This window comes from Limnomicrobium aquaticum (assembly GCF_040545545.1).
In the GTDB taxonomy this organism is placed as follows: domain Bacteria; phylum Pseudomonadota; class Alphaproteobacteria; order Rhizobiales; family Rhizobiaceae; genus Ensifer_A; species Ensifer_A aquaticum.
The window spans coordinates 1-46,927 of sequence record NZ_JBEPMB010000015.1 but is presented as its reverse complement, the minus strand read 5'-3'; the positions used below and the strand labels follow the sequence as shown (position 1 = coordinate 46,927).

General features: G+C 61.8%; 27 protein-coding genes. 15 read left to right on the top strand and 12 right to left on the bottom strand.

Translation table 11 applies throughout. The features are described 5' to 3' along the window. Positions 1-229 precede the first annotated feature (229 nt). Entirely contained in the window at positions 230-2,389 is a 2,160-nt protein-coding gene (locus ABID16_RS22960; RefSeq protein WP_354558712.1) for a CHASE2 domain-containing protein, read from the bottom strand. 35 nt (positions 2,390-2,424) lie between these two features. Next, a complete protein-coding gene (locus tag ABID16_RS22955) occupies positions 2,425-3,090 on the bottom strand; it encodes a FecR family protein (protein ID WP_354558711.1) in 666 nt (221 codons plus the stop codon). Between the two features lie 356 nt (positions 3,091-3,446). On the opposite strand from ABID16_RS22955, the gene ABID16_RS22950 reads away from it, so the two are divergent. The 3 genes from ABID16_RS22950 (at position 3,447) to ABID16_RS23630 (ending at position 8,771) form a co-directional block, all read left to right on the top strand. Beyond that, positions 3,447-6,236, top strand: coding sequence for a cyclic nucleotide-binding domain-containing protein (locus ABID16_RS22950; protein WP_354558710.1), 2,790 nt, complete (start codon positions 3,447-3,449; stop codon positions 6,234-6,236). Positions 6,237-6,245: 9 nt separating this feature from the next. Next, entirely contained in the window at positions 6,246-7,814 is a 1,569-nt protein-coding gene (locus ABID16_RS22945; protein ID WP_354558709.1) for an FAD-binding oxidoreductase, read from the top strand. A gap of 789 nt (positions 7,815-8,603) precedes the next feature. Then, complete coding sequence (locus tag ABID16_RS23630) at positions 8,604-8,771, top strand: hypothetical protein (protein ID WP_435532470.1); 168 nt, start codon at positions 8,604-8,606, stop codon at positions 8,769-8,771. A gap of 74 nt (positions 8,772-8,845) precedes the next feature. Here ABID16_RS23630 and ABID16_RS22935 read toward each other — a convergent pair whose 3' ends face one another. Next, positions 8,846-9,757 (bottom strand): LysR substrate-binding domain-containing protein, encoded by a 912-nt coding sequence (locus ABID16_RS22935; RefSeq protein ID WP_354558708.1) that lies wholly within the window; start codon positions 9,755-9,757, stop codon positions 8,846-8,848. Positions 9,758-10,006: 249 nt separating this feature from the next. Here ABID16_RS22935 and ABID16_RS22930 point away from each other — a divergent pair, with 249 nt between their 5' ends. From ABID16_RS22930 to ABID16_RS22905, 6 genes are all read left to right on the top strand, one after another. Continuing rightward, positions 10,007-11,038 carry a sugar ABC transporter substrate-binding protein gene (locus tag ABID16_RS22930; RefSeq protein WP_354558707.1) on the top strand — a complete coding sequence of 344 codons (1,032 nt, stop codon included), beginning with the start codon at positions 10,007-10,009 and terminating at the stop codon, positions 11,036-11,038. 64 nt (positions 11,039-11,102) lie between these two features. After that, the gene (locus tag ABID16_RS22925) at positions 11,103-12,662 is read left to right on the top strand and encodes a sugar ABC transporter ATP-binding protein (protein ID WP_354558706.1); all 1,560 of its coding nucleotides are present in this window, start codon (positions 11,103-11,105) and stop codon (positions 12,660-12,662) included. Next, entirely contained in the window at positions 12,649-13,644 is a 996-nt protein-coding gene (locus ABID16_RS22920; RefSeq protein ID WP_354558705.1) for an ABC transporter permease, read from the top strand. The genes ABID16_RS22925 and ABID16_RS22920 overlap by 14 nt, the downstream gene beginning before the upstream one ends. Then, positions 13,641-14,546 carry an amidohydrolase family protein gene (locus ABID16_RS22915; RefSeq protein ID WP_354558704.1) on the top strand — a complete coding sequence of 302 codons (906 nt, stop codon included), beginning with the start codon at positions 13,641-13,643 and terminating at the stop codon, positions 14,544-14,546. Before ABID16_RS22920 ends, ABID16_RS22915 begins: the two co-directional genes overlap by 4 nt. 401 nt (positions 14,547-14,947) lie before the next feature. Further along, a complete protein-coding gene (locus ABID16_RS22910) occupies positions 14,948-15,985 on the top strand; it encodes a TRAP transporter substrate-binding protein (protein ID WP_354558703.1) in 1,038 nt (345 codons plus the stop codon). Continuing rightward, positions 15,982-17,871, top strand: coding sequence for a TRAP transporter large permease (locus ABID16_RS22905; protein ID WP_354558702.1), 1,890 nt, complete (start codon positions 15,982-15,984; stop codon positions 17,869-17,871). The genes ABID16_RS22910 and ABID16_RS22905 overlap by 4 nt, the downstream gene beginning before the upstream one ends. A 162-nt stretch (positions 17,872-18,033) precedes the next feature. On the opposite strand, the gene ABID16_RS22900 is transcribed toward ABID16_RS22905, so the two are convergent. After that, the gene (locus tag ABID16_RS22900) at positions 18,034-18,468 is read right to left on the bottom strand and encodes a cupin domain-containing protein (RefSeq protein ID WP_354558701.1); all 435 of its coding nucleotides are present in this window, start codon (positions 18,466-18,468) and stop codon (positions 18,034-18,036) included. Beyond that, entirely contained in the window at positions 18,468-18,866 is a 399-nt protein-coding gene (locus ABID16_RS22895; RefSeq protein ID WP_354558700.1) for a tautomerase family protein, read from the bottom strand. The genes ABID16_RS22900 and ABID16_RS22895 overlap by 1 nt, the downstream gene beginning before the upstream one ends. Positions 18,867-18,973: 107 nt before the next feature. On the opposite strand from ABID16_RS22895, the gene ABID16_RS22890 reads away from it, so the two are divergent. Next, the gene (locus tag ABID16_RS22890) at positions 18,974-19,891 is read left to right on the top strand and encodes a LysR substrate-binding domain-containing protein (protein WP_354558699.1); all 918 of its coding nucleotides are present in this window, start codon (positions 18,974-18,976) and stop codon (positions 19,889-19,891) included. Between the two features lie 83 nt (positions 19,892-19,974). Here the strand turns inward: ABID16_RS22890 and ABID16_RS22885 are convergent, their stop codons facing one another. From ABID16_RS22885 to ABID16_RS22860, 6 genes are all read right to left on the bottom strand, one after another. Next, positions 19,975-20,868, bottom strand: a complete 894-nt coding sequence (locus tag ABID16_RS22885) for an NAD(P)-dependent oxidoreductase (RefSeq protein WP_354558698.1) — start codon at positions 20,866-20,868, stop codon at positions 19,975-19,977. Between the two features lie 10 nt (positions 20,869-20,878). Continuing rightward, positions 20,879-21,184 carry a putative quinol monooxygenase gene (locus ABID16_RS22880; RefSeq protein WP_354558697.1) on the bottom strand — a complete coding sequence of 102 codons (306 nt, stop codon included), beginning with the start codon at positions 21,182-21,184 and terminating at the stop codon, positions 20,879-20,881. 11 nt (positions 21,185-21,195) lie between these two features. Beyond that, positions 21,196-22,554, bottom strand: a complete 1,359-nt coding sequence (locus ABID16_RS22875; protein ID WP_354558696.1) for an NAD(P)H-dependent oxidoreductase — start codon at positions 22,552-22,554, stop codon at positions 21,196-21,198. Between the two features lie 301 nt (positions 22,555-22,855). Next, positions 22,856-23,743: a ribokinase gene (locus ABID16_RS22870; RefSeq protein ID WP_354558695.1), complete on the bottom strand. Its 888-nt coding sequence runs from the start codon at positions 23,741-23,743 to the stop codon at positions 22,856-22,858. After that, positions 23,743-24,612 carry a MurR/RpiR family transcriptional regulator gene (locus ABID16_RS22865; protein WP_354558694.1) on the bottom strand — a complete coding sequence of 290 codons (870 nt, stop codon included), beginning with the start codon at positions 24,610-24,612 and terminating at the stop codon, positions 23,743-23,745. The genes ABID16_RS22870 and ABID16_RS22865 overlap by 1 nt, the downstream gene beginning before the upstream one ends. A gap of 22 nt (positions 24,613-24,634) precedes the next feature. Beyond that, positions 24,635-25,615 (bottom strand): sugar phosphate isomerase/epimerase family protein, encoded by a 981-nt coding sequence (locus tag ABID16_RS22860; protein WP_354558693.1) that lies wholly within the window; start codon positions 25,613-25,615, stop codon positions 24,635-24,637. Between the two features lie 586 nt (positions 25,616-26,201). Between ABID16_RS22860 and ABID16_RS22855 the strand changes: the two genes are divergently transcribed. Next, positions 26,202-27,077, top strand: a complete 876-nt coding sequence (locus tag ABID16_RS22855) for a hypothetical protein (protein ID WP_354558692.1) — start codon at positions 26,202-26,204, stop codon at positions 27,075-27,077. Positions 27,078-27,364: 287 nt separating this feature from the next. Here ABID16_RS22855 and ABID16_RS22850 read toward each other — a convergent pair whose 3' ends face one another. After that, complete coding sequence (locus ABID16_RS22850; RefSeq protein ID WP_354558691.1) at positions 27,365-27,955, bottom strand: TetR/AcrR family transcriptional regulator; 591 nt, start codon at positions 27,953-27,955, stop codon at positions 27,365-27,367. A gap of 227 nt (positions 27,956-28,182) precedes the next feature. Between ABID16_RS22850 and ABID16_RS22845 the strand changes: the two genes are divergently transcribed. The 4 genes from ABID16_RS22845 to ABID16_RS22830 all read left to right on the top strand — a co-directional run. Then, positions 28,183-28,848 carry a helix-turn-helix transcriptional regulator gene (locus ABID16_RS22845; protein ID WP_354558690.1) on the top strand — a complete coding sequence of 222 codons (666 nt, stop codon included), beginning with the start codon at positions 28,183-28,185 and terminating at the stop codon, positions 28,846-28,848. Next, positions 28,838-30,547 (top strand): ShlB/FhaC/HecB family hemolysin secretion/activation protein, encoded by a 1,710-nt coding sequence (locus tag ABID16_RS22840; RefSeq protein WP_354558689.1) that lies wholly within the window; start codon positions 28,838-28,840, stop codon positions 30,545-30,547. The genes ABID16_RS22845 and ABID16_RS22840 overlap by 11 nt, the downstream gene beginning before the upstream one ends. Positions 30,548-30,890: 343 nt before the next feature. After that, positions 30,891-31,577, top strand: a complete 687-nt coding sequence (locus ABID16_RS22835; RefSeq protein ID WP_354558688.1) for a hypothetical protein — start codon at positions 30,891-30,893, stop codon at positions 31,575-31,577. An 80-nt stretch (positions 31,578-31,657) separates the two neighbouring features. Next, positions 31,658-46,927: leukotoxin LktA family filamentous adhesin (locus ABID16_RS22830; RefSeq protein ID WP_354558687.1), on the top strand; the 15,270-nt coding region annotated here is incomplete at its 3' end.

Sequence of the window (46,927 nt, the reverse complement as noted above, 5' to 3'; positions counted from 1 at the left end):
CTGCCGAGGTCTTCCGAGCCAATGTTATCGGACATGGCTACCGAACCGAGAAACTGTCACGCCGACCAAAGTCGCACTTGGGCTAGCGCGTCCAGTTTGCGGAAATATGGCAAGGGACATCAGGTAAATCAAAATGCTGTCCATGTTGGGCCAAAAATGCAAGGAGTGCATTTGGCGGCCGACCTCCTGAACCGATGCCGATCCCCCCAACGGTAAAGAACTCACAATCCTATTTCTTGCCTAACCTCCAGGTACCGGTCCACGAAGTGGACATTCCACCGCGAACAATGTGATCCATGCGGTCTTCCAAAAGTTGAACAGACCCTTTGAATTGGGAATGTGTTTTGAGCTTCTGCAAGGCACTTTTCGCGGTCTGAAAGTCACCAGCTTGATAATGCGCGAAAGCTTTGTCCCATTCGTTAATGTGAAATAGAAGCTCCGCCCGATGCTCGTCAGAAAGCGAGCTGATTTTTGCCATCGGTTCAAATAGGTCGTCAGGCAGAGAGTAGCCCTCCACCTGAACACGATCTATGCGACGATAAACAAATGCCTGGCCCGTCGCGTCGGCGGTTCGACCGCCGACACAAATCTGTATACCATAGGACCGTGTCGCCCCCTCCAGGCGGGCTGCAAGATTGACAGCGTCTCCGATGACCGTGTAGCTCCGCCGCAAGGTCGAGCCCATGTTTCCCACGACGACAGGACCGGTGTTGATGCCGATGCGGATGCTAACACAGGGTAGTCCGTCTTCGGCGAGCGACTGGTTGATGGCAGCGACTGTTTCCTGCATTCGCATCGCTGCCGTCACCGCCTGCAAAGCATGATGCTCCACGACGATCGGCGCACCCCAAAACGCCATGATGCAATCACCGATATATTTATCGATGGTTCCACCAGTCTCGTGAATGATATCCGAGAGCGGATTCAGAACTCTCCGCAGCAGCGCCGCGACCTGGTCTGGCGACAGGTCACGCGCCAACGAGACAAATCCTGCGATGTCGACGAAGAGGATTGTGAGCTCCATTTGCTTCGGAGCCATCAAATCTGCTGACCTCAAATTCACCAGTTCGCTCACCACCTCCCTTGGGACATATTCGCGGAACATGCCGACAATTTCGTTGCGATGGCGCATGGATTCCAGCCACCGCAAGGCGATCAGCCCGATGGCGAGAGTGAGGATAGCCGTGAGGCCGGGAGCGATCTGGATGACCCAATGGAGCCTCACCCATAGCACCGCATTTGCAGCGGCTAGCAGGACGACGATCAGCGCGGTTGCGACAAAACCTCCCAAAGGGGGCAGGATGAAAAGAGCGGCGTAGGTCAGAGCCATGCCGAGTCCGGCCATTGCAAGCTCGATCAGCAATGCGGTGCCGGGCCTTCGAAGCAACGTTTCATCCAGCATCGCCGAAATCGCATTCGCATGCACCTCGACGCCGGGATACGCCGGATCGACTGGTGTGGCCCGAAGATCGAACAGGCCCGGTACGGTTGTGCCAATCAATACGATCTTGTTTTGCAGCCTTTCCGGCGCAACACGCCTGGCCAGAACATCCGCCGCCGAGATGTAGTCAAAGCTCCCGCGGCCTCCACGAAAGGGCACGTTGATCATCAGTTCGTCGTCAACGGGAATAATCGCGTTCTGGTCTAATGACCGGATGCGGATCCCGGCCGCGGGCATGCCGGCCGCTGCCTCCAGGGCATAGCCTGTGCCGCCAATGGCAACGCGTGTCATTTCTAGTGAAAGCGACGGATAAAGCTGCCCGTCGTATTCCGCGAGTGCCGGGACCCTTCTGATCACACCATCGGGATCCATCCATGGGTTGAAATGCCCCTGGGGCTGCGCATCGCCCACAATTGCCGCCGTGTTGGCGGTGTAGTCCGACCAATGAGAGTAGCCGGAGTTCAAGCCATCGAGAGCTTGGATCGACATAGCCGCGTGCGGCAGAATACCGGAACGCATCTGTGCACCAACCCCGCCCCGCCCTTCGGCCAAAGACGAAAAATAGTATCCCAGAACAACGGGTTGTCCCTGAACGGCTGCGCGGAAGGCGCCATCGGCCTCTGCGCTCTCGGGTTCCGCCATCACGATATCCAGACCGATGGTATTGACGTGATAATTCGAGAGCAGACCCGTGATCAGTCCTGCCATCGTCCGGCGGGACCACGGCCAGCGGCCTAACTCGGCCAGACTTCGCTCGTCGATGTCAACGATAACGACAGAATCGTTTTCACGCTTCGGCGGGAACGCCTGTATGCGCATATCGTAGGCCCAGCCTTCCAGCCGCTCGACCAGGCCAATGGGCACCCAACGTCCCATATGAAGGACTGCGAAAGTCACGATGAAAATGACCAGGATCGGCGCACGCCACCGGCCGGCAACTTGTCGCATCAAGGCCCTCCCGCCCGCGCTTTGCGGCGACATTCTCAGCGCTCGAATGGCGCCTTGCGTCCGACGCTGTGCTCTGCTGCGATCAGTTCGGCATCAGAGTGGTTCATGAGCTTGGCCACGACACGGAGTTCGGGGCCCTTAGCGCCGACGGAAATCGTCTCGGCCTTGTCATGATAACTGCTGACAGTCTCGGAACGGACCTGCGGCACAGAATTTGCCTTGAATTCGAATGATCCGTAGCAATAGCAGACATAGGTCGACCGCCTTTTCGAAACCATGTAAAATCCGGTGCCCCGGATTCCGATTGTCGCGGTCGAGCCGACAACAGTTCGCCCGCTCCCCTTCGAGAAGACCGAAAGCAAGGCCCCAATGGGGACATTCGCAGACTGAACCGCACCGGTTGGGCTTTCAAACGTCACCTTGGCGCCCGACCCTTCCTCTCCGCGAAGAATAAAAGCGTCATCCTTGACGGCGAACGCCACCTCGGAGCCCGCGGGCACCTCAACCGTGGAATTTGCCGTGACGATCGTGCCCTGTGTTGCCGGAACACCATCGACTTTTGCCTGACCACGGAGCTTCAGTCCGGCAGCGTAGGCGTCACCCAGGCCGAAACCGGATGCGGCCAGGCCCGCAATCGAGGTAGCCAGAAATTGTCTGCGATTGAAATTGCTGCAGAGGCATGGCGGAGAAATGATCGGCATTTGAAAAATCCTTCGATGAAACGTGCCTCCAGCATCACCGCAAGCAGCCTCGCATGCCAGACAAAAACATTCAAAAGTCGGTGAGTTTCCGTGTCGCAACACGTGAACCCATCAGGCGAACCGCCAATCAAAGCGGCAAAGCGGCAAAGCGCCCTCTCCATCATATAGCGAACCTGCAATTTGCAGGGGTTTTGGCGCGGATTCTGCTTGTGCCAAATGAGGACTGATTCTATGAATCAGGCAATTGATTTCCGAAATTTCGTATTCTTCATTTTATCCGAGTTTCCCCTGCTTTTGAGGGAAAATCAAGAATTTCATGGTGGTCGCGCGTGCTTTCACGAGCCAAGGAATTACATATGCGCCGGGTCCGCTGGGGCCTGCTTGCAGCATGGGGCGTATTGATGGTCTCGCTGGTCTGGGATCCGCTAACCCCAGCCCTCACCCAACCGGATAATCTGGCGAGCCCGTTTCGGCTGTCTCATTCCATCGTGACCGTCCAGGGGGTGGAGCTTTCCTCCGAGCCCTATCACATGTCGAACCGGATATTCTGGACGATGGTACTCCCCTTCGTACCGGTCGTTCTGATGGTCTTCGGGCACGAATTCTGGAGACGCATCTGTCCGCTTTCCATGGTGAGCCAGATCCCGCGCATGTTCGGTTTCGAGCGGCGCATCAAACGGCTGAATCGCAGCAGCGGCAGGGTCGAAAAGGTGCTTGCCCTCATGCCCACGCAATCCTGGATGCGTGAACATGCGCTGCTTTTCCAGTTCACCTTTCTCGCGCTCGGCGTGATGTGCCGGTTGCTGTTCTACAATTCGAACCGGACCGCTCTTCTGCTCGCCTTCCTGTTCCTGATCACGTTTGCATTTCTCGTCGGCCTGTTTTACGGCGGCAAGACTTGGTGCAACTATTTCTGTCCGACGGCCGTCATTCAGGGCATATATACCGGGCCAGGCGGCCTGCTGGACTCCAAGGCCCATATCCAGAAGTCGCCTCTGGCACAGTCCGTATGCCGGACGCCCAGGGAGGGAACGGACCAGAGCATCTGTGTCGGCTGCACATCGAACTGTCCGGATGTCGATCTGGAGAACTCCTATTGGAAGTCGGTTGATTCCGACCAGAAGCGTTTCGTTTATTACGGCTTCTTCGGCCTCGTCTTCGCCTTCTACACCTACTACTTTGCCTATTCCGGTGGCTGGTCCTATTACATGACGGGCGCTTGGACGCACGAGAACAACCAGCTCGGCAAACTTCTGAACCCCGGCTTCTATTTCGACGGTTATGCGGTTCCGATTCCTAAGCTTCTTGCCGCACCGCTCTATTTTGTGGTCTCTATCGCGCTGTCCTATCTGCTGTTTCTCGCAATCGAGGCTGCCTATGCCGCCATTGCGGAGGCTCGCGGGCTTTCGATCTCGAAGACACGCCGCCGTCACCACATGCTGACGATCAGCGCCTTTCTGAGCTTCAATCTCTTCTATGTCTTCGCGGGCCGGCCCAACATCTTCCTGATGCCGCCATGGGCGATCAAGCTGATAGACATGACCATCGTGTTCGTGTCGGTGACGTGGATGATCCGTTCGCTGGCCAGAGATCCGGATCGCTACAGGCGCGAAAACCTCGGCACTACGTTGCGCGAGCAGCTGGTCCGGATGGGGTTCCGCTTCGAGGACGTGCTGGAAGGACGCAAGATAGAGCAGCTCTCCGCAGACGAGATCTATGTGCTTGCCCGCACCCTGCCCAATCTCACCCAGACGCAGAAGCGAGAGGCCTATCGCAGCATTGTGTCCGACGCCATCGAGACGGGCCAGACACGGTCTGCCGACAGTCTGAAGACGCTGAGCGAAGTGCGTTCGCATCTCGGGCTCACGGACGCGGATCACGAGGCTATCGTCGCAGCCCTGGGCGTCGCCGATCCGTCGATCCTCAATTCCGACATGGCCCAGTCGGCTGAAACCAAGATCCGTCGCGACAACTATCGCCAGTTTCTGGTCGACCTGATCCAGCGCGGACTGTCTGCGGGGATCGCGCCGGCGCAGTATCTTGCAAGCCCTGCAGCGATCGATGCGTTCCAGCCGGTCAAGGCAATGTTCAACATTTCCGACGAAGAGCATTTGCGCATCGCAGCTGGGCTGACCGAAGACGACAGCCATTTCATCGACAACGCACGCGCAATTCTTGCCAGGATCGAACGCGTCGAAATCGACCGCTTCTCTCTGTCAGCGAGTGAAGCCGCGGAATCCGCTCTCTTGCGCCACGCTCTGATGCTCAAGCAGAAAAGCCTGGTGCGTGAACTCTTCCTGTGGCTTGCCTCGGTCCGTGACGATACGGTCGTGCTTGGCATCGGACGAACGCTTCGGGCGCTGATCGGACGAAAAGCGGCACAGGCGATTGATGAGGGGATCGGCCTCATTCCGGATCATCTGCATTCCGCTTTCCTGTCCCGGACAACAGAGACGGCTGGGAGAACATATTTCGACGTCATTGGGGGCGTTCGCCCTCTCGAAGATGTGTTGCGCGACCTGTCCCATGATCCAGATCCGTTCATTGCGGGGCTCGCAATCTCGGCACTCTATGGCATTCACGCTGGCCGGCCGGAGCTCTGGGAGGTGCTCGTCAATCTGCCGCCGCTGATCGTGGATCTGAAGCATCACGCCGAGCGTGGGACCGTCTCGGCCCGTCTCCAGATCATCTCCGAACTCGTCAGGGTGGACGTGTTCTCGCAACTTGACCTTTCGGCTCTGGCCCGCATTGCGGATGCCGCTGCGATCAAGACCTTCAGGCGGGGCGATCTCATCTGCCGCCATGGCGATGCACCCGACGACATGTTCGTTCTGGTCGACGGCGAGACTGTCGCCTTCGTCAACAGCGCTGACGGCAGGCTGGTGCTCGGGGGCGGAAAGAAGGGTGCGGTGTTCGGAGAACTGGGTGTCATCACCGGCCGGCCGCGCTCCGCATCGATCGAGGTCGCAAGCGCAGAGGCGATTGCAATATCTATCCCCAGGGACGTCATCGACGATCTGCTGCAACGCGACCTTGGAGCGACCTTTGGCGTTCTCAAGGTCGTTTCCGGCTATCTGCAGGACACGATCGCATCGGCGGGCCGCGCAGTCGCGCGTTCGATGCCCGCAACGGCTCCAGCCGAGTAAGAGGTTGCCATGATTGCTCGTATTACCGAAAAATCCAGGGTTCTAGTCGAGTTGCCGCTGCTCATCTTCGTGCGCATTGCCGATGGCGACGGCGCGATGACGGCGCATGAAATGGAGCGTTTCGAGGAACTGATCGCCAACCCCTCCTGGTGCTCGTCGCCGTTACTTCAGCGATCGCTGATCCACACGCGCGAAGAAAAGCCGGCCTTCTGGAAGCGCTATGCCAAAGGCGACATCCGCGTCGGCGTCGACGCCGTGGAAGCGTCTATCGACACGGTTCTGACATCCATTTCTTCGGAAGAAAGAGTGCAGATCGAAGCCGACCTCGCAAAGTTCTGCGCGGAACTTCTGGCTGTGGCAAAAGCCTCGGCCGGTCTGTTCCGCCGCGATACCGCAGCGGCGAGCGAATTTGACGCTGTGACCGCGTTGATCCGTCGGCCATCGGCTCGGTCCGGTGGCGCCGCGACGTCTCAGGAGACGACTGCAGCAAGAGGCGCGGCGTCCTTGCCGATCGCGTTTAGCGCAGACCTCCTGACGGCCGAGGTATCGCCGGACTATGTCTGGCAGCGTGGAAAGATAAGACTCACCTGCGTCGATGTCGTCGACGAGACCCATGACGTCAGAACCTTCCATTTTGTTTCCGATCCGGGACGCCTTTTTCGCTTCCTGCCCGGGCAGTTCATCACCTTCGAATTGCCGATCGACGGCAAGATCGTGCGCCGGTCCTACACCATTTCGGCCACACCCTCTCGGCCGCATGTCTTGTCGGTGACGATCAAGCGCATCCCTGACGGGCTGGTTTCTAACTGGATGCATGAAAACATGACGCCCGGAACCCAGGTCTTCGGCGAAGGTCCGTTCGGCAAGTTCACCTGTGTCGGCGAAGCGCCGGGCCCCTATCTGTTCGTCTCTGGCGGTAGTGGCGTCACGCCCGTCATGTCCATGGCGCGCTGGCTCTGCGACACCGCGAGCGGGGCGGATATCCACTTCGTCCATTTCGCCCGCTCACCCGACGACCTCATTTATGCGGCAGAACTGGACTATCTTTCGCGGCGGCACCGCAATTTCAAGACCACGTTCGTTGTCAGCCGCCCGGGAGAGGCGTGGAGCGGCCCAACGGGTCACATTTCCCACGAACTCCTGCCCGAGATCGTGCCCGACCTCCATGCGCGACACGTGTATCTGTGCGGTCCCGTGCCATTCATGGTCGCCGCAAAGGAGGCGCTGGAGAAGCTCGACTACAACATGGATAATTTCCGCCAGGAAAGCTTCGGCGGCGCGCCCTCTTCGGCCAAGCCTGCCCAGGCAAGCGGAGTAATGGCCAGGATCGTTTTTTCTGGCGCGGGTTCTGAAATCGATTGCGCAACCTCCGACACGGTTCTCGACATCGCGCTCAAGGCCGGCGTGGACATTGCCTATTCCTGTCGCGCCGGCCAATGCGGCTCATGCAAGGTCCCGATGTCGGAAGGCAAAGTCGATCACGACTGCTCAGACGGTCTGGGGTCGGACGACGCCGAAGCTGGATTTATTCTGGCATGCCAGGCTCGACCCATCGGCCGAGTGGTCATCGCGGTGTAACCACCACGGGCTTCCAGGGTCAAAGCTCAGTCAGGATAGGTGTTCTGTTGATCGTGGTGGGATTGAATAGCGCTGAACAAGCGCAACGCAAGGCCGAGGGCCTTGTCGAGCACTGTTCATAATCAGGCGGCCCACCATATTCAACCCTTCGGGCACCGGCATAACCAAATGCGTAGGACGCGAGCAGTGTGAACTCTGGAACAAGCGACTGCTCACTTGTTCTGACGGGCCGGGAGCCTTCAACTACCGAAAATCCCACCTCTTCACCCTGATCTCATCCAGATGCAGATCGGTATCCCGCATGATGCGCGGCTTCGGCATTCCCCGCGGCTATAGTGCCGGGGACCCGTTGTGGAATTCATCGCCCCTTCCGTGCGGCAGCGGGAATTTGCCGCCGCAAGACGAAAACTGATTTCGACGCGGAACTCGGAACCGGCGTCCTTTTGGCGATTGATCATGGCGACGAATCCGCAAGTTCAAGAGCGATGCCTTCGAGGTAATTCACAATGCGGTCGAAGGCATATATGCGGCAGGATAGCAGCATCTGGGGCAAACCTGGATTTTGGCCTTATTCATTGGAGGGTCGGCAACGTCTTGCCGCCCAAAGCAAGATCTTGCCTCAATTTGTGAAAATTCTCAAAATCGAGCTTAACCACTCTCACAAAATTCATTTTATCACAGTACTTTGCTATTCCAAATGCGTCATTCTCCCGTGCTGCCACGCCGCCTGCATTATCACGATCGACCCACGGAGGGGTCTGTCTGTTTTGGGAGGAAATCACGAAGTCTTTGACGTGCCACCTTTTCGTGGCCGCTGACGGGATCATTGCCGCAGCATCCGCGCACGCCGGCGGAGCCTCGGATGTGGCGGGCTGCGCCCTGTTCCCGGCCTCCGAACTCTCCGCCTATTGCACGGGGACGGAAGTCGATATGAACGGTGGTTCGCACATTCACTGAGGCGTTTGGCGACGGCAACCGGAAACGGTTTCCGTCACCCGCCACGGGAAGGGCCGGCGGCGATATCGGGCCGGTCAGGCGATCCAGGGCCTTTCGCCGGTCCGCGCCATCCAGGCATTGCGCTCGGCCCGCACCCAGTCGAGAAAGATCTTGACCTTCCTGTGCCGCAGATGATCGCGCGGGCAGACGATCCATTGCGTGGTCAGCGCAATGCGATGCGGGTTGGCGACGGGACAGATGAGCCGCCCCTCGGAGAGTTCCTTCCACATCATCAGCTCGCTTTCGAGCGCGATACCGATGCCGTCGCAGGCAGCGTCGATCGCCATGTGGCTGCGGTCGAACAGGACGCGCCGGCAGCGGAAATCATGCGCGACACCGGCTTCCTTGAGCCAGCGCGGCCATTGCGCCTGCGACTTCACCGAATGAATGAGGCGGTGGTTCGTCACGTCCCCGGGCTGGAGACTGCCGATGCCCGCAAACTGCGGCGAGCACACGGGAATGAAGGTCTCCTCCGCAAGTCCCTCGACGAAAAGTCCCGGCCAGCGCCCGTCGCCGTGGCGGATTTCCACATCGACAAGTTCGCGGTTGAAATCGGTCGGCTCGTTGGTTCCGTCAACGCGCAGCTCGATTTCCGGATGCGCGTCGAGAAAGGATTTCAGCCTTGGCAGAAGCCACTTGTTGGACAGCGTCGGCGTGGCGCGGATATTGAGCGTCGTCACCGTGCGGTGGCCGCGGATCGTGTTGGTCGCATCCGAAATCCGCTCGATCTCGTCGGCGATCATCTCGAAATAGCGCTCGCCGGCTTCGGTGAGCACAATACCGCGCCCCATCTTGTTCATCAGCGTGACGCCCAGCTGCAGCTCCAGCGACTGGATTTGCTGCGTGACGGCAGACGGCGTTACGCTCAGTTCATCGGCGGCTTTTGATATGCTGCCCGAGCGGGCAGCGGCATGAAAGACAAGGATACTTCGGATCGGCAACTGCAAGATGTAGTCCTCCCACCTTGATAAAAGCCTTTTGGAAGTGCTCCGTCTATTTAGCAGACCTAAACGAAATCACAGTAGTTCTAAATTGCTTCTAAGCAATCGCTTTCTTACGCTCCCTTAACCTTTCGGGCCTACGCGGTCCGGAATGGCGGAAGGCTGCCCTCTCGTGGAGGAGACGGCACCTTGGAGGAATAACATGAAGCGGGGCAGCATTTCGCTCACCGGCGCTTCTTACGGGAGGATATCATCATGACATTGAACACCACCACGATTCTGCTCGCCGCATCGGCTGCTTCGCTGATCGCCGCCGGCACCACCTTTGCTGCCGAACAATGCTCTGCCTATCCGAAGGCCAAGCTGGAGAAGGTCGAGTCCGCCGATCTGGAAAAGACCTTCGGTGCCGTGCCGAAGCCGGCCAAGGAATTGCGCTTCGCCTATGTGACGAAGACGCTGATCAACGAATTCTGGCAGGATGTCGCCGCCGGCGTGAAGAACGAGGCCGGCAAATACAATATCAAGGTCGACGTGCAGGCCGCCAAGGACGAGTCCTCGATGATCGAGCAGCTCAACCTGGCGCAGACCATGCTGTCGCAGAAGCCGGACGCGCTGCTTCTGTCGCCGCAGTCCGACTCCAACCTTGCCCCCGTGATCAAGGCGGCGCGCGCCGCCAATATCCCGACGATCATCATTGACGATGCGAAGACAGACGGTGCCAGCAGCTATATCGGCACCGACCAGGTCGCCATCGGCGGCAAGGCGGCCGACTATCTCGGCGAGCGTTTCAAGGATGGCGGCAAGGTCGCCCAGATCGAAGGTGCCGCCGGTTCGCCGAATGCGCGCGCCCGCATCAAGGGCTTCGAAGACGGCCTGAAGAAATATCCGAAGCTGAAGCTCGTCGCCTCGCAGCCGGGCAACTGGGACCGCCTCGTGGCGCTCAACGCCACCAGCAACATCCTGCGCCAGAACCCGGACCTCGTCGGCGTCTATGCCAACAATGACGGCATGGCGCTCGGCGTCGTCGAAGCGGTGCGCAAGGGCAGCTCGCTCGACAAGGTCGCCGTCGTCGGTACCGACGGCATCCGCGAAGCCAAGAAGTCGGTCGGCGCGAAGGAAATGGCGGCCACGGTTGCCGAATTCCCCTTCGAGGAAGGCCAGCTCGGCGTTCAGGTCGCGCTGCGCCTGATCGGTTGCCAGGAAGTGCCGGTCTGGGTCGTCTCGCCGCAGGCCGTCATCACCAGCGACAATGTCGCCAAGTTCCCCGATCCGGTCGCCGCCAAGTAAGGTATTCATCCTGTCAGGCGCGGTCTTGGCCGCGCCTGCACACGACAAGGCTTTGGAGGACGCGATGTCCGCATCTCAACAATCGGCCGCCGCTGAGGCGCGTCATACCGGCACTGCGGCACCGCTGTTGCAGCTTCTGAACATCGAGAAGCGTTACGGCCTCAACCATGTCCTGAAAGGCGTCAACCTGACGCTCGAAGGCGGCTCGGTGCATGGGCTGCTCGGCGAAAACGGTGCGGGCAAGTCCACGCTGATGAAGGTCGTCTTCGGACTCGTGCAGCCGGATTCCGGCACGATCGAGCATGGCCGCCACGGCATGGTCCGCATTGTCGATCCGCGCCACGCCCTCTCGCTCGGCATCGGCCTCGTCAGCCAGGAACTCAATCTCGTCCCACAGCTCGACGTCGCGCAGAACATGTTTCTCGGCGCAACCGGCGCGCTTGGCCTCATTCCGCGCGCCGAACTGCGTCAGCGCGCCGCGCGCATTCTGTCGGAACTCGCACCGCATATCGATGTGACGGCACAGGTCGACCGGCTCGGCATGGCCGACCGCCAGCTCGTCGAAATCGCCCGGACACTCGCCAAGGGTGGCGAGATCATCGCCTTCGACGAGCCGACCTCGAGCCTCACGCCCAACGAGCGCGACAATCTCTTTGCCGTCATTCGCAGCCTGAAGGCCGCCGGCAAGGCCATCATCTACATTTCCCACCGCATGGATGAAATCCGCGCCATCTGTGACACGATCACCATCCTGCGCGACGGCAAGGTCATCCTCTGCGATCAGGTCGCCCGCCACGACGATCAGGCCATCAACGAAATGATCACCGGCCGCCAACTCGGTGCGGTCATGCGCCAGGGCCACAATGCGGTGAGCGCCACCGGACCGGTCATGCTGGAACTGAAGCACGTTTCGACCAAGCGTATCGCCGATATTTCGCTCAGTGTCCGCGCAGGCGAAATTCTCGGCCTTGCCGGCCTTGTCGGCTCCGGCCGCTCGGCCACGCTGCGCGCCATTTTCGGCATCGACCCAGTGACCAGAGGCGAGATCCATGTCGGCGGCGCGCCCGCCCGCATCGGCAACTCCAACGACGCCATCGAATGCGGCATCGCCTACATTCCGGAAGACCGGCGCGGCAAGGCCATCATTCCGATGATGAGCATCGAGGGCAATTTCGGCCTCGCCAACCAGAAGCGCTTTTCCCTCTTCGGTTTCACGAAAGCCGCCGAGCGCAAGGCGGCGATCCGCAACTATGTCAAGGAGATGGGCATCAAGCCCGGCGATATTCGCCTGCCGCTCGGCAATCTCTCGGGCGGCAACCAGCAGAAGGTCGTGATTGCCCGCTGGCTCCAGACGCAGGCGCGTGTGCTGCTGTTCGACGAGCCGACGCGCGGCATCGATGTCGGCGCCAAGGCCGAGATGTACGCACTGCTGCGCGATCTGGCCGCCAAGGGGGCTGCCATCATCGTCGTCTCGTCGGAACTGCCGGAGGTGCTGTTGCTCAGCGACCGCATCGCCACCATGAACAAAGGCCGTGTGTTCTCCATCGAAGCCAATGGCGAAGGCATGACGGAAGAATATCTGCTCGGAAAGATGGCGGGGGAGACACAGAATGTCCAAGAGTGAAACCATGGGAGCGCCCGCAATGACACAGGCAAACAAGCGCGGGGTCTTCAACCTGCTCAAGCAGGGCGAATTTGCCCGCAAGGCGAGCGTGCTCTCCGGCTGCGTTGCCCTCTTCATCGTCTTTTCGGCGCTGACCAGCAGCTTCTACCAGCCGGCCAACCTGCTCGACATCCTGCTGCAATCCTCGATCAATGCGGTGATTGCGGTCGGCATGACGCTGGTCATCATGACCAAGGGCATCGATCTTTCGGTCGGCTCCATCGTCGGCCTGTCCAGCATGGTCGCCGCCGACATGGCCAACCAGGGCGTGGCCGTCGGCATTCTCGCCGGGCTCGGCGTCGGTCTCGTCTGCGGCTTCGTCAACGGCATCCTGATCGCCAAGCTCAAGCTGCCGGACTTCATCGTGACGCTCGGCACGCTCAGCATCTTCCGTGGCGCGGCCCTCATCTACACGAACGGCCAGCCGATCTACGGCCTGCCGGACAGTTTCCGGGATCTCTTTGCCGGCCAGCTGCTCGGCGTGCCGACCCCGGTCGTCTTCGCCGTCGCCATCGCTGCCATCGCCTATGTCATGGTCGCCTTCACCGGCCTGGGCGAGCGCATCGTCGCCAGCGGCGGCAATGAGGAAGCCGCACGCCTCTCCGGCATCAATGTCGAGACGGTCAAGGTCATCGTCTACACGCTGTCAGGCCTGCTTTCGAGCATCGCCGGCTTCATCCTCATTGCCCGCATCGGCGCGGCCGAACCCATTGGCGGCCAGGGCTTCGAGCTTCAGGCCATCGGCTCCGCCGTCATCGGCGGCGCAAGCCTCTTCGGCGGCGTCGGCAATCCCTTCGGCTCGCTGATCGGCGCTGTCACGCTCGGCGCGTTGCAGAACGGGCTGACGCTGATGAACGTGCCCTCCTTCTGGCAATATGTCGCCTCCGGCTTCGTGGTCATCCTCGCCGTTCTGGCCGACCAGCTGACGCGGCCCCGCCGATGACGGAAGAGACGGAAAACTACCTCGTCGATGCCCATCATCACTTTCAGGACATCGAGACCTATGAATACCCGTGGCTGAACCCCTCCCGGCCGCCGGCGCTCGAAGGCGATCTCTCGGCGATCCGCCGGAACTTCTTGCCTCTCGAATACCGGGAAATCGTGTCGGGCTGGCCGGTCCGCAAATCGGTCCACGTGCAGAACGGCTGGCGGGCGGACGATCCGGTGGGCGAAACCCGCTGGCTCTCCTCGCTCATTGAGGCAGATGGCCTCGACATGGCCATAGTCGGCTATGCCGACCTGTCGAGCCCGGACATTGGCGCAACGCTCGATGCGCATGGCACATTCCCGCAATTTCGCGGCATCCGCCAGATCCTGAACTGGCACGAGAACCCGGCTCTTCAGGTCGCATCCCACCCCGATCTCATGGAACAGCCGGACTGGCGGCGCGGCTTTGGGGAGCTTGCCGCGCGCAACCTCTCGTTCGACCTGCAGCTTTACTGGCCGCAGATGGAAATGGCGCTCGAACTGGCGCAGGATTTCCCGCAGACCGAGATCGTGCTGAACCATTTCGGCATGCCCATCGACCGATCCCCCTCGGCGCTGCGTCATTGGGCGGCCGCGCTCGAACGGCTGGCGCTCACCGACAATGTCAGCGTCAAGCTGTCCGGCTTCGGCCTCGGCCATCCGCACTGGTCGAAGGCCGACACGATCCCGCTGCTTCAGGCCGTCATCCGGGTGTTCGGGCCGGAGCGCACGATGTTCGGAACCAACCTGCCGGTCGATCTTCTCTTCTCGAAACCGCGTCGTCTTTTCGATACGTTCGAGGCCTCCCTGCTCTTCCTGTCGGGTGAAGACCGCAACCGGATCCGCCACGGCAACGCCGAGCGCATCTACCGGCTCTGAGGCGGCTCGCCCGAGACCCGTCAGCCGACCCTGCATGTCCGCCCGATGTCTGCGCCGGGCATTTTCCATCGCTGCATGAAGCCGAAGAAGCTTTTTATTTCAAAAACTTGGAGGGCGTTTTCCGGAAGATGCGCGCCTCCAAGTGCGCAGGGAGCGATTTTTAAGTTTTTCTAAAAAAAACTCCAAGATAAATGAATTGATCTTCAAAACCCTGATCCGTAACGTTCTCTTGCGAGTGAAAACGGGTTTTCACTCCGGAGGAGGTGGCCCTCGGGGATCGACGCGGACGAGCTTCGTATCGATGGGCCTTTGTGAATCATCATCACCATCATTTGCCGGACAGGTCCGGTCGAGGTGACAGTAGGAATGCCGGCGGTTTCACCCCGGCAATGGGAGGATCTATGGACTCGAAATCGAACACACAAATCGCATCTGGCCTGTCCAGGCGCAGTTTTCTGGTGGCCAGCGCCGCCGTGCCGGTTTTCGGCATTCTGACCAAGCGCGCGTCCGCCGCAGAATTCAGCATGAAGGTCGCCACCGGCCAGTCGATCACGCAGCCGATCAATGCGCGGCTTCAGCAGGCCTGCGAGCGGATCCAGGCCGCGTCCGGCGGCAGGATCGAACTCAAGTTCTTCCCCGCCAGCCAGCTTGGCTCGGACACCGATCTGATCACCCAGGTTCGCGCCGGCGGCATCGATTTCCTCAACATCGCCGGCTCGGTCATCTCGACCGTGGCACCGGGCGCGGCCGTCACCAATGTCGGCTTTGCCTTTGCCGATTATGACCATGCCTGGAAGGGCGTCGACGGCGTGGTCGGCGAATATGTCCGCGGCCAGATCGAAAAGGCCGGCCTGATGCTGGTCTCCAAGGCCTCCGACAACAGCTTCCGCCAGATCACATCCGCCTCGAAGCCGATCAAGACGCCGCAGGACCTGAAGGACTATCGCATCCGCGTTCCCGTCTCGCCGATCTTCACGTCGCTCTTCTCCTCGCTCGGCGCCAGCCCGACTTCGATCAACTTCAATGAGCTTTACACGGCCCTGCAGACCAAGCTCGTCGACGGCCAGGAAAACGGCCTTGTGGCGATCGATTCCGGCAAGCTCTACGAAGTGCAGAAATACGTCTCCGAAACCAACCACATCTGGGACCCCTTCTGGCTCGTCGGCAACCGCCGCTCCGTTTCCAGTCTGCCGACCGACCTTCAGGAACTGGTGCGCAAGGAGTTCGACCGCGCCTCGCAGGAACAGCGCGACGATGTCGTGAAGCTCAACGGCACGCTCAAGGACAAGCTCGTGACGGCGGGCCTCACCTTCGAGACCGCCGACAAGCCGGCTTTCCGCAAGGCGCTGAGCGACAGCGGCTTCTACAAGACCTGGAAGGAAAAGCTGGGTGCGGATGCGTGGAAGGCGCTGGAAAGCATCACCGGTGATCTCACATGAGCAGCCCGGCCCATCATCAGGCCGAAGGCCGGGAGGGGGGCGCTGCTCTCCTTGCCGGTGGCGGGACGCGGCTTGAGACCGTCGAATCCGCCGTCCGGCTTCTTGTCGAGATCACGGCCGCAGCGCTTGTCGCTGCGGAAGTGATCCTTCTCTTCACGGGCATCGCGTTCCGCGTTCTGCACCGTCCGCTCATCTGGTCGGACGAGCTTGCCTCCATTCTCTTCATCTGGCTTGCCATGTTCGGCTCGGTCGTCGCCCTCATGCGCGGCGAGCATATGCGCCTCACCTTCGTGGTCGACAACCTGTCGCCGCGTGCGCAGGCGTGGTGCGAAACTCTGGCCGTCGGCGCCATGTGCGCCCTCTTCGCCATGCTGATGCACGCCTCCATCCTGTATGCCGAAGACCAGAGCTACGTCGAGCTTCCGGCCCTTGGCTGGTCGGGCATGGTGCGTGCGCTCGCCGTGCCGGTCGGCTTCGCCTTCGCCATTCTGGTCTGCCTGCTCAAGCTGGCCCGCCATGCGCCCAAGGACATTGCCGCCGTGCTGGCCATCTTCGTCGTGGTGGGCACGGGCCTCTATGTCGCGATGCCGCTCTTTGCCGCCATCGGCAACTGGTCGCTCGTGATCTTCTTCGTCGGTCTGCTCTGCATCGGCGTCCTGTCCGGCGTGCCCATCGCCTTCTCCTTCGCGCTGGCGACCACGTCCTATCTTCTGGCCACCACATCCACGCCGCTGACGATCATCATCGGCCGCATGGATGAGGGCATGAGCGGGCTCATTCTTCTGGCGATCCCGCTTTTCGTGCTGCTCGGCCAGCTGGTGGAAGTCACCGGCATGGCCAAGGTCATGGTGAACTTCCTCGCCTCGCTGCTCGGCCATACCAAGGCGGGCATGTCCTATGTGCTTCTCGGTGCCATGGTTCTGGTTTCGGGCATTTCGGGCTCCAAGACCGCCGACATGGCGGCCGTGGCCCCGGTTCTCTTCCCGGAAATGCGCCGCCGCGGCATGCCGGAAGGCGAACTCCTTTCGCTTCTCGCCGCTGCCGGCGTGATGAGCGAGACCATTCCGCCCTCCATCGTGCTCATCGCGATTGCATCGAGCACGGGCGTCTCGATTGCAGCGCTCTTCACCGCAGGCATCTTCCCAGCCATCCTGCTCGCACTGGTTCTGGCCATCGTCGCCCGCTACCGCGCGGCGCGGGAACCGGGCCAGATCGAGGTGACGCGCGCGCCGCGTTCCGTCGTCATGAAGGCGCTCGTCACCGCCGTGCCGGCGCTCATCCTGCCCTTCCTCATCCGCTCGGCGGTGGTGGAAGGTGTCGCAACCGCCACGGAAGTCTCGACCATCGGCATCGCCTATGCGCTGGTTCTCGGCCTCCTCGTCTATCGCGGCGGGCTCACATGGAACAGGGTTCTGCCCATGCTGGCGCGCACCGCCTCGCTTTCGGGTGCGATCCTGTTCATCGTGGGCGCGGCCAGCGCCATGTCGTGGGCGCTGACACAATCGGGCTTCTCGCATGTGCTGGCGCAGGCCATGGCGGCGGTTCCCGGCGGCAAGACCGGCTTCATGCTGATCTCCGTCGTCGCCTTCATCGTGCTCGGCAGTCTGCTCGAGGGCATTCCGGCGATCGTGCTGTTCGGACCGCTGCTCTTCCCGATCGCGCATCAGTTCGGGATCAACGAGGTGCATTACAGCATCGTCGTGGTGCTCTCGATGGGTCTCGGCCTCTTCGCTCCGCCCTTCGGCCTCTGCTATTACGCCGCCTGCATCATCGGCCACGTGCCGCCGGAAGCCGGGATGCGCAGGATCTGGGTCTATCTGGCCGCGCTCTTCGCCGGCATCCTCGTCCTGGCTCTGGTGCCGTCGCTCTCCACCATGTTCCTGTGACCTATTGAGGTCGCGGAACACAGTGGCGGGCCAAGCGCCCGCTCATGGTTCCTCCCTGGAAGTGCCCGGCCCCGGCCGGGCATTCTCTGTTGGTGGGGGGCACGGTATCAGCCAAGGATGGCCCGCGCGAAGACGCAAAGGTGAAACTGTACTGCATCGCGATCATCGCTGAACGCCTTCCTGTTCCACCGGGCCGAACCATTCGACTGCGGCGCCGTTCATCACGGGTTGAACGCTGAGATAGTGGAAAGGACAGGTGGGGGCGGCCCCGTGCCAATGGCGCTCGCCGGGCGCAAACCAAACGGCGTCGCCGGCGCGAATTTCGATCGGCTCGCTACCCTCCCGCTGAACGAAGCCCACACCCTCGGTCACAAAGAGAAGCTGGCCGCGCGGATGGCTATGCCAATGGGTGCAGACACCCGGCGGAACAAAGGCGCGCATCGCCGTCATTTCGCCCTCCCTCCGGCTCGATAGCAGCGGCTGGACGAGAAATGCGCCGCTTGAGACCCCTGAAGGTGCAGCCACGATCCCTTCGCCGGCACGAAGGATCGTCATGGACGACGGGCAGCTCGCCTGCATGTCAAAGGCACTTCCCATCACGCCCCCTCCCCGATGGAGACTGCGGCCGACAAGCCAGAGGCAAAGGACCAGTCCTCGCCGGTTGAATTGACAATGGCGACCATAACATCATCCGGCCTGACACCCGGAGACGCCGCCAGGTTCTCGACCAGCCTGCGGTAGAACAACGCTTTCGTCTCAGTCGACCGCGCCTTGCCGGTCGTGATGTGGAAGAAGATGTAATCGTCCGTACGCAAACCGGCGCGATAGGTCCTGTCAAAGATCAGTTCCTCCGGCCGGTGCTGATGGATCGCGACGAAGCGATCCTTCTCGGGAACTTCGAAACAATCGACAAGGGCCCGGTCCAGCGCATCGGCAACAGCGGCAAGATAGTCCGCCGGTTTGCCGGTCAGCAGGGAAATTCGCGTGAAAGGCATTTCTGTGCTCCATCAAAGACAATTGACAGTCACAGTATGGCGCGGCATCATCATCCTGATAATCGGATTATTCAGGATTAAATATCCTGTTTTTCAGGATAGTTTCCATGCGCCTCACCAATCTCGATATGGACGCCCTGCGCAGTTTTGTGACCGGCATTGATGCCGGTTCCTTTGCGCAGGCAGCGGATCGGTTGGGTCGTTCGACATCTGCGATCAGCGCTCAGCTCAAGAAGCTGGAAGATCAGACGGGCACGGCGCTGGTGCGGCGATCGGGGCGCGGTTTGGCTCTGACGGACGGCGGGGAAGCACTTCTTTCTTATGCCCATCGGATTTTGAAACTCAACGACGAGGCGGTCAACGCCGTTCAAAGCCCCAAACTCGAGGGATGGATTCGGCTCGGCATTCAGGAAGATTTCGGCGAAAACCTCCTGCCCCATGTGCTCGGTCGTTTCGCGCGCGCGCATCCCAAGGTCCGTATAGAGGGCCGTATTGGCCGGAATATCGAGTTGAAGGAGAAGATCGCATCGGGCCATCTTGATCTGGCGCTTGCCTGGGATGACGGCACTGCACCGGATGCTGAACGCATCGCGTCGCTGCCGCTTTGCTGGCTTGGTCCTGCAGAAGAGGACCCGTTGTGGCAGGCAGGTGGAGGCGAACCACTGCCGCTTGCCGTGCTGGAAGCGCCGTGTCTGCTTCGCACGCTCGCATGCAACTATCTCGATCGCGCCGGCATCGCCTGGCGCATTGCCTTCGTCAGCCCCAGTCTGGGCGGGCTTTGGGCCGCCACGGCCGCCGGGCTTGGAATCGCGCTTCGCACACCCTTCGGACGCCCTTCCGGTGTGCAGATATTGGACGCTGGCGACTATAATCTTCCGAGCTTGCCTTCGCTCGGTCTCAGCCTTCTCGGTCTGGGCAAGCCGGATCATCAGATCAGCGCCCATCTTGCGACAATCATCGGGCAGGCATTGCGGGATCGTCTGCCAGAGGCATGGGTGCTGGAGGCCCAACAGGAGCGGAAATAGATACGTCACGCCGAAATAGAAAAAGAAAACCCCCGAGGCCGGGAGGATGGCTCGGGGGTCAATTCTTCAGCGATGCAGGCTTTTTATGTCAGCATGTTCATGCGGCGCAGTTCGAGGATGACGCCGCTGTGGTCGAGATCGCCGTCGCCGTTTTCCACCATGGCGCGGAAGAGCTTGTCGACTTCGAGGCTCACGGGCAGCGTCAGGCCGCGGCTTCTCGCGAAATCCATCGCCGTGGACGTGTCCTTGAGCTGATACTTGGCCGGACCGCCGGGTTGGAAATTCCCCTCGACCATCCGCAGGCCATGCTGGCGGAAGATGGTGGAATCGGCAAAGCCGCCCAGTAGCGCCTCGCGTACCTTGGCCGGATCCGCCCCGCCGCTTTCAGCCAGCGTGAGCGCTTCCGCCACCGCGCAGATCGTCGTCGCGACAATGAGCTGGTTGGCGAGCTTGGTCAGCGCCCCACTGCCGGACGGGCCGACATGGGTCACGCGACCCATCGGCGCGAAGACATCCGCCAGCGCCGCAACGGTCTCCGCCTCGCCGCCTGCCATGATGGCGAGCGTGCCTTCCTTGGCACCCTTCTCGCCGCCGGAAACCGGGGCGTCGACGCAGGCGATCCCCTTGTCCGCTGCGGCCTTGGAAATGGCGACGGCCGTTTCGACGGGGATCGAACTCATGACGACGAGCGTTGCGCCCGCCTTCATATGGTCGAGCGCGCCGCCTTGTGCAGCCAGCACCTCTTCGCAGACCGGGCCGGAAGAGAGCATGCAGATAACGACACCCGCCCCTGCTACCGCCTCAGCCACGTTCGATGCGACAGCGACGCCGGCTCCTTCCAGAGCCGACGCCTTTTCTGTTGTTCTGTTCCAGGCCTTGACCGCGAAACCCGCCTGGGCAAGCCGGGAGGCCATCGGCCCCCCCATGATGCCCGTGCCGATCACCGCGATATGGCTTGCCGTGTCCGGCTTCGTCATTGCCCTCTCCTCAAGGATGCTGGCGGGTGCTGAAGCGAACCGGCCGTTCCTCGACAATAAGGGCTGGAAACGCCTTGCGGAAGCGATCCAGATGCGGGGTCTCCAGATGGGCGTCGAAAGCGGCCCGGTCGTCATAGACCTCATAGAACACAACCGTGTCGGTCTCCCCTTGCGGGCAGATAACATCGAATTGCCGGCACCCGGGTTCGTCGGCCACCGAATGGGCGGCGTCGTCACGCGCCGCCGCCAGAAATTCTGCCATCATGCCCGGCTTGACCTGAAACTCGGCAATGACAACGAAGGCTTGGTTGGTCATGCCCATCCCCCTCATTCCGCTGCGATCTTGGTCGGGCGGAAGTTCTGCTCCATGTCCTGGCGCACCTTCACCACGTCGAGGTCGTTGACGATCTCGACGTCATCGAAGGACACAATCTGGTCCTTCTTGATCGGACGCTTCAGCTTCACATTGTGGGCGAGGCCGATCGGCAGGGCCTTGAGGTCAAGGCTGCGGGTTGCCGGAATGGCGTTGGCCCAGACAGCATAGCCGCCTTCGCCGTCGAGCATTTCGCCCGGCTGCATATCCTTCTTGGCGGTGGCGACAGCATCGCCGCGGAACTCCTTGGAGCAACCGGTCGGTTCGTTGCGGAGCGTGGCGGAGAGAACGCTGACCGAGGTTTCCAGTCCGATGATGTGGAACGGACGCCACATGGAAGCATACCAGCCCGACGGGTCGGTGAGCAGGCCATACTGCTTGAAGCAGGCGCGCGCATATTCGTTATGCGCCTTGAAGGTCACGAACACGCCGTAGCGGATGTTGTTGAACACTTCGCGGCCATCCGGCTCCTGGCTGGCGGCGATATCGACGAGGCCGGAACGGTCCATGCGGCCGCCATCGGCGACGGGGCGGAACACACGGGCAAGGTCATGCAGGCCGGCCGGTGGGAAAGCCAGACCGTTATCCGGGCAATCGAGGCCCGTGCCGTTGGCGACGGCAGCCATTTCGATGGCAGCCTTGGTGCCGTCGGTGAAGGAATTGTAGAGCTTCGGGTTGAGGTTATCCGCCGCGACCTGCTCTTCCGTCCAGCCGAAAAGACCCCAGACCGTGTCCGGCGTCGAGTAGCGGTAGCGCGGCTCGAAGTTCATGCCCTTGCCGGCAGAGGTGATTTCAAAGCCCGTGGCGCGGGCCCAGTCGACGAGTTCGCAAATCAGGGCCGGCTGGTCGCCATAAGCCATGGAGTAGATGACGCCGGCCTTGCGGGCCTTTTCGGCGAGGATCGGGCCAACCATGACGTCGGCTTCGACATTGACCATGATGACATGCTTGCGGCTTTCAATGGCGCCGAGCGCATGGCGCGTGCCGGCGATCGGATGGCCGGTCGCTTCGATGATGCATTCGATCTCGTCGCAGTCGAAGAGGTCTTGGGCGCTGCCGGTCACGAAGGTCGTGCCGTTCTTGACCGCGTCGCCGCAGCTGGAAGCCGCATAGCGCTCCTTCGGCCAGCCGACGCGGGCGAAAGATTCACGCGCCTTGCCAACATCGAGATCGGCCACGCCCACCATGTGGAAGCCCGCAATGCGCTGGGCCTGGGCCAGCACCATCGAGCCAAACTTACCGGCGCCGATGAGACCGACGCGGACGGGGCGGCCGTTGGCGGCGCGCTGAGAAAGAAGAGAGTAAAGGTTCATGTAAAGCATCCTCGGCAGGGGAAGTTTTAAAAGAGCGCCGGGGAAAGCGTCGCAATCGAAATCCGCCCGCGCGCCCCATCGGACACGGCAGGCATGGATCGGTTTGCCGATTGGCCTCCTCCAGACAGCATGGCGACCACCATGCCTCTCCGGCCGCCTCCCAAGCGGCCTATGGAGAGAAGTGTAGGAGGCGAAAGACGTTAGCTCAATTTAGAATATTCAGGGGATTTGTTAGAAAATCTAAAACCGAAAACTCGTAAAGATCACGGGATTCGTTGCCGGTTTCGCGCAGTCGCCACGCTCAGACCCGCTCATCTTCCGGCGTGCTCACCAGCTTTGCCGCCGCCCGGTTGGCGAGATGGAGCGCTTCGGCAAAGCCCAGCCCGCGCGTCAGCGACGCGGCGAACATGCCTATGAATTCATCGCCCGCGCCGTGGGTGCTGGCCACCGTGATGCGGATCGGATCGATCGTCAGCGCGGCGCCCTGCCCGCTCGCATAGGCGACCCCAGCGCCCCCCGCCGTCACCACGACATGCGGCCAGGACCTCGCCAGCAACCGCGCGGCCTGAAGCGCGCCGTCGAGCGTTTCCACCACGTCGACGCCCGAAAGCATCTCCGCCTCGATGGCATTGACCACCAGAATATCGACTAGCCCTTTGAGATCATCCGAAAGCACGCGCGCCGGAGCGGCATTGAGCAACACTTGGCCGCCTGCGGCGCGCACGGCGCGCGCAGCCGCCACATTGGCCGCATCGGGGATTTCGTTTTGCAGCACGAGGATGGCCGTCTCTTCCAGCAGCGCCCGCGCGGCCTCCGCATCTTCGTCACCCAGCGTCAGGTTGGCACCTGAGACGATGACCGCGCCATAGTCGCCGTCCGCATCAAAAATCGCCACGCTCATGCCGGTTGAGCGCGCAGCATTGCGCCGCACATGGGCATGGCCGACCCCTTTGGTGGAGAGATTGGCGATCAGCGTCCGGCCGAAATCGTCATCCGCCACCGCGCCGATCATCTCCGTGCGCGCGCCGGCGCGGGCCGCCGACACGGCCTGATTGCCACCCTTGCCGCCGCATTTCGGATACCAGGAGGTGCCCGTCACCGTCTCGCCCTTGCGCGGCCGCGCCGGGCCATTGACGGCTATATCATAGTGCAGACTGCCGAAGACGGTGACGCGCGGTGTGGAAGCCATCAGGTTTTGTCTTTGCGTTTGGAGGTGACCGCCGACATGGTGCGGTCGAGATTGCGTTCGGCCGAGGCATAGTCGCGCTGGGCGACGACGACGAACAGCGCGTCCAGAATGTTGAGCTGCGCGATGCGCGCTGCGGCATTCTCGCCCATCAGCGGCGATCCCTGTGCGGTCGAGCAGAGCACGATGTCGGCGGATTTGGCGAGCGCCGAAGTGCCGTAATTGGTGATCGCGATCACCCGCGCGCCGTTGCGCCGCGCCAGCTGCGCCGCCTCGATCACCGATGTGCTGTTGCCGGAATGCGAGAAGGCGACAACCGCGTCGCGCGGGTCGAGAAGTGCCGCCGACATCATCATCATGTGCGTGTCGTCACAGACGCTTGCCCTTACCCCGATGCGCAGAAACTTGTGCGCCGCGTCGCGGGCAATCTGCGCCGAGCCGCCCAGCCCATAGAAATCCCGGTGCTTGGCGCGCACCAGAAGATCGGCCGCGCGGTCGAAGGCCTCATAGTCGAGAATGGCCAGCGTTTCCTCCAGCGCCTGCATCGACGTGCGGAACACTTTCTCAACGATGTCGCGCGAGGTGTCCTGTGGCGAGACTTCTCGATGCATTTCGGCGGTCGGCAGGCGATTGTAGCGCACCACGCCCTTCCGGAAGGCGCGATAGCCGGCAAAGCCAAGCTTCTTGGCGATCTTCACCACCATGGCCTCGGACACACCGGCGAGATCAGCCAGATCCTTCAGCGCCGTCTCCTCGGAAAAGTCGCTGAGCGCGAAGACGGTTTCGACAACCTTGGCCTCCAGCGGCGTCAGCATCGGCATCATCATACGGATGCGCGGGCCGACGGCTCTCGGGTCGCTGTCGAAGCTCATACACTCTGCCTCACGATTTCGCTCAACCCAGCATCAGGCTCTGAAGGATGCCCTGCGAGGCGACGGCATCCTGCCGCGCCAGCGCATCCGACAGGCGATTGTCGGCCTCCAGCCGGTTGACCACGTGGAGCATGCGCTTCACTGTCGCAATATTCACCTCGCATTCCCGCACGGGATCGAGCCCGGTGAAGTCCGGGAACGTATCGAAATAGATCGCCCCGTCATAGCCGTCGCGGCGGATCTGGCACAGAAGCTCGACGGTCTGCTGGGCATGCACCGCACCCACCATCAGCCCGTCATCGCGCTTGGCATAGCCGTCGTTGAGATGGACGCCGAGAAGGCGGGAATGGCGCGCCACCAGCGCCGCGGCAAAGGCCGGCTGCTCGTCGGCATAGAGAACATGGGCAAAATCCAGCGTCACGCCAAGATTGGCAGCCCCTACCTCACGGATCGCCAGAAGCGTCGTCGCACAATCGGGCAGAAGGCTGTAGGAGCGCGGCTCGTTCGGCTTGTACTCGATGGAGATCAGGCACTCTGCATCATGGGCGCAAACTTCACGAATTCCCTCAACCTCGTAATCCCACGCCTGCTTGTAATCCACCTGGAAGGCATAGTCGAAACCGTCCTGACCCATCCACAGCGTCATCAGATGGCTCCCGGCGGCGCGCGCCGCATCAATGCCCCTTTTCGTCAGATCGATCGCCTCGCGCCGCACCGCCGGATCGGGGTTCGTGAATGCGCCGAGCTTGAAGGCGGGGTTGGTATAGTAGCGCATCGCAAAACCGTTGACGCTCAGGCCCAGATCGCCCAGCCGCCGCGCAAGGCCTGCCGGATCCTCCGACACATGATCGGGATAGTTTAGGTCGAGATCGGTCAGCCCCTTCACGGTGGCGGCGCGCTCGGCCATCATCATGATCGTCGGCTTGCCCTTGTGGTCCGGCCAGGCGAGATGCGCGGCGGAGCCAAAGGAATTGAGGCGGGTGGCGAAGCGTTGTGCAGTCACGGCGATATCCCATGTGGTCTCAGCTGGTTACTTCACAGATTTTCAAAATTTTGTAAAGATAGATTCTCGCACGCGTCAGCCCAAACCTCAGCAGAGGCGCAACCAGCTGCCGGAAAGGGCGCACGGATCCCGATGCGGGAGCACTGAAAACCGCATCACTGGAAACTCTCCTTTTGATTTCACGCTAACCGGACGCAACGCCGCTGACGCGCTTCAAACGGCCATGTTTGGTATCTGGGGTAAAATCGGTGGCGGCGTGCCGCGGTCAGCGGATAGGAGTGTGCCTATCTTCCGGAAGCATGCCGAAAGCGTCGTTCTCCCGGCCTTTCTGGCACCACGAGAATGTGGCCCGATTGTTGATCGAGCCTTCAGCGACCTGCTCCTCGTCCATAGACACGGATTGCGAGCCGATTATCAGCGAGTCGGCTCAAAGATATCTTCCTGGATAGCATTCGAACCGAGTATGGGCGGCGCGTATTGCACAGTTTTAATGAACATGTGTAATTTTCTGTTGGATTGAGGACGCGGCGCTCACAAAGGCGCTTGCTGGAAATGTCCAGGCTAAGGTTATGCAAAGGACGACAAGGTGAGTTTGACCTTCGACCAAATGATGTCCCATTCGCGCAGGCAGGCAATCATCAAGCAATTGGCTGGCACCTTTGTCGAACTCCATGCCGCCGATCCGCGCGGCGGAACGGTTTTCAGCACACAGCAACGCTGGCTGATGGCGCAGGCGGGGATGGCCATCTGTTTCCGCGATATGACCGGCGACGGGCCGGCGGCATATAGCGGGCTGTTTCTCGACAAGATCGAAGCCGACCAGATTGCCGCGCGCAACACGGCGCATGCCTTCATGCTGGAAATGCGCAAATACGGAACGGTCGTGGAGCGCTCGCCTGAGAAAAAGGGCAAGATCCGCCTGATCACCCTCCCCGAGGCCACGGTTGCCGGTATTGCGATGTGGCTTCTCGTGCATCTGGCTGTCCTCGACAATTTTGACGGCGGGACGCGTAGCAGCCAGTTTCAGCAGACTCCCGGCGCGGTTTCCATCCTGCAGCCCGCCGTGGCTGACGCGTTGATCGCCTCGGAATCCATGCGCGTTCCGAAGGGTGCGTTCGCACATTTCACCTGGTTGAACGAAGGAGGCTACATCATGGATTGCCTCATCTCCCGCCTTCAGCCAGCCGCGAGCGATGCCACACGGCTTTTGACGAACGTGACATCCATCTCGGAGATGGCGGAAGCCGCGATGCTTTCCCACACGCATCTGGCGCGCAAACTGCGCGTTGCAGAGGAACAGGGTTTCCTTGGCTGGACCGGCCGCCGGGGCCGCTCCACCCTGTGGCTATCGACCGAATTCCGGGAAGAATACGAGGCCTATCAGGTCCGGAAGCTGGCATTGATTGAAGAGGCCTTCGAAGCGATCGAGGTGCGCTTCAGCTCAAGTTTAATCCCGGCGTGAGGCTTTTCGCCTGCGACTACTTTTGGGACGATGGGCTTTGCGTTGCTGAGGTTAATTCCATAAATATTTCATGATTAACAATGAGTTGAATGATAGCAGCCGCTCGGCTCGATAGCCTGCGCCGACTTGACAGCCGATGTGCCCTGGCCTGAGAACCGTCCGAGATAAAAGGAACCCGACACAGGTTTTCCGGTCCGGCCGAGCCCATGGATATTGTGACAAAGATCGTTGGACGAAGTGTGAACTTTGAATCCGCCACACGGCGCCGGATCGGGCACCGGCGGCGGTTAGCGGTCCGCAACGGTTCCGAAAAGAATGGCCTTGCTCATCTCACGATACCGGTCGCGGATGTTTTCCGGCGTCGCCACATGAAAACTCTGGTTGGTGCCCCGCGCACCGTCGCAAAGCAACTGCACCAGGCTCTCGACCTTCATCTCCGCCTTGAGGTCGACCCCGCGCTCTGCGAGCATGCCGGCCAGCAACGTGACGAAATCGGCCTGAAAGAGCCTGGCCGCTTCGAACATCACGGGGCGACAGATGCGGAAGGCATAGTCGTTGACCTCCTGTGCGAACGGCGAGGTGGCAAGCGTTCGGCGCGTTTCCCCATAGCGGACGTCAAGTACGCCCGTTACGACATCGAGCAGACCCGCACCCTCGGCAATCAGCCTTTCGCCTTCCCGAAGGCTCTCGTGCCGGGTTCGTTCGTTGCCCAGACGGATCGTCTCGCGAAACGCCTCGTCCTTGCTGCTGAAGTGATGGTAGAGCCCGCGCCGCGTCATTCCGCAATGCCGGGCAAGGTCGCTCATGGTCATGGCTTCGCAGCCATGCTGGAGGAAAATTCCCGTAATACGGAAAACGAGGTCTTCATACACACTCATCGCGGCTGCCTTCGCTTCTCACATATAAACTATTTGAGCAACTTCTTCTTGACCTCAGACCGGACGGATGCGATGAGTTTCTCAGTTTTCCAAGTTACGAGAAGTTTTCCGCCATGCAATTGCCGTTTGGCAGAATGCGACCAAGCCGTGCCTTGTCAAGATACGATCTGCCGAATTGGCCCGCTCCCACCTGTAAATCATGAATTTTGGCGACCGGAGTGCGTTTGATGAGCTACCGGAATTTTCAGGGTTCCGACCCGAGACCGGACTTCGATCTCACTCATCATGCGATGATGGAGACTTTGGATCGAAATGCCGTCGACCAGGCCATCGATGGGGTCTACGCCGCTGCGGTCAGGCAGACCGATACGCAGGAATTCCTGACTGCGCTGGCCGCCCTCCTTGCTGCCGATGCCGTCGTGCTGGAAAGTGGCGTCCGCCCCAGGATGACGACGCTCCCGACCGAGACGCCGCGCATCGTGACCGTCGAACTGCCGAAATCCGATACGACTGTCAGCGCGGCCGTCTTCATGCGAGACGAAAGATCGAGGGAATTCGAGCCGCAGCATCGGGAAATGCTGATGCGGCTTGCGCCCCATATCGCACGCGCTCTGTCCGTCCGAAGGAGGCTGCAACAAAGCGAGCATAACGTTCCGGAGAAGGACATCGATCAGGAAACGCTGCAGCGGCTTTTCCGGCTTGCGCCGTCGCACGCGAAACTGCTCGCGTTGCTGGTCGGCGGAGACCAGATCAAATCGGCGGCGGCGAAACTGGGCGTGACGGAAGGCAGTGCCCGGCAATATTTGAAGAAGATCTTTGAAAAGACCGGCGCACGTCGGCAAATGGACTTGATCAGACTCGCGGACCGGGCTTTATCAAGACATGAAGCCTGATTTGATCCGCAATGTGCAGGAACGGAAGGTAATCGGTCACGCGAGTGAACTCGATTGCGGCCGTTTTGCTCTGCGGTCATGGATAGGCATTTGTGCCTTCGGCTGGATGACGGGCCTTACCCCGGTCTTCGCTGGAAACGCGCCACCGGTGCCCACCGCAGGTGGGGCGGCGATTGAGAGCCAGAAAACACAGCAGGATGTGGAAAAGCTGTTCCGGCCAGAAGCAACAGGTCCGTCTCTCGAAGGCCCGCCCCGGCCGCAACAGGACGTGGGCAAGAAGGGTGGCGTGACCTTTCCGCTCAAACGGGTCGATTTCGACGCGTCGCGCTTCGTTTCGCAGGCAGAGCTTCAGGCAATTGCCGCGCCATATGTCGGCAGGAAAGTCGATATTTCTGACCTTCAGACCATCGTCAAGAAGGTCAACGACGTATTTGCGGCGCGCAATCTCATCACGGCGATTGCCTATCTGCCGCCCCAGGATCTGGGTCAGGGGGTTCTCCACGTCGCCATCGTTGAGGGCAAGCTCGGTGAGATGGCGGTCAAGGGCAATCGTATATTGTCCGATGGCTGGATCAGGTCCGCAGTCGATGTTGCACCGGGCGCAGTCGTGGATGTGCCGGCAATCGAGCGCGATGTCGCGCGTTTCAACGTCTCCAGCAACGCGCAGATCCGCGCTGCTCTGAAGCCGGGTGTCGATTTCGGACTGACCGACATCACACTCTCGGTGCTCGAGCCGCCGACCGATTCCGTGCAGGCGTTTTTCGACAATCAGGGGAGCAAGGCGACCGGCATCTGGGAAGGCGGCCTCAACTACCAGCGCTACAACATTCTGGGCATTGACGATAAGCTCTTCTTCAACGTGCTGGGGTCGGAGGGCAATCACAATTTCAATCTCGCCTATAACCTCCCCTTCAACCGATGGGGCGGACGTCTTGGTGTGAGTGCAGGCTACGGCCAGATCCAGGTGGTCGGCGGCGACTACAAGTTCCTGAATATTACAGGAACGTCCGAGAACGAGGCCTTCAACATCAGCCAGCCGCTCTATGTCGATCCGAGTTGGGCGCTATTGCTCAACGGGTCGGTCGGACGCAGCGTCTCGAAGTCCGAACAGTCCGGCATCAGCATTGCGCAGAACGAGACGATCAAGGAAACTGCCGGCCTGACGGCAAGCTATGCCGGCGCGGTGCTTGCGTTCAGCGTCTCGCCCAGCATTTCGACGAACCAGGCGTTTCTTCATATCGGCGGCTCCCGCTACCAATTCACCAGCGCCAATCTGTCGGCGGCCGGAACGGTCCAAATGCCGCTCGGCTTTGTCGGCAAGGTCAACGGTTCGGCACAGTGGGCGAACCGGACGCAGCTGACGGGCGACCAGCAGTTCCAGATCGGCGGGCCCCTGTCTGTGCGGGGATACGACACCGGCAGCGCCTCCGGCTACGCCGGCTATAGTCTCAGTGTCGAGCTCCATCATACTGTCGCGCCGCAACTGCAGGGGCTCGATGCCTTCGTGTTCTATGACAGGGGATCAGTCTACAATCCCTTCCCCAAGGCCATCGCGATGGAATCCGTCGGTGCAGGGCTTTCCTGGACCGCGTCCAAAAACCTCGTCGCCGACCTGTCCTTCGGTGTTCCCATCGCCAGGGCGGTTGATGGTCAGCCCCGCTATGCCGTCTATCTGAGGCTCGCCACCAGCTGGCCGTGAGCCGCGCCCGCGCCTCCTTCCGTTGAAGCCTATGCGCGCCGGGCGCTTTAACCTCCTGTTATGATTGTTTTTCAACCCGGAAAAGCGGGATTTTTCTGGCGCTATTTTTGGAACGATGCCCCAACAGTTCCGATTTGGGAACTATCCGCAAAAACTGGCAAATCGTAAAAATTTCAAAGCTGCAGCGAAGTTGAAAGCCGATGGCCGGGTGGCCGGCGGCACATTCGTATTCGCACACCGCGCCGCGCGAGGTTTGCCGTCCTAAAGGCACTTCAGAACCGGCGGGTATCGGTCAGTCGACAATATCGATCCGGCGACATCGCCGTGCCAAGGGTAAAATACAATGCGTTATTCCTATAGATTACTTGTTCTCGCTCTCGGTCTGGGGCTCCACTGGGGCCATGCCATGGCCGTCGAAAATGCCTCGCAGGCCACACCGCCCGATGCTGGCAGCACCGCCGCCCCCGCCCCCGCCGTGTCGCTCAAGGGTTTCCGCTCGGCGGTTTTCGGCGCGGATGAGGCCGCCGTCAGGGCTGCCATCACCAAGGATTTCGGCATTGCAGCCAAAGACATCGCGAAGTCGCGAAACCTGACGGACCGCACCGATGTGCTGACCGTCAAGGTGCCGGACATCATCGAGGGCGGCGGACTTGCCGAAGTCGCCTATGTGCTTGGCTACAAGTCGCACAAGCTCATTCAGGTCACGGTCGTCTGGTCGAAGGCGACCGACAAGGACATGACGGCCGAGCGCCTGCTTTCCAACGGCGAGGCCCTGCGCAACTATTTCTCGACCGCCGGCTACGTCCCCGCATCCATTGTAGCGAACGCGGAAGTCAAGGACGGCATCCTGCTGTTTCGCGGCGCAGACAGCGAAGGCAAGACGACCGCGCTGATGCTGCACGGGGTCAAGACACCGGCAACCGATCCCAAGCAGTCGGCACAGCCCTTTGCCCCCGACGGGCTGCTTCTTTTCTACCTTGCCGATCCGAAGACACCCGACGTCTTCAAACTGCCGTCCGGCCAGTTCTGACGCACATCCGCCGCTCGATGCGGGCGGCGGAACGATCATCTGAGAGAAGGACAGAGACTGTGACAGGTCTCGGAGGTTTCATGCGCAGCCAGCGATCAGCCAAAGGCCGGCAAGCGGCCATCAAGTCGAGACTGCTCTGCGGCTCGGCGCTGGCTTCCTTTGCCATCATTTCGCTGGCAACCGGATCGTCCGCCTTCGGTCAGGATACGGGCAGCCCGAATTCGCCCGGCAACACCATCGCTCCGGATGGCCGCACCGCGACCTCCCTCTCGGTCCAGGGCAAGGTGACCGACATCACGACCGGCACGCTTGCCGGCGGCAATGCCTATAACTCCTTCTCTACCTTCGGCGCGGCGGAAGGCAATACCGTCAACCTGCATGTGCCGACCGGCGCCGGCTATCTGGTCAATATCGTCCGCAGTGCCCCTGTCGATATCCAGGGTACGGTCAATTCCTACCAGAACGGATCGATTGGCGGGAATATCGTCTTTGCCGACCCTTATGGCCTCGTCGTGGGCAAGAAGGGCACGATCAATACCGGCGGCCTGACCATCGTCACCCCGACTTCGGCCACGCTCGACAACGTGCTCAACAAGGCCGGCCAGATCGACCAGGGCCTCGCCGCCCGGATGATCGAGGGCAATGTGCCGATCTCGCCCGATGGATCGGTGGTTATTTCCGGCAAGATCAATGCCGAAAGCTATGTGAAGATCACCGCCCATGACATCACCGTCGCGGGCTCCGAAAAGGAAGCAAAAAAGGCGGCCCGGCAGAAGGCGCAGTTCCACGCGACCGTGAATTCGTCAGGGATGACGGAAGGCGGCGCCATCGTCGTCAGGAACGGTTCGATCAAGCTCGTTGCGGCCGGCGACGTCAATGTCGGCGGAAAGGTTCACGCCAAGGGTCCCTCCGGCGCGGTCAGCATCCGTGCGCAAGGCAGCGTCAATATCGAAAAGACTGCGCGCATCAAGGCGGGCTCGAAATCCAATCAGGTCGCCGTCTCGACACAGTCAGCTCCCGCCATCTCCATCGAAGCCGGGAAGACCGCGCGGATCGACGGCCGGCTTGCCGTGCAGGCAGCGCATTCCGCGACTGCCGGTCAGATCGCGGTGCGGGCGGGCAACACAATTATCGGATCGACCGCCGCATTCGTGGCGAAAGGTCGTGGGACCGCCGATGGCGGCACGATCTCCATCAAATCGGATATCGACACGACCGTTGCCTCCGGCGCGAGCTTTACGGCCAGCGCACTCGGCACCGGTAATGGCGGGTTTGTCGAAATCAGCGCGGTCGGCACCGACACGATTGCGGCGGGTGTCAAATTCGACCTCGGCTCGAAATCGGGCAAGAGCGGCACGATCCTGTTCGACCCGACCGACCTCGTGATCGGCGGAACATCCGGCTCGGCCAGCATCTACAGCAACGGCGTGAATGTTGTGCTGGACGCGTCGAATTCCATCACGATTGCCGGTGTCATCGACACCCGCGCCTATAGCGGCAACCATGTCACCGGCCTCCTTTCGGCAGCGGGTGTCGTCTCCACCGGCAGTTCCGGCTCCGTGACGCTGACGGCTCCGTCGATCACGATTTCAGGCGGCGCGGCGATCTATGCCGACGTCAACAATTCAGCCTCGACCGCCTACACCGCCGGCGATGTGAAGCTGACCGCGACGGCAACGGACCTGCAGGCCTGGGCACCGTCTTCGGCGACAACCGGCATCACGATCGCCGGCACGATCACCGGCGCCGATATCACGGCTTCGGCCACCTCCACCTCCAGCGTCTCGCTGCTGGCGAGCACGACGAACATCGCCTCGACCGTTGGACGGACGGTGTTCGGGCTGCTCACCGGCATCAACGGGGGCTATCTCGGCTCGTCGGCGACGGCCAATGTCAGCGTCCTGTCGGGCGCCAGCATTCGCGGCAGCGGCGCGGTCACCCTTTCCGCTTCCGGCTCGGAAACCGCGTCGGACATCCATATCGTTCCGGCAAGCGGTCTGTTTCAGCAATTGATCGGCGCGGCGATCGTCGTGGGCGAGACGAATGCGTCCGTTTCCGCCAACATTGCCAGCGGAGCCACCATCTATAGCGGCGGCAAACTCACCGTCTCGGCTGTCAACTCCGCCACGCTGAGCGTGAATGCGCAGGTCTTTTCCACGAACACCGCGGCGGATTCCGCCTTCGCCTATTCGACCGGGACGATCCGCACGAATGCGTCGATCGACAGCGGCGCCAACATTTCCCAGGCGGGTTCCGTCGCCGTTGCGGCGCAGAACACCAACAACTTCTCCACGGCTGCCAGCGCCAATGCCATGGGCAACGGCAATGCCGGCGTTTCGGTTGCCGTCAGCAACATCAACACCTATGCGACCGCCAAACTCGGCGCGAACGTCACCACGGCCGGCAATGTCGATGTCTATTCAGGCTCCAACACGACGGCAAACGTGGTTCGGGCCTCGACGACGGTGGGCAACGACTTTGCGGGCGATACCTTCTCCACGATCGTCAGCGAGTCTTCCTTCCTGACGGACGTCTTCGGACCAGGCGGCTACTTCCAGGCTGGAAAGGCCGGCCAGGCGGCGGCCAACGGGGGCATGTCCGAAACGTCCAAGGGCGGCATCACGCTGGGGCTCAATCTCGGCAGCCAAAGCTCCGAGGCCTCGCTTACAGCGCCGAACGTGTCAGCAACCGGGAGCGTCGGCGTTGTCAGCCTTCTGACGGATGCGGGCATCCGCAGCGATGCTTCAAGCCAGGTCAACTCGTCCTCCGATCCGTCTCCGCTCAACCCGTCCGCATCGACCGCTGTCTCCATGGCGGTTGCCGTCGCCCAAATCACGCATAAATCGAACGCCTTCATCGCTTCGGGCAGCCATGTTTCGGCCGGCCAGATCGTCGTGGATGCGCAGACCGAGGTTCCGATCCTCAATTCGTGGATGCAGTGGAGCGATTTCAGCAGCGTCATATCGCATCTCAATGCCAATGCCGGCGTCGTCAACGATATCCTGACCAGTTATGCCAACGCGACGGCAACCGCGACCGACGGCGGCATTTCCGGCGCGGTCAACTATTTCAATATTACCAACGATACCACGGCCTGGGTTGGCAGCAATGCGATCCTCGTCCAGACCGGCACGGCCGCGCCCGCCTCCACCTATTCCATCTCCGGCGCCGGGTTCGATACGAGTTTCCAGAGCGTCGACATTACCGGCAATATCGAAGTCAAGGCGCTGACCGAGACGCAGAGCATCAATGTCGGCGGCAATTTCTCCTGGCTTGGCATTGCCGGCACCAATGGCGGAGGCTCGGACGCGACAGCGGTCGGCGGCTCGGCCAATGTCAACATCTTCAACAGCAACACCATTGCCGGGATCGCGGCCGGCGCGTCGGTTACATCGGCAGGTATTCTCGACGTGTCGGCAAAGACGGCGGACACCGTCTTTGCCGTTTCGCCGACCTCCGGCAAGGGCTCGGGGCTGGGTCTGAACGGCATCGCTTCGGTGCTGATGATCGACAACAATACATCCGCTTCGATCAGCAATCTCGCGACGATCAGCGCGCCCACCGTGTCGATCTCGGCCCAGCAGCAGCTTTCCTCCTTCGATATCGCCGGTGCAGTCGGCAGCTCGACCTCATCGGGCGTCGGCCTGTCCGTTGCATTGGTCGATCTGGAAACAGCGACCGCAGCCTTTATCGGCGACAACAGCCAGGAACTCGGCAAAAGCGGTGCTGGGTCCGACGACGCGGGCACGGGATATGTGCCGCCCGGGACTGTGACCGCAGACAGGCTGGCGGTCACGGCGCTTACGACCGGCCGGTTGCAGACCCTGTCCGTCGCCGCCCAATATTCCAACAATGCGGTTCCGCCGACCGCCTCCGAGGCTCTTCAGCGCACCGCCCCCGACGATGCCAACTATCTCACCCAGCTTGGCTACTATATGGCCAACAAGATGGCCGCGGTCGCCGCGAAAATCGACGACGCGGTGAACAACCTGACCAGCGACAACATGAACATGGTCAACGGCACCGGCAGCATGGCCGGTGCCGGCAGTTCGTCGATCAGCCTGACATCGCTCTCCACCTCGGCCGGTATCGCCGACGCGCATATTTCCGCTTTCACCAGCGGGGCTGACAATAGCGTCACCGTCCAGGCGCTCAACAATACGATTCTGACGACCGCCAGCGGTGCCGCTGCGGTTGCCATTGGCGCACCGGGAACCAGCCGCACGGCCGCCATCGCGGGCACGCTTGCCCTCGACAACAGCGCCGACATGACGACGGCAACCATCAGGCACTCGCAGGTGACGGCGACCAATATCGGCGTTCAGGCGCTCGCCGGCGGCGAAAACACCGTGATCGGGCTGGCAGTCGCGCTCACCTCCGGCAGTGCGTCTTCGGCCACGAATGCCTCGATATCCGGCTCCGTGCTCGTCAACCGCAATGGCGTTCAGGCGCTGGTCGATAGATCCAGCCTCGGCGGCGCCTCGACTTCGGCAAACGGAACGATTTCCATCGCGGCCGATCGAAAGACCCGGATCGGTATCGGCGGCGGCGCGCTTTCAGCCGGATTGACCGGCGGCGGCACCGGCATCGGCATCGCGCTCACCTATGTCGAGATCGGCGACCCGAGTTCGGGCGACGCGGTTTCGGCGATCATTTCCAACTCGACCGTCGTGAACACAGCCCGCCTCTCGGTCATGGCACTCGACCAGAGCCGCATCGTTGCGGGCGCGGCGGTTGCGACGGGCGGGGCCGGCACCTATGGGTTCGCCGGTTCCGTGATTGTCAACAAGATCGCTCCGACGATCACCGCGAAAATCCTCAATGGCAGTGTTGCCACCTCGGGCGACGTCACCGTCTCCTCCTCCGGCGGATCCGATTCAAATCTCGACGCCCTGATTTCCAACGCACAGATCGCCGCGACCGGAGGCCTCGCAAGTTCCGGCGGCGGTACGGGTGCGGGCAATGCAAATGTCGACTTTTCTGCCAACGCGGTTTCCCCGACTTCCGCATCCGGCGCCGCGATTATCGCCGTCGCCGGCCAGATCGCCTATGGCAAGAGCAATGTCGGCCTTTCGCTCGTGGTCAACCAGATCGCCCAGATCAACCAGGCGACCGTCGACGGCGTGATCCTGATCTCCGGCGGGACAGTCACGGTCACCTCGACCAACGATGCCGAAATTCTCGGCGTCGCGGTCGGCGCAAACATCGCCGCCGGTTCCGTGGCCGGCCTCGGCTCCGTCGTTTACAATTCTATTGCAGACGGCGTCATCGCCCAGATCGGCGGCAGCGGTCCCACGAGCGTGACGGCGAAATCCGTGTCCGTGACGGCTGAAGATGGCGCGCATATTCGCGGCGCGACCGGCGCTCTGGCCGCTAATATGAACAGCTCTGCGGTCGGCCTCTCCGTCACAGTCAACCAGATCGCGAATTACGTGGCGGCCACGATTTCCACTGCCAGCGTCACGGCGAACCTGCCGACGACCGCCTCCGCAATGGGTGGCTCGCTCCTGGTTTCCGGCCAGTCGAATGCCGCGATCACGACGGCCTCCGTCACCGGCTCCTTCAGCGGCGGCGCATCCGCGACCACGCCCTCGTCCGGCGGCGGCAGTTCCTCCTCGCCGCTCAGCACGCTTTTCACCAAATTCGTGCCGGCATCGCTGGCCCGCCTTCAGGCCGCCTCGACGCCCCCGCAGCAGCAGAGCGCACCCTCGACGCCAGACACGTCCAGCCTCACCGGGGCCGGGTCGATTTCGCTCAGCACCGAGGCAACCAGCGTTTACGCCTCGATCGTCAACAGCTCGACTGTCGCAGCGCAGAACAACGTCATTCTCCTCGCCAACAATTCCGATGCGATCACCGTCTATGCTGGTTCGCTTGCCTTGTCTGCCGGCACCGGAACCACCGCCAGCGCCTCCGTTCTCGTCAACGAGATCAGCGGCACGACCAGCGCCTATGTCTCGGGCAGCACGGTCGATGCCTTCGGCCGATCAACCGGTTACGGGGTGGATAGCGGGCAATTGCTGACCGCCGTCGATCCGTCGGCGCTGGTCTCGCCGGACGCGCTTCCCGCGCTGCAGAACGGCTCTGTGACGGTCAACGGCATCGCCGTCGTTGCCACCTCGCTACAGACCGTCAAGACCATCTCGGCGGTCGCTGCCGGTTCTGCGAGCGGCACGGCGCTTGCCGCCAATGTCATCACCAACACGATGAAGGGTGCGACAAGCGCCTATGCGGTCAACGCCCTTCTCGACACAAACTTGACTAGCACCGCGCCGGATATCCGCATTGCGGCCTCGAGCGCGGCCTTCGCCAACAATCTCGATGTCGGCATGGCGGGCTCGGGCGGCAATGCCGCCGGAACGGTCACGCTTGTCATCAACCTGATGAGCGGCGCGACCAACGCCTATCTCCAGGACAGCACGACAGGCAGCGCGGCGCATCCCGCAGGCGCGGTCGCGATCCTTGCCAATGCCTGGCTGGGCACGTCGGGAATCTCCGCAGGCGTTGCTGCCTCCGACAGCGTCGGCGTCGCGGGCTCCGCCATCGCCAACACATTCTCCGCCAAGACATCGGCCTACGCGAAGGGCGGCACGCTCAACGCCAGCACGCTCGCCGTCAAGGCCAACACGACAGACGGATATTACGGTATCGTCGGCTCTTATGCCATCGGGGGGACCGCCGGCGTGGGTGCCGGCGTCGTCGTCGCCACCATGAACAACGAGACGAACGCCTATCTGGGTGCCACAGACGATGCGATCGCGGTGACGCTGAGCGGGGCGACGGGCACCGCCAATGCTCTCGCGGTCTATGCCTCGACGACAACGAAGACAAAAAGCTACGACTTCGGTTTCGCGCTCGGCGGAACCGGCGGCGTCGCCGCCATGGCGACCGTCAATCTCCTCACTAACAAGACGCTCGCCAAGATCGAAAACGCAAATGTCACGGTCCTCGCGGCATCGCCGACGGGCCAGAGCGGCATCGATGTGAGCGGGAACGAAACTGTCAATCTCAACGCGACGACGGGCGGCGTGGCGGCAGGTGGATCGGCCGCGGGCGGCGCTGCCGTCAACGTCGCGATCCTCAAGAGCTCCAACCAGGCCCTGATTAATCAGTCCACTATCAGGACACCCGGCTCGGTCGGCGTTTCGGCGACAAGCGCGCGCGATATCACGGCCAAGACTGTGACCGGCGCGCTCGCGGGCTCCGTGGCGCTTGCGGGAACGGTCGGCGTTGTTCTGGTGGGCGATGCAGCCTCGGCTGCCCAGACGAGCGATATCGGTGCCTCCGTGGGCAGCGCGGATACCGCGACACGCTCAGGCGGCAGCATGAGCGCTGCCCTTGGCGCGGGAAGCGATGGCATCACCGCCGCGATCAACGGCGGCACGGTGACGGCCAATGCGGTCACGATCACAGCCACGGGCAATGTCGCGATTGAGAATGCTGTCGGTACAGTCGCTGTCAGCGGCTCGGCCGGCCTCGGCGCGGCCGTCGGCTACACAACGGTTCGCCAGGCCATCACGGCGCAGGCTTCGGGCGGCACGATTGCCACGCAGTCGCTTTCGATCACCGCCGGCGCCGGCGACGACGGCGACCGCGCTGCGCATACGACCGCCATCGCGGGTGGGGGTGGCGGCTATGCCGGGCTGGGCGCGGCCGTCGCCATTTCCGAAATCAGCAATACGATCAATGCGCTCGTCAACTCGACCGTCAGCGGAGGCACGGCAACCGTCAACGGCGTGACCGGGACGGTGCTTGCCAATACCGTCACCGTTTCCGCAGCCGACACATCGACATCGGCGAGCGATGTGACGGGTGTCGCCGTGTCCATCTACGCCGCCGTCGGCGCGTCGGTGGCAAAGGCCGACCGTTCGAGCATCGTGAATGCGAAGACCCAATCCAGTGCCGGTATCGTGGCGCAGACAGTCACCGTGCAGGCTAGCGAGGGCGGGGCAACCTATGCCTTCGGGAAGGGCGGCGCGGGCGGTGCGGGCCTTGCCGGAACCGGTGTTTCCGCCACGGCCACGGACACCGCACAAGTGACCTCCGGTGTCCTTGCCGGCAGCCGCATCGTCGCCATATCCGGCCTCACCGTGTCCGCAACAGCCTCGCCGGATGCCAAGGCGTTTGCGTTCGGCGTCTCGGCGGGCTCGTCGGCTGCGGGCATCTCCATCGCGGATGCCGAAGCCAATGCGACAGTCACCGCGTACGTGGACGGCGGTGCCGACCTGACGCAGACCTCCGGGCTGACGATCAAGGCACTCGTCAATATCACCGGAACATCGGCGACGGCATTTCCCTCAAGCGCAACCGTTTTGCCGACCGAGACATCCGATTTCCAGGCGGGCGGGACGACGGCTGCGGCGTGGAGTATCGCCGGCAGCGGCGCTTTGAGCTTCGCTTTCAATGACACAACGGCCAATGCTAAAAGCAACACGACCGTGATTGCCGAAACGCGTGACGGCTTCCGCCTGCCGTCCGGCGCCGTCTCGATCTCGGCCTCGAACAAGACTAATCAATATGCCAAGGGCACCGGCGTGGCGATCTCCGGCGGATTGGCTGTCGGTCTGGTCGATGCTGAGGCAAGCTCCACGTCGACGACGACCGCCCGCGTGGGCCAGAATACGCTCAGCACCGCACAGGCACGCGATGCCAACGGCAATATCACAACGCCCGGCACCGGGGATGTCAGCATTTCCGCGACCGGCAGCGACACGAACAATGCGGATTCCACCGCCGGAGCGGGCGGCGTCTATGCCGGCAACGGATCGGTCGCCGGGACAACGGACACGTCGACCGTCACCGCATCGGTGGGCGACAATTCGAGAATTTCCGCCACATCGATCTCGGTATCGGCCGACCATTCGGATATTTTCGGCCAGATGGCCAATTCCCTCAACGCAGGAATTGTCGGCGCGAGTGCCGCGCTTTCCAAGCATGACGGGACATCGACGGTCAGCGTGGACATTGGCACGACGGTGGCGCTGAATGCGTCGGCCGGGGGCCTTACCAAGGTCTGCATCGCCTATGGTTGCCAGGCGGCGGTCAATATCACCGCGACCAACACATTCACCGATACGAAGTCCGGCACCAGAGCCGGTGCCGGCGGCGGCATCAACGGCGCGGGCGCGACCAGCACGATCAACATCAACCGCAACGCCGGCGGCACGACCATCTCCATCGGCAATGGCGACGACATCACCTCCGGCACCGATGCGACGCTGGCTCCCGGCAGCATCGCGATGATTGCCACCAGCATCATCAATATCGCGGACGAAGACGACCTGACAACCGGCGGCCTGATCCAGGGCGCGGGCGTCAACTCGACCGTCAAGGCCATCTTGACGAACGAGATCGACATCGGCACCGGCGTGGCGCTGGCCACCCGCGGCTCCATCAACCTTGCGACCTACACGACCGGCGCAGTCACCGCGACCGGCAATGTCTCCACATGGGGTGTGGCCGCCGTCGGCAGCGCCAACGCATCCATCGACCTGACCGAGAACGAACGGATCAAGGTGCTCAGCAGCGCCGCCAATCCGACCACGCTTGCGGCGTTCTACAATGTGAACGTCACGGCGGGCAAAGACCTGATGAAAGGTCAGTCGAACAACCTGGCGGGGAATGCGATCGCGCAAGGCTATGTTCGCGGCCTGATTGCCGTACCGACCGCCGAGGCGACCACCAGTATTGCGACAAACGCCTCCGTCGATCTCGGCGCCGGCTCGCGCGTTTATGCCGGTCAGAACGTCAGCGTCGCTGCCAATCGCGGCGGAGCCTCCGTCCAGGCGGACGGGACCGGCCATGGTTACGAACTGGCCTTCATTCCGGTCACAGTGGGCCATGACAGCGCCTCCGCGCCGACCACCTCGACTGTCAATCTCGGCGGCACGATTGTTGCCGGTCAGTATCACACGCTGCAACTGACCATCAACGCGGACGGCACCGTGACCGAGAACGCCTCGGGCGCGCCGGTCAACTACACTTATTCCGCCACCAACACCTCCAGTTGTTCGGCGAGCATCACTGCAAGCTGCCTGTTGACGGCGGCGCAGTATCAGACGCTGCTCAATCACGGCAACATTTCGAGCGGCAACATCGCAGCGGTCCGCTTCGGCGCGCTCTTCGCCTCCGGCGGCAATGCCGACATCATGGCCGATACGCTGACCGGCGGTGGCTCGATCTATGCCTATGGCAGCCCGTCGATCACGGTAAACAATGCGAACCCCATTGCGGTCGTGCTCGTTGGCGGCGCCTATATCCCGAATGTGCCGGCCGGCCTGATCACCTTCAGCGGCAATGCGACGGAAGCGGCGGCCAATGCGGCCGGCATCGCGCGTCATGCCGACGGCACGAGCACGGCAGGCTCGATCACCATCGCGCTCACCAATACGAGTGGCGACCGAGGTGCCGGCGCGCCGCTGATCGTCGATGCCCCGATCACCAATCTCGGGGGTGTCGTCAGCATCACCAATTCCAACGGTTCGCTGATTTATCAGACCGTCTATGCAACGGATAGTGCAGGCAATTTCGTCGTCGACGCCCAGGGGAACAAGAAGGCCGTCAGCATCGGCGGGACGCAGGGCAATCAGGTTCTGGTTTCGGTGCCTTATGGCGCATTGATCGTCGATGCGAACTCGGCCGATGGCAGCTTCATCGCCGGCGCATCGCCCGTGACCGAGTGGTCCGGCTCCGCGATCTATCCCGGCGGGATACACGGGACGAATGCCAATAACGCGATCATGTATGTGGCAAGCTCGATCTACGTGAACCAACTTCAAGGCGTCGACCAGATACAAAACAATGGCGGCGGGGACATCAACACGAGCCTTTACGGCACGGCACTCGATGGCCCGGTCAACGGCAACAATGCGGCTAACGCGCATTCCGAGATCATCCTCTTCGGCGCCTGCTCCTATAACGGCCTGCTCGCCTGCCCGTCCGGCGCGACGATTTCCGTCTATCATACGACACAGACCGCCTATGTGCAGCAGGCCCTCAGCTACACGATCACCAACCCCGACCTCCAGTCCGTATCGGGAAGCGCCCAGAGCCAGCAGATTTACGGCAACCTGATCGAGGTCCACGCGGCGACGATCGACATCAACGGCGCCATCTATGCCGGGCCGCCCACCGTCTACAACATCACGCTCAACGCAGCGATGGGTAGCTTCGTCGGCCAGCTCAACCAGTATCGCCAGAGCCTGGCCGGCGGCGACATCTCGACGGCTTACGCGATCTCGCAGCAACTGACGAACCAGTATGGCGCAACGGCTGCTTTCAATCTGCTCAACACGGCCTATACAGGCGGCAGCCTCGACGTCTCGTCCTATCTCGGCTTCAGTGCCAATTCGGCCCGCGACGTCAAGGCCACCTACGATTTCTCCAGCGGCCGTGTATCGCTCGACAAGATCGAAGCGCATTCGACCGGGGCAAGCATCGTTCTTGACGGCGCGATCATCAGCTCCAACACGCTGGGCAATATCCACATCAACAGCGGCTTCGGCCAGGTCCTTATCAACAACCAGACCGGGTTCGACCTTTCGGTCGACGGGATCAATACGGGCTCGGCCGCCAATGCCAGCGCGGCGACCAGCACGGTCATGATTGTCGATCGGCTGAAGGACCAGGTGAACGGGACATCGGCGAACGATACCAAGACGTTCGTTTACAATCCCGGTGCGGGCGTGAAGACCTATATCAGCAGCAACGGTGCAAATCCCATCGACGGCAACGGCAATGTTGTCGGCGGCGCGTGGCTGGAATCGAGTTCGTCCGGCACGACGGCGACCTATTCGCCGGTCACTGGTGCTTCCTATCAATATGTTCAGGAGGCACAGCTCAAGCGCTTCTTCACGACCACGATCAAGGAAGGGGCAACGGTCTTTGCCTCGGCCAGCGACTGGGTCTTTGTGAGCGGCACGCCTGGCAATCCCTATTATTACGTGTCACCCGACGCCGTCCCGTCGACCGCCAGCGGCTGGGTCTCGTCATCGGGCATCTCGCTGACCCCCGTCGGCAAGGTGATCGTCGATCCGAGCGCACCGCTCTACCGCGAGACGATTTTCGGCAATATCATCAGCCACGGTTATCAGGCATCGGACAATAACGGCAATCCGGCTCAATGCTGGCAGGGATATCCCTGCGCAGCACCCTATAACGTTGCGCAATGGTACCCCGACTGGGCCTTCGTCCGCGTTACCAGCGTCGAGCGCGCCGACAACAATGTCGGCATCACATTCAGCGGCAGCGCCACTGGCGCCGTCACCATCAACTCGAACGCCTCCGTCATTGTGTCCGGCGACATCAAGAACCCGACCGGCCTCACCAGCATCACGACGTCGCCAAACACCTCGTCGATACAGCAGGTCGCGGAAACATCGATTTCCGGCGCTTCGGTCAATCTGACGAGCGGCGGATCTATCGGAACCGCCGCCAATCCGGTGAATGTCACGATCACCACGGGGCTCGGCACTACAACCGGCAGCTTCTCAGGCGCCGCCGGAAACGGCGGTGTCATCGCCAACCTTAATTCGGGCGCGAACGGCCTCTATGTATCTGCGGCCAACGGCAGCGTTCGGCTGACGGCAGCGGGCACTCTTGTCGCCGCATCCGGCAGCTATGTTTCCGGCACCAATGTCACGCTGAAGAGTACAAACGGCAGCATCGGCGCGACCAACCAGCTGCTGAGCGTGCAAACCGCCCGGAGCGGCGTGCTCAATGCATCCGCCTATAGCGATATCGGCCTTTATATCCCGACCGGCGACCTGCTGATCGGCCAGATCGCATCGACCGCCGGCAATGTCGCCCTCACGGTTGCCAATGGCAATATCTACGACTCTCTCTCCCAGACATCCGCGTCGGCCCTGTCGCAGGACCAGATTGCCGCCATCGCAGCTGCACTTCATCTCATCGGCACAAGCGATGCTGACGCGGGTGCGTCCGCCATCAAGAGCTTTGAAAACACCGTCAACGCCAATCTGGCGACCTATCTGCAATTCATCGCCAATGGCACCGTTGCGTCGGGAACCATCGGCGCGCTGGAGGGCGCGGCACTTTCCCTCTACGCGCCCTTTGCAAACTCGGCTGCCATCGCAGCGGCGCGCACCGCCCAGTCCGGCGCGACCCACTTCGTCACGCCGACGAATGCCCAGATTCTCGCGACCGCAAACGATCTGGCTGCGGCAAACGGCGTCTTCACGCTGACACTGACGGATGCCGACAGGGCGCAATATAAGGCTCTGGCCGCCGCTGCTCTTGGCGTCAGCGCTGCCCAGGTCTCGAGCGTGACTGATGAGCAGATCCAGGCCTGGGCTAATGCGCGCTATCAGGCCTATGCGACGACTTTCGCCGACGCCTATGGCACTGCGTGGCAAACGGCCGTGCCGGCAGCGACGACGCCATTCACCGTGACGGCCGGCAGTGCACTCGCCACCAGGCTCACCATGTCGTCCAACTGGACGGCGGCGCAGATGGTTCAAGCCGTCGATGCTTCGGCCATGCAGCCCTCCTCCACCACGGTCGGAAGCTCAGCAACGCCGGACATTGTCGGCCATGACGTGAAGCTCGTGACGCAGGGTGGAGCGATCGGTACATACAATCCAAACGGGATGCAGATCTCGCTCGGGCAAATGGTTAACGGTACGCTGAGCAGCCAGCAGCAGGCTGCCCTTGCATCGGCAACCACGCCGGGCTCCGTCTCGCTGATCGGCACCGATGCGAACGGGCACGCGCTTGCTGCCGGAACCAGCCTGACGACACTCGGAGCCGGCTCGACCGTCACCGGGCTCAACATTGCGCAGACAGCGCCGGTCTTCGTCAGCGCGTCTGGCGCCTTCACCATCTCCTCGGCGTCTTCGGTCTATCTGCAGGCAACCGCCGGATCGTCGATCAACATCAACCAGTTGACTGCGCACGGCGATGTCGACCTCAAGGCCCCCGGCAACATCGCTGCAAGCCTGGTCGCCGGCCAGCCTTCGTCCAGCACGCAGATCGTCACGCCCGGCAATCTGGTCCTCGTCGCCGGCAGCGGCAATATCGGGTCCAGCGCCGTTCCTTTGACGCTCCAGATTGGTGGGGCGCTGATCAACGCGTCGGCCGGTGGCAGCGTCAACATCGATTTCGCATCGGGTGACGCCTCGCTGCAACGCGTCTTCGCCGGCGGCACGGCGACCATTTCGACTCATCAAGACTATTCGATCTATTCGGGACTGAGCGGTATCAACATCTCGGCCGGCAACATCGTCCTGAACTCCGGCAAGAATATCGGGTCGGTCAATACCGCGCTCGCGATCTCCACAACCGGGCACCTGTCCGGCAGCGCCTCCGGCATTGCCAATATCTCCGCCCCGACCGTCAATAGCGCGCAGCCGAACAGCCTGACGGTATCCAACCTGACCGCGAGCGGCAATATCTGGCTCTCCGCCGGCCAGGCCTTGACGGTCACGGATACGATCAGCTCGACGGGCGGCAACATCCAAACCGCATCGGCCTCCCTGTTGATGAACGCCGGGACACTCCTCAAGGCTTTCGGCACCGTCACCGTGAACACGCTTGCCGACGCAACGCTGGCAGCGATCGAAAGTCTCTTGAACCCGGCGACTGCGACGGATGCCATTGCCATCTCGGCCGGCGGCACGCTCTATTCGGCCTCCAGCGGACTATCGCTGACAACCGGCGCCAACGGGACCGCCTCGCTTGCAGCCACGCTCGGTATTGGCTCCACGACCTCGGCGCTCGCTCTCGACACCGCTTCACTGTTCTCGGCCACCGCCACCGGCAACAACGCCGGGGTCTACATCACGAGCAGTAGCGCCCTGCAAGCCGACACCCTTCAGGCGGCCGGCGCGCTCAAGCTGACGGCAGACACGCTCTCCATAGGCTCTGCGACGAGCGGCGGCGATGCCACCTATCTCGCAAGCGGCAACCTCGCCTTCACGCTGCTCAAATCCACCGGCGGAAAAATCTCCGCCGCGTCCACGGCAGGTTCGGTCAGCGGCACGACGGTTGCAGCATACGGCAACGCCGGCATTTCGGCCTTCGGGGACAGCATCGGAACGGGGATCACCAGCACGACCGGCAAGATCGTCGTGACCTCGACCGGCGGTCGGATCGACTGGTCCACCCTCTCCGCCGCCACAACCATCGACCTGACCGCCTCCGGCAGCACCCTGACGGTCGGCTTTGCCACAAGCGGCGGAACCCAGACGCTGCATTCGAAGGGTAACCTGACCTATACGACCCTCAAGACGACGGGCCTCACCGGGGATGCGGGCGATATCGCCCTCACCTCGGATACGGGCGCCATCGGCGTCACGGGCACCGATACGCTGGAAGCCAATGGCGGCTTTAAT

Bases quoted from the DNA above. Each gene is read 5' to 3' on its own strand.
- ABID16_RS22875 (WP_354558696.1), bottom strand. From the start codon at position 22,554: ATGAACCTTTACTCTCTTCTTTCTCAGCGCGCCGCCAACGGCCGCCCC.
- ABID16_RS22955 (WP_354558711.1), bottom strand. From the start codon at position 3,090: ATGCCGATCATTTCTCCGCCATGCCTCTGCAGCAATTTCAATCGCAGA.
- ABID16_RS22880 (WP_354558697.1), bottom strand. From the start codon at position 21,184: ATGACCAACCAAGCCTTCGTTGTCATTGCCGAGTTTCAGGTCAAGCCG.
- ABID16_RS22925 (WP_354558706.1), top strand. From the start codon at position 11,103: ATGTCCGCATCTCAACAATCGGCCGCCGCTGAGGCGCGTCATACCGGC.
- ABID16_RS22835 (WP_354558688.1), top strand. From the start codon at position 30,891: ATGCGTTATTCCTATAGATTACTTGTTCTCGCTCTCGGTCTGGGGCTC.
- ABID16_RS22845 (WP_354558690.1), top strand. From the start codon at position 28,183: ATGAGCTACCGGAATTTTCAGGGTTCCGACCCGAGACCGGACTTCGAT.
- ABID16_RS22910 (WP_354558703.1), top strand. From the start codon at position 14,948: ATGGACTCGAAATCGAACACACAAATCGCATCTGGCCTGTCCAGGCGC.
- ABID16_RS22890 (WP_354558699.1), top strand. From the start codon at position 18,974: ATGCGCCTCACCAATCTCGATATGGACGCCCTGCGCAGTTTTGTGACC.
- ABID16_RS22950 (WP_354558710.1), top strand. From the start codon at position 3,447: ATGCGCCGGGTCCGCTGGGGCCTGCTTGCAGCATGGGGCGTATTGATG.
- ABID16_RS22945 (WP_354558709.1), top strand. From the start codon at position 6,246: ATGATTGCTCGTATTACCGAAAAATCCAGGGTTCTAGTCGAGTTGCCG.
- ABID16_RS22840 (WP_354558689.1), top strand. From the start codon at position 28,838: ATGAAGCCTGATTTGATCCGCAATGTGCAGGAACGGAAGGTAATCGGT.
- ABID16_RS22850 (WP_354558691.1), bottom strand. From the start codon at position 27,955: ATGAGTGTGTATGAAGACCTCGTTTTCCGTATTACGGGAATTTTCCTC.
- ABID16_RS22895 (WP_354558700.1), bottom strand. From the start codon at position 18,866: ATGCCTTTCACGCGAATTTCCCTGCTGACCGGCAAACCGGCGGACTAT.
- ABID16_RS22900 (WP_354558701.1), bottom strand. From the start codon at position 18,468: ATGGGAAGTGCCTTTGACATGCAGGCGAGCTGCCCGTCGTCCATGACG.
- ABID16_RS22930 (WP_354558707.1), top strand. From the start codon at position 10,007: ATGACATTGAACACCACCACGATTCTGCTCGCCGCATCGGCTGCTTCG.
- ABID16_RS22885 (WP_354558698.1), bottom strand. From the start codon at position 20,868: ATGACGAAGCCGGACACGGCAAGCCATATCGCGGTGATCGGCACGGGC.
- ABID16_RS22865 (WP_354558694.1), bottom strand. From the start codon at position 24,612: ATGAGCTTCGACAGCGACCCGAGAGCCGTCGGCCCGCGCATCCGTATG.
- ABID16_RS22920 (WP_354558705.1), top strand. From the start codon at position 12,649: ATGTCCAAGAGTGAAACCATGGGAGCGCCCGCAATGACACAGGCAAAC.
- ABID16_RS22905 (WP_354558702.1), top strand. From the start codon at position 15,982: ATGAGCAGCCCGGCCCATCATCAGGCCGAAGGCCGGGAGGGGGGCGCT.
- ABID16_RS22915 (WP_354558704.1), top strand. From the start codon at position 13,641: ATGACGGAAGAGACGGAAAACTACCTCGTCGATGCCCATCATCACTTT.
- ABID16_RS22870 (WP_354558695.1), bottom strand. From the start codon at position 23,743: ATGGCTTCCACACCGCGCGTCACCGTCTTCGGCAGTCTGCACTATGAT.
- ABID16_RS22960 (WP_354558712.1), bottom strand. From the start codon at position 2,389: ATGCGACAAGTTGCCGGCCGGTGGCGTGCGCCGATCCTGGTCATTTTC.